Consider the following 56,549-nt stretch of genomic DNA (forward strand, 5'->3'; position numbering starts at 1 on the left):
CTTATTATTTCCATGCGATCTGCCAAGGAGGGCTTGACGTGTTCATAAAGCAATTGCTTGAGTTTAACTCCTCAAGAGTGAGGCTCTATGAAGTAAATCAGAAGTTTGCCGAGGCGATTCCAATTGGCGCCACGGTATTGGATGCTGGGGCAGGGGAGGCACCGTATAAGGTACTCCTGAAGCACGCGAACTACGAGTCGGCAGATTTTGAGATGGTCGACAAGGTCTACGCCAGGTCGACCTATGTGTGTGATCTTAAGGAAATTCCAGTTGAAGATCGTCGTTACGACTTCGTGCTTTTTAATCAGGTCATGGAACATCTTCCGGACCCGCGGTCGGTTCTTTTAGAATTATTCCGCGTTATGAAGCCCGGCGCACGTCTACTTTATACCGCGCCGCTCTTTTATGAGGAGCATGAGCAACCATACGACTTCTATCGATATACATCATTTGGAATTCATCATATGTTTTCTGGCACAGGATTTATTGTTGAAAAAATTGACTGGCTAGAGGGCTACTACGGAACCATTGGTTATCAGATGAATCGCATGCACGCATATATGCCGCGGCGCCCATCTTTAATCGCCAAAGGACTTTTGGGATGGCTTCTCAGTCCAGTGATGATATTGGTAAAAATTCAGATGGGCGTGTTGAGTATATTGTTTCACTGGTTGGAAATAAAATCGAAATATACGCGTGCGGGGTATCCGAAGAATTACGTGGCAATTGTTCGAAGGCCCGAATGAACCTGCGTCGAACGAAAATAAGACTTCCGTTCGCACTAGCCTTAATACTAAATATGTGGATGTCTTTCCGTACGAGCGCTACGAAATTTGTGAGCTTGACCATGCAAAGCGTACAAACCATCCACTCTAGCGTCAAAATTGATAGTTGATATTACGTTGGGGAATTTACTTATTGTGTTGGGAATTGTTTTTGTTTTCGTGGTACCTGTGTGAGCTGCGGGGGGGAATTGCAACCCGCTTGGGAGATGAGGTGGCGGTGTGGTTGCCGGGCTGAGGAAACTGGCTTCTACGGGGGCATCGCTCTGGAAACAAACGCATGCGGCCAAACTGGAGAATACAGCCGTATACTCAATACTGGTTTTCAGACGTAACGTCTACGAATGCGCTTTGGTAGATATATGCAATGATGACGCCAGCTCATTTGGTATTTTTTATTGGGCAGCAGTGGTTGTTCTATAGCTTGGTATGCATTGATTGTGGTTGTTTAAGCCATTTCAAATTGGTTTTTGGCTAATTCAGGGAGTATATTTATGCGCGATGAATTATTTCCGGAGCTCAATTCTACCCAAATTCATGCCGATGCCAGATTGTTTGCGAATCGATATGATTTATTATCGTCAATGATATTCGCAAAGGGAGGGGTGATTGCGGAGATTGGCGTAGCGGCTGGGTCATTTTCTCAATTTATATTGGAGGCATTGAATCCGGAAGTGTTTTATGCATTGGATACATTTGGCATGCACAAATATCCCATGTATTGGGGGGAGCCGTCTGAGATAAAATTCAAAGGAATGACTCATCTTGATTTTTACAGGGAGCAGTTCCTTTCTCGTGGGGATCAGGTGAAGACAATTCAGGGACTCAGCTACGAGACATTGCCGCTGTTTCCTGATAATTTTTTTGATCTGATTTATGTGGATGCGGGTCACAGCTATGATGAGGTAAGGCGAGATGCGTGGATTGCTCGAGACAAAATTAAATTTAATGGGGTATTAATATTTAACGATTATACTATGTATGATCAACGTGCTGGCGAGTCTTACGGGGTCGTGCAAGCCGTTAATCAATTAATTGTGGAAGATGGCTGGGTCGTAACGGGGTTCGCTCTCCACAAGGACATGTTCTGTGATATTGCTATTCGCAAACCAGATGCATCGTAACTATCTCAATTCGTTCGGGATGGTTGGGGTAGAGGTTGTGTGAAACGAATGTGGTCGCCTGAGCTGAATCAACTTGTTGACGCAGGAGGCAAAGATGAGACGATTTGTTGAAGGCGCGGACCGCAAACAACCAACGCTATTGCCGGAGTGCCTTGATGACTTCGTCCCAAGGACAATCGATCCGGGCGGCACTCGCAACGTGTGCCGACGCTTCGTGACGACATGTCGTGACCTTGGAGCGTGTTAGGAACTTTGGATAATTGGCGCAGCATGAACGAGCATCAACATGGCGAAGACGACGAAGTGCAGACCTGCCGAGGTTTCGGGCAGGCGCTTGTAGTCGCGAGCCAGTCGCCGGAACCGGTTGAGCCAACCGAACTGCGCTCGACCATCCAGCGACGCGGCAGCAGCACGAAGCCCTTTTTCGCCTCGGATACCAGGTCCGACTGAAAGTGCCTAACACCCTTAGGATTTTTACGCAAGCGGTTGCGGCCGTCGACAGCGGCAAGTTCAAGGCAGTCAATGGCCCTGACCAGAACTTCACGCCCAACAGATAGGGCGGGTCACGGGCAATATACAGGTACCTCTCCGTTGAAAAAGCGCCACTTTGCTGAGGCTGCGTACATAGTGGAGCAGTGCCTGTCCGCATTGTTCGCTCAGGAGTAAGCGCATTCCGCTCCTTATCGGCGCATTCGTCGATAAGAGCACGAAACGGCGCTTGCGGTGATGCAATTATTTAGGCGGGATGGCCAACCTGACGCAATGATGATTCGACGCTGAACGGTCGAACACATGTTCGGCACTCTCACGCACTGGGTGGATTGGGCCCATTTCCAGATTCGCGGGCTTGGCGGCCGTGTTGCAGCCGAAATGGATTTGCAAGTGCTGGTATACAAAATCGAGCGCGTCGTAGGGATTCTGGGATTCGCAGACGCAACGCGGGCGAAGAAATTGGCAGGTGCGGGGGCCGCCTGACATTCCCACTTCTCGACAGAAACCACACGTCCATCGACCTGCGCTCCTTCATCCCGGAGCCTCTTCCATCTCCAGCTCAACCGGAGATACGTCTTTGCCGCCTCGCCGAGCCTGGCTAACCGATGAGCCGTGAAGCCATTGTCCCGCAGTCAAATCGCCGTCCCAGCGAAATCCGTTGACATCGAGATCAATGGCCTCTGCGGGATGGACGTCGAACAGACCGTCCCGCAGAGATTGGGCAACAGCCATTCTCGCCAAATCTTCGGCATCTGCATGGAGCACCGAGTCGCCGCTTCCTCTAGGCACAATGAGGCAAAACGGTCTTTTTTGCGATCCAATCCTGATGAACGTCACGCTGATGTGATGAACCACGATGGCGCTGTATCTTGCCTCCTGATCTTTAAGTCCCCGTGTGCAAAACTTGAATTCTGTTGTTCTCATTTTTTTTGATCCACCCTCTGCACGAGTACCCTGGCTCGTGTTTCGCTGGCCCAATAGCCGACGCGAATTGGTTGTGGAGAATACTATGGCAATGGTTCTGCAGAAGCAATTTTGCGTTTATTGATTGAACCCGCACCTCGGTCCATTTATCTTTGCGCGCCAGCTACCTGAACGGCCCTGGTTCACTTTGCAAAACGTTTGCGTGGAAGAAATAAACGTATATTCCAGTAATTTAATGAGGCGAAAAAATCTTTCTGGGAAGTGCAGCCGCTTCATTAAAATTCTGACGATGTCGGGTTATAGCAACGGCGGGTTCAACACGAGACGAACAGAACGCGCTACTCAATGCGCAGCGAGGTCGGAAGTGGCAGGGAAAAATACGATGCACCACCTCCAGATCTTCAGGACACCTGCCTACTGCGTCAGCACGACCTGCGTATAGCCAGTCCCGCTGCCACCCGAGGTCTGACACTGCAACGCTACGACCATGTTCGTGTACTTGCAGTCCTCGCCGTAACCGGGGCTCGACGCGCCGATCTGCGAGCAATGCGACGAAGGGCCGTAGTACAGCTCGCCCGGTCCTTCGCCACCGGCATCGTCCCACCAGAAGACGGCGGCGGGCGCCGCACCGGTGGACGTATTGCCGAGAGCGGAAAGCTGCGCACAGGTGGGCGCCGAATACTGCGCACCGCCCGATGTCATGTTGAAGCACGTGCCCTGCGCGGCCGATGGCGCCGAAGACTTGTTCGTGATGCCATTCATGTAGGTCTTCGTCACGGCCGAGCCTGTCTGGACGTACAGCGAACAGTTGCCGGTTCCCGCCTTGCTCGTGCGGTACTGTGTCGTGCACTTGTACTGGGCGACGGTAGTGCTTGGAGTCGTCTTCGTCGTTGTGGTCGATCCGTAGTTCGATTGCTGCGTGGTGGTAGTCTGACCGACCGTCGTTTGCGAGCTTACCGTGGAGCACCCCGAGCCCGATGTGCCCGGCGGGTTGGGGCCGAAGACCATCGTCAACTGGTCATAGCCCGAAGGCAGGTTGGAGCCCGATCCGGTAATCGTTTTGCCATTCGGATAGAGCGTGCTCGCAGGCAGCGTCAGGGTATAGGACGCGAGGTTGTAGCTGCTGCTGGTGCTCTGCGTGGTAGAGCCATACTGGGTCACGCTCGTCTGGGTCGTTGTGGTGTTGATCGTCACGTTCGCCATGTACGTGTAATTCGAGAGTTCGCTTGGCGACTGTCCGTTCATCAGTAACGACGAATAGAACGTCTGGGACGAGCCGTTTGGCGCGCCGTAGGAGTTCGCACCCTGCAAGGCGCTTGTGCCCGTTCCCTTGATGCCGCAGGTCGAATTACCGACGTTGCCGTTGGTGTCATTGCGGAGCATGAGCCCGAGCGGCTGGTTCACCGAAAAGGTCGGTATCGTTTGGGACGGCAGCGTGCCGAGCGTGGTGCCCGCCGCATAGGTCGTGTAAATCTCGTAGTAGTTCTGCAGATTGAAGGCCGGTACGCTGGAATAGTCATAGCCGGTCTTGCTCGCATTCTGCGGCACCTGGTAGAGATAGACAGTGTTGCCGTCGCAGGCGCTGTAGGTCTGAGTCGGGAATTTGAGGTTTGCCGACACCACCGGGTTGGCCGCAGTGGCTTTGGCGCTGATCGTTGCCATCGCGGGCGCGACCAGTGCCATCAAGGTCGTCTGCACGTTGGCGGTGGCGCTTACGGTCACGGTGAGCGCCTGCGCGTTGCCGAGCACTGGATTGATCGTGCCGCTCGCGTTGGTCGTGACGGTGGGCGCGGAAACGGAGAGGCTGACCGGCAAGATCGCGCGGTTGAAGTAGTTGGTGGCCACAGTGACAGCCTGCGCCGACTGCGTGGAGTCGAGGAATGCCGCGGCGCCCGCGAGCGCCGCCTCGTCCACAGCGTTTTGCAGGTCGGAGCGGAACTGCACCATGCGCGCGAAGTCAACCGCTACGCCAACGGCGAGCAGCAGTGGAATCAGAAGCACCAGCAGCATGATGCTGGATACGCCGCGCTGGCGCGCACGCGGCGAAAGCGCAAAGCGTGCGAGACGTGCGGATGGCGCGGCGTGCATACACGGGCGTGGCTGCGGGGCTTTCACAGGATCGGTTCTCAAGTGCACGGCGAGCCGCAGGCGATCACGCCATTGCTGCGCGGTCGCGCGAACGCCGTATGCGTGAGGGTCAGCAAACCCGGGAAAAAGTATTGAATCGGCGAGTTGTAGACGTACGTGACCGTCGCGACGATCACGCTGTCACCGGGCGCGCCCGCGGTCGGAATCAGGTTGGTCGGCGAGGTCGCGAGGGTCTTCGCCGTCGAGCCGAGCGCCGTCGCATTCGTGCTGCACGACTTGTCGCTTTCCCAGTCGACGGTGACGCCGCTCGACGTATAGTTCGTCACGCTCGCGACAGCCATCGCGAACGAGCTATTGTTGCTACCGACAGCGAACGGCGTCATCATCAGGCCGCCCGCTGCGCAAAAGTTGCCTAGCGAGCCTGTTGTGCCGCTCGTGACGCCCGCCGCCTGTTGCGCCACCATGTCCGCAATTACCTGTGCAGCGCTGTCCACCTTCAGTTGTGCACGCACATACTGAGAGAGCTCGTAGGTGGCGAACAGAAGCGAGATCATCGCCGGCAGGATAATCGCGAACTCGATCGACGCAACACCGCGCTCATTGGCAAAGAGGGCACGTAGTCCGCGCATCAGTAGGGTTCCGTCTGGAAAGCGATCGTCGAGATCAGCATCGTGTTGCCGGTGAGCAGCGAGATGCCCGGGAGCGTCCAGGGATACGCATAACCGATCTGCATGACGACGTCGTAGTTCGCCGACACAGAGGCTTTCGTTTGCGTCATCGACTGCCCGCTTACCGTTGCGGTTTTGAGCGACTGGAAGCCGCTGCCGGCCGGGTTTCCCGAGTTCGTGGCTGCCACGTAGATCTGGATGTTCTGTGTGCATGACGGTACGAGCGTGAAGGTCGTGGTCGTCAGATCGTTGCAGACCGCCGTGGCGAGAGCCGTCGAGTAACTGCTGCCGGACAACGTACCGATGCGCAGCAGGCGGGCGCCATCGCGCGCGGCGTTATCGAGCAGTTCCTGAGCGACGAACACGAGGCCAAGCTCGATGATCATGAACACGACGAGGAGGAAAAAAGGCAGGATCAGCACAAACTCGAGCGTGGACGCGCCGCGCTCGCGCCGCGTGATCCTCGCCGCTCGCTTCCGGGCGCCCATGGTTCGTGGCTTTCTCATGTCATCCGATGCCGTGCGGCTCACTTCCCCGACGCTGCGACGAGGCGCGACTGTTCGTTCAGTGCTACCGGCACCTGAGCAACGTTCGAAGCCGGGGGGATCGTTGCCGTTGCGGGCGCAACGGGTTCGGCGGCTTGCTGTGACGCGCGGTTGTTGATCGCTGTGCGCACGCGTGCGTAATAGCGCAGATTGTCCTGCACGGAGTTCTTGGGCAGATCGGCGAGCAAGATCTTTTCGGCTGCCGCGTCGTTGCCGAGCAGGCCGTATGCGAGCGCGAGATCCTGGCGCGCCTGCGGTGGGGCGTCACTAATGCCGGCAACGTCGAGTAGCACGTTCGCCCCTTCGCGAGGCCGGCCTGCTAGCGTCAGCGAGAGTCCGAGGTCGATGCGTAGTGCCATGCTTTCCGGATGCTGCCCGAGTGCGCTGCGGTAGACGCGTTGGGCCTCCTCGTGCTGGCCGGTGAGGTCGAGCACGGTGCCGAGGCCCGCACTGGCCGCGGGGTCGTTGGGCGTGCGCGCGAGCAGCTCGCGGTAGAGTCGCGACGCTTCGTCGAAGCGCCTTTGCTTGAGTGCGACGCGCGCTAGCGCCAGCTTCGGCGCGCCCGCATCGGGCGCGAGCGCGGCGGCACGGCTGTAGGCGATGCGCGCGTGCTCCATGTCGCCGGTCTGGAGCAGACAATCGCCGAGGCCGAGATTGGCTTCGACCGAGCGCGGATCGGCCTTGAGCGCTTTTTCGTAGAGCGAGCCGGCGAGCTGCACGTCGCCGGACTCGAGCGCACCGGCGGCGATGCGCAGATCGTCCGCGCTGCCGAGCGTGCGCGTGAGCGGCCTGGGCCCGGGAGTCGAAGCATAGTGGGGCGTGCTCGAGCAGCCTGCGAGCAGGCCGAGAGGAATGAGGAGCGCCGCCAGCAGCGTGCGCACGGGGCGTTTCATGTGGTTCATTTTCCAAACACCGTCATCAGGCGCATCAGAGCCGGACCGGCGGCGATGATCGTCACCGTCGGCAGAATAAAAAGCATCATGGGCAGCGTCATCTTCGGAGCGAGCTTGGCTGCCTTTTCCTCGAGTTCGAGCATCGCCTGTGCGCGGCTGCTCTTCGAGAGGGTCTTGAGCGCGGTCGTGATCGGCGTGCCGTATTGCTGAGACTGGATCAGTGTCGACACGAGGCTGCGTACCGAAGGCAAGTCGATGCGCTCGCCGAGATTGCGCAGCGCGAGCGAGGTATCGCCACCCAGATGCAGCTCGGATGCGGTGATGTCGAGTTCGTCCGCGAGCGGCACCGACACCATGCGAATCTCCCGGGCCACGCGCTGAATGCCGACGGCGAGGCTGTGGCCGGCATTCGTGCAGATCACCAGCAGATCGAGCGCATCGGGCAGCACTGCCGCTATCTGGCGGCGCCGGCGGCGCGCCCAGAACGCGAGCGCGTATTCCGGCACGATCATGCCGATGATGAACGCCGCGAGCATGAGAATCGCTCGCAGTACGAAATATTGGCCGAACAGGGGCACCTTCGTGCCGAAGATCACGGCGCAGGCAGCCGCACCGATGCCGCTCGTGAACTTCACGCCCACCAGCGCCGAAACGGCGCGCTGGCCATAGAAGCCGGCGCGGCGGCAGGCCAGCGCGAGCTTGGCGCGCTGCTTCGTGTCGAATATCGGAAGATGCTCGCCGAGCAGGGCGAGAATTCGGCCCGCGCGCCCCAGGTGGCTGCGCAGGCTTGCGCCGGTGCTCTCGCTCGTGGCGATCCCCGTGCTGGGCGCCCACACGGCGTTGGCGCGCGCGCGCTCCGCTACGCGTACGCGCACGCTGTTGCCTGCGCGGATATACAGATAGACGCCGGCCAGCAGCAGCACCAGCAGCAGAAAATTTCCGACGGCGACGGAAATCGAGGTCATCGGCTCGTCTCCAGTTTTGCCATTCTGTTCACGATGGTGAGACCGATCGTCAACAGCACACCGGCCAACGCCAGCATGTCGTGACCCATCTGCGTGGAGAACAGCGTTTCGATGTAACCCGGGTTAAGCATGTACAGTGAACCCGCGATAAAGAACGGCACCGCAGCAATGATCTTGCTCGTGATGCGACCTTCGGCCGTGAGCGCTTTCGTCTTCAGGTGCACATCGCGGCGCGCGCGGATGATGGTCGCGAGGTTCTCCAGCGTCTCGCCAAGCTGGCCGCCGGTCTCGCGCTGCACGCGCAGGCAGACCGAGAAGAAGGCGAAATCGGCGATCTCGATGCGCGCGTTCGCGGCGTCGAGCACCTCCACGAAGTCGATGCCGAGTTTGAGCGCGTCTCCCATGGTGCGGAATTCGGTGCGCACCGGCTCGTCGGCCTGGTCGGCGGCGCTCGCGATCGCATGCGTGACCGGCACGCCCGCGCGCACCGCGCGGATCACCATGTCGAGCGTATCGGGAAACGCCTCGAGAAAGCGCTGGCGAAAACGCTGGTTGAGTGCGCGATACGCCATCACGACACCCAGTGCGGGGAGTCCGACGAATGCCAGCGGGACGAGGAGGCCGCTGACCCACGGCAACTTCACGGCCACGAAGCTCAACGCGAAGCCGCCGAGCGCCGCGAGCACGAGCCACGTCATGCCGCGCTTGCCCCCCACCGTGTTCAGCCGTTGGCGATGCCGCCGGACCCAGGCGTCCAGCCTGCCTTCGGGCGTCTGCGGAAGAAAGAGCGCGGCGCCCTTGGCGTCGGTGCTCTTTTGCGCGCTCTGGCGCGCCTGCAATTCCTGCAGCCGCGCGCGGATGCGCACCTCGGGCTGCGCACGCCGGGCGTCGCGCAGCGTCGAGACGATCATCCCCACGATGATCACGCCGAGAAACGCGCCGACCGTGACGATGTCCGCGGGGCTCATAGACGGATCGCCTCCATGAGGGCTTCTTCAAGCCCGTAGTAGGCCGCACGTCCGGCAAAGACAGGACGGATCGCCGAGCATTCGTAAGTACCCTTGACTTCTTCGTTGTAGACCGTCGTGTCGTAGCGGAACACGAACAGGTCCTGCGTCGTGATGACATCGCCTTCCATGCCGGCGATCTCGGAGATGCGCGTCACGCGCCGCACGCCGTCGCGCATGCGCTCGATCTGCAGGATCATGTTCACCGCGCTCGCGATCTGGCGTCGGATGGACAAGAGCGGCAGATTGCCGTTGGCCATCATCACCATGCTTTCGAGCCGCATGATCGCATCGCGCGGGCTGTTGGCGTGGATTGTCGTCATCGAGCCGTCATGACCCGTGTTCATCGCCTGCAGTACGTCGAAGGCCTCCGCGCCGCGCGTTTCGCCGAGGATGATGCGGTCCGGGCGCATCCGCAGCGCGTTGCGCACCAGCTCGCGCTGGCTCACGCCGCCGACGCCTTCCGAATTGTCGGGGCGCGTTTCGAGGCTCACGACATGCGGCTGCTGCAGCTGGAGTTCCGCCGCGTCTTCGACGGTGATGACACGCTCGCGCGCATCGATGAAATGCGACATCGCGTTGAGCAGCGTCGTCTTGCCCGAGCCCGTGCCGCCCGAGATCAGGATGTTCAGGCGCGAGGTGGCGGCAATCTTCAGCACACGCGCCATCTCGTTGGACATGTTGCCCTGCTGGGTCATACGCGCGAGCGTGATATTGCGCTTTGAAAACTTGCGGATGGCGATGCACGCGCCATGCACGGCGAGCGGTGGCAGTACGACGTTCACGCGGCTGCCGTCGGCGAGACGCGCGTCCACCATGGGGCTGCTCTCGTCCACGCGGCGCCCGATCGCGGCGGCGATGCGCTGCGCGACGTTGACGACGTGCGCGTTGTCGCGGAACTTCAGCGGCGTGAGTTCGAGGCGCCCATGGCGCTCGACATACACCTGGTCGGGGCCGTTGACGAGAATGTCGGTGACCGAATCGTCGGCGAGCAAGGGCTCGATCGGACCGATGCCGAACATGTCGTTGAGCAGCTCGTCGACCATCAGCACCTGCTCGGCGAGCGTGAAGTTCATGCGCTCGCGCTCGACGAGATCGGCGACGATCTGCGCGACGCCTTCGCGCACCTCGTCGCGCGTCTTGAGCACCGCCGCCGAGACGTTCATCGACGAGAACACGCCCGTGCGGATCACGCGGAACGCCTCGGAGCGGATCATTGTCTCGGTGGGCGGCAGTGCGGCCGCGGGCTCGTGAAGCTTGAGCGCAACGTCGCGCGAGGAACGCTGCGCCGTGCCTGCCTCGCCGCCAGGTTCGCCTTCGCCAGTCAGCACCGCGCCTTGCAGCCCGAGCGCGGTCTCCAGTTCGGAGCGCTTCAGACCGAAGCTCATCGTTTTCTCCGCGCCAACAGGCGCGCGTACCAGGGCGCAGTGGTGGCCTGCTGCGTGCCGGTCAGGTTATCGGCCAGCATGTTGATCGCCACGCCGAACTCGCTGTCCAGCCTGACCCGCTCGCCCAGGTTTTCCGCCGTCGACACGGCTTTGCCGTCGAACGGCAGCTCCTGCGCGATGGGAAAGCCGATCGCCTGCGCGAAGTCGCGCGATGCCACGCGCCCTGCAGCGGGCTGGCCGGGATTGTTCACGAGCACGGAGAGGGTTGGCTCATTGCCGCAGGCCTGCGCATGGCGGATCAGGCGCGTGACTTCGCGTGCGGAATGCACAGATCGGTCCGCGACCAGATAGATATTCTTCGCGGCCTCGAACGCTTCCTCCGCGGCGATGCCGGCCGGGCCGGGTACGTCGAGCAGCACATAGTGGAAGTGATGCTTGAGCGTCGCCACCAGCTCGCCCAGCACGCCCTGGCGCAGCTCGAAGGTGCTGGCGTAATCGAGCTCGGACGAGAGCACGAAAAGCCGCTGTCCCTGCGTGACGAAGGTTCGCTCCATATACTGCTGGTCTAGCCGGTGTACGTTTTCGAGCACGTCGGTCAAGCCGTTGTTGCTCGCGACGCCGAGCAGCGTGCAGGCTCCGCCGCCATATAGATTGAGGTCGACGTAGGCGACGCGTCGCATCGTGATGTCGGCAAGATGGCGCGCGAGCGCCACGCCGATCGTCGTTGTGCCGACGCCGCCGCGCGTGCCGGCTAGCGCGATCACCTTGCCGGTACGGCGATGCTGGAGCGGCCCCGCATCCGCGGTCGTATCGAACGTGCGCTGCAGCAGCTCAGGCGTGAGCGGCTTGACCAGATAGTCCTGCACGCCGATCTTCAGCAGGTTGCGGAACAGGCCCACGTCGTTGCGCTCACCGACTGTCACGACCGAGACCGACGGTTCGCACACCTGCGCAAGCCGCTCAAGATCGGAGAGCGGCATGTCGGAGCCCGACACGTCCACCAGCAGCTTCGACGGCGAGCGCTCCATGCTCTTGAGCCGTGCGATCGCGTCGTCTATCGTGCCGGTCGCTACAAACGCATGCGCGATCATGCGGTCGTGCACGAAGCGGCGCACCGAATCCTCGGTCTGCGCGTCGCTCACGAACGCGACGAAATCCGCCGCCTGCGCCGTCGCGCCGCTGCCGCCGCGAAACCGGGACAGTGTCTCACTCACACCCATCACTATGACTCCCTTGATGCGCTGTTGCTGGCTTACTGACCGACGCTCGTGGTCGCGGGCGCGCTGTCCTGCGACTGTTCGTGCGAGGCTGGCGGGTTGTCGTAGCGCTGCACGGAGCGCGCGGCAGCGGTGCCGTCGGCGCCTGCGTATGGTGTCGGCTGCGCGGCGTCCGCCGGACGCGCCAGTTGCGCCGCGAGGTTCGTGTAGGTTGCACAGCCGAATGGAATCGTCGGATGCTCGAGCCGGTCGGGGTCGCCCAGATGGGAAGCCAGGCCGATCTGCGTGCAGTCGGGACCATGCGCGCCCTGGCCGTCGAACCTCATGAGATTCGCATCGGGCAAGCCGAGCGGCGGCCGCTCGGACATACAGGCGGTGAGCGCCGCGCTCAGCAGCAGCGCAAACGGAAAACGCGCGACGCGCAGGCTGACGATAGTCATGCAAACTCCTTCAATAGACGAAGCCGGCCGCACCGACGAGGCGTGGCGTGTCGCCGGACAGCGGATCGAGTCCCAGCGAGCGCTGCATCCCGTATTCGATGTCGCTGCTCGGCGAGATCAGCGTATCGAGCGGCGTGCGCAGGCGGTTGCCGTCCGTCGGATTGACGAGGTAGGGCGTGACGATCACGACGAGCTCCGTTTTCTTGTCCTGATAGGCGCGCGACGAGAACAGCTTGCCGAGTACGGGCAGCGTGCCGATGCCTGGCAGTGCCGAAAGCGTGTCGGTGGAGTCGCTCGTCAGCAGCCCGCCAATCGCGAAGCTCTGGCCGCTGCCGAGTTCGACCGTGGTCGAGAGACGGCGCACGCTCAGGCCGGGGATCGTCACGCCGTTGGTGGTGACGCTCGCCGAGCTGTCGAGCTGGCTGACCTCGGGATTGACTTTGAGGCTGATGCGGTTGTCCGAGAGCACCATGGGCGTGAAGTTGAGCGAGACGCCGAAAGGCTTGAACTGCACGCCGATCGAGCCGCCCGTGCTGCCGCTTTGTGCGACCGGAATCGGAAACTCGCCGCCCGCGAGGAAGCTGGCCGTCTCGCCGGACATGGCGGTCAGGTTCGGCTCGGCGAGCATCGTGATCAGGCCTTCCTGGTCGAGCGCATCGATCAGGGCCTGGATGTTGGTCTTGCCGGCCTTGAAGCCGAGCAGGGTGGAAAACGCGTTGCTGCTTGGCAGCTGATAGACGCCCGTCGTGTCCTGAATCGTGCGGCCCGAGAGCATGCCGCCGATGAAATTGCCCCACATGCCGCCCACAGCCGACCAGTTCACGCCGAACTGCTGCGTGACGGTGCGGTCGACTTCGGCGATGCGCACATGCAGGTTCACCTGCAACGACTGCGTCACCGATAGCCGATTGATCAGCGACTCCTTGTCGTGCAGATACGGCGTGAGCGTTTGCACGACGGCGTCGGCGTCGGCGGCGCTCGGCACCTGGCCGGAGACGAGCAGCGAGCCGGGCGCGCCCTCGACGTGCAGCGTGAATGACGGGAAGCGCGTAGCGAGCATCTGGTGCAGGTAGGCCACGTCGGTATTCACGACGACCGTGCGTTGCAGCACGGTCTTGTTGTTCGCGCCGAGCGCATAGAGCGTCGTGGTGCCTGCCTTCTTGCCGAGCACGAAAACGGCTTGCGGATTCGGTACATGGACGTCGGCGATATCGGGGTCCGCCACGAAGACCGCCGTGGCGGGCGCGGGCAGACGCAGCAGCACGCCCTTGCCGGTGCCGATGTCGAGCGCTGTGCCCGGCGTGTCGGTGGACGCCGCGACCGTCGATGCGGGCTGCGCTAGCGCAACGGACGAGGGCGTATGCGACGCGCTGCCGGCAACGGCTGCCGTTGCGAAGGCTGCAATCAGCAACGCGGGAGTGATCGACGCCAGGGTCCTGAACAGCGACGGGTGGCGGCTACGAGCCAGGAATGGATTCATGAGCAACGGTCTCCGGGCGGGCCCGGACTTCAAATAAGTGGCGCGCAGGCCGCGATAGTCTTAATGCACACCCAGTGCCGGGGCGGAAATACCTCCGGGAAGCGACGGTAGCGGCGGCAAGCCTGGGGTTGCGCCACCGCCTCCGGGAACGGTGCTGCCGCTGTCGCCCGACTGAAGCGACGACGTCGAGCCGCGGTAGATCATCACGGCGGCCGGCTGCACGCTGCGCGCGGGCGTGGTGGCGACCGCCGCGACGGCTTCGCGGCGCGCATTGCCCGGCAGCGCGCGCACCGCGCGCGAGATGTCGCCGGCCCATACGGGCTGGCTGTCGGGCAGCGTGTCCGAGGTGGCGTCGACGCCGGAGGCGGCGCCCGCTGTGCGGTCGAGCGTGGCGAAGCTGCGCAGGGCGAGCGAGAGACTACCGAGACGCGCGGCCACGGCGACGGCTTCTGCCGTGTGCGGCGATACCTCGAGCGTGACCGTGCGCGCGCGTGAGTTGGCGTCGGACGTATCCTTCGAAGGCTGCAGGTCCGAGCCAACCGCCAGCACGCGCGCGTGCTGAACCACGGTTTCGCTCGACACCGACTCGTCGGGCGCCTCGGTCTTGCCCTGCATGCTTTGCGTGAGAATGAGGTCGACGTAATCGCCCGGCTGGATCAGGCCCGCGTTGCCGGAGACATCGTCGATCGCGACGGAAACCGCACGCATATCCGGTCGCAGCGTGGCCGAGAGAAAGCCCGGTGCGTTCGCCAGAATCACATCCGAGGCCACGATCGGCGCGCCGGCCGCCACGGCGTGGCGTAGCACGGCACCCTTGAGCTCGACCTCGTGAGGCGTTCCGTCCACGATCGCGCCACTGGGCGTGCTCGCATGCGGGACCGTCTTCCACGAGAGATCGTCCTCGCGCAGCAGCAGGCCGGGCGGCAGCGCGGCGCCCGCGACGCGAATGCGATCGACGGTTGGCTCTTTCGGTCCGGCCGGCTTCGACGCCGCGATGAAGAAGCCACGCATTATCAAGGCGACGAGTGCCGCCATGATAATCAGTAACCCTATCTTTATGATGTTTGACATGCCAGTTGCGACATCCAGCCAGGCGGATTACGAAGTCATGCCGCCCGCCAGCGTGCGCACGACGATAATGGGCAGCGCACCGAGCGCGATGGCCACGCCGTAGGGCACGCCGCGCGCGGCGCTCCAGGGCGACGCGATGCGTGCCAGCACGCCTGAAGGCGAGCGGCGCATGAGCCATCCCGCAGCGAGCGCTACGAGAGCCACGACGAGTCCGGCGAGCGAGATCAGCACGAAGGCTGGTATCGCGAGCGTAGCGCCGGCCCAGAGGAAAACCGCGAACGCGAACTTCACGTCGCCGCCGCCCAGCAAGCCAACCGCAAACAGCGCGGCCCCGACGGAAAATGCGATCAGTGCCACGCCGACGTGCACCGCAACGGAACTCAGCGGGGCTTTGGCGAGCGTGGCCATGACCAGATAAAACACTGTCACCGCGCCGACCAGCTTGCCCGGCAAGCGCCGATGCACGACATCGAACCAGGCGAGGCTGGCGAGTAGTGCGATGGCGATTACGCAGGCAAGCAAGTGCATCTCAAAGGGCGAAAGAAGACGAAGCGGTCCAGCTTGCAATGCAGATCGGTTTGCGAAAAAGCGGCCTGCACAGGCGACGCCGAAAGCCAGTAGGCTTGAGGGATGCCTGATGCCTGGGCAGTGACGGCTTACAGGTGGCTCGTAACCGTGGTCATGAGTTGCTGGAAGACGTAGGGCAGGCCGCCAGTCGTGCTCGAGAGATAAGCGCCTGCGGCAACCACAGCAGACACAACGATCGCAGCGAGGATGGCATATTCGAGTGCGCTGACGCCGCGCTCGTCGCGCCACAATTGATTGATGAAATTACGCATGATCGGCTCCATGACCTTTGTTCGCGACCGCCCCCGTGACGGATTCGCGGGTTGCCATTCTATTGGCGAAATTAAAAAAAACAACTAGTTGCAGAAGTAATTGACCGTAATCTTCGAATCGCCACGGCAGGTGACGATTTGAAAAAGCCCATTACAGACTCGCTATTTCTTCAGACTATTGCTGTTGATTTCCACTCGCAAACGTTTGTCACTCGTTTAACTCGCGAAAACACTTAATTTGCTCGGCTCGACAACTGTGGAAATTACCGTTTCGCCGCTCGCGTGGCTCGAACCGTTGCCAGGAAAAGTGTTGCTTTAAAGCGATGCGACAATCGGTACGTTGCCGCCAGGCGGTGCCATGCTGGAACTGCTGCTTGCTACGCCAGGGCGCGAATTAGCGTTGAATAAATTCTGCGCCAAGGCGGTTCGACTCAATGAGTCGAACAGTGCGGATAACTGGCCTCAGTTCACCAGCAACTACATCGTCGGAATTTTTTACTCGCGTGGCGGCTGTGTCGTAACGATCAAAGAAGCGCGATGGCGCGAATAATACGGTTTCCTTTCATTCGATATTTTTTGAATCTGGCGGTGCCTTGATGCAGACAGCCCTTCAGAAATTGCCGAAGTTGTCGTTAGTCATACTGACAAGGTGCGTTGGCATGTCTGACCTGCGGCGGGGTTTTGTAGCCAGTCAGGCAGTGAGCCGCATCTCGGTATTATCGACTCCAGCCAGGCTCGACGGACCGTGGCCGGGGGTTGGCAGCGATGGGTGCTATGCAGCCGCCGCCGGTTGTAAACTGTCGCCACTGTTCTCTTCAAGCCGATTCGCGCAACCGGCACCGGAGCCACCAGTTTCATGCAACGGGCCATCGAGACCGCGAAGCTTTGATCGCTTTGCATGTCTTCCCTGCTCAACCTGTTCAAACCAGACAGAATTCTGCGCAATCCGCTCTCTGGCGACTGCACCGGGGCTCTGGGAAACTGCCTGTACCCAAACAGCCGAGAAACATACCCATGCAGTCCTCCCTTCCCCCCACGCTTTATCTGAGTGCCGACGATGTCATCGGGATCGTCCGGCGCGTTGGTCTACCGCAATGCATCGCCGGCATTGCCGAGCGCATCGAGCGTGATTTCCTGCGCTGGCAGCAGTTCGACAAGAGCGCCCGCGTGGCCTGCCATTCGCATGACGGCGTCATCGAACTGATGCCGATCGCCGACGAGCGCGAGTTCGCCTTCAAATACGTGAACGGCCACCCGAAGAACACGCGCGAGGGACTGCCGACGGTGATGGCCTTCGGCGTGCTCGCCGATGTCGACACCGGCGCGCCGCGGCTCTTTTCCGAATTGACGCTCACCACCGCGATCCGCACCGCGGCCATGTCGGCGGTGGCGGCGCGCAAACTTGCACGGCCTGAATGCCGCGTCATGGCGCTGATCGGTAATGGCGCCCAAAGCGAATTCCAGGCGCTCGCCTTCCGGGATCTCGTGGGTATCCATACGCTGCGGGTGTATGACGTCGATCCGGCTGCGACGGCCAAGCTGGTCGCGAACCTCGTGGACGAGCGCATCGACGTGATCGTCTGCAGCAGCGTGGCCGAAGCCGCCCTGGGCGCAGACATTGTGACCACCGTCACCGCCGACAAGGCCAACGCCACCATCCTCACGGCCGACATGCTCGCACCCGGCATGCATATCAACGCGGTGGGCGGAGACTGCCCCGGCAAGACCGAACTGCACCGCGACGTGCTCAAGGGCGCCAGCGTATTCGTCGAATACGAGCCCCAAACGCGTATCGAAGGCGATATCCAGCAGATGGCACCCGATTTCCCGGTGACGGAGCTGTGGCGCGTGCTCTCCGGCGAGGCATCCGGCCGCACGGACGAGCAGCAGATCACCGTGTTCGATTCGGTCGGCTTCGCGCTCGAGGATTACTCGGCGCTGACCTTCATCCGCGATACGGCCATCAAGCTCGGCATCGGCGCAACCCTCAAGCTGATTCCGACGACAGCCGATCCGAAGAATCTTTTTGGTGTACTCGAAACGCGACACGCCCCCGCGCGCGGTGACCTGCTGTCCGCGTAACCGGTTGGGGCGGCGGCGGACTTACGCCTGGCGCGTCCGCCGTTATCGAAAGCTCTTGAGCAGGATGCTCGTCTCGGTGTGCCGGATGCCCTTGATCAGCCTGACGCGCTCCAGCACCCGCGAGAGTTCGGCAGGCGAGAGCGCCCGCAATTCGGCGAGCAGGTCCCAGCGGCCATTGGTGTCGTGCAGCGCGGTGAGCGCCGGATCGCCCATCAGGCTCGCCACCACTTCATGCGTGCGATTGCCGTCCACCTGCACGCCCATCCAGGCGCGGATGTGGTCGGGCTCGGCCTCGGGCCTGAGCTTGATCGTGTAGCCGACAATCACGTGCGCGTCTTCGAGCCGACGCAGGCGGGCCGTGACCGTGCCGCGTGCGACGTTGAGCTTCGCGGCGAGCGTCGCCACACTCAGGCGCGCGTCGGCGCGCAACAGCGAGATCAGCTTCGTATCGGTGTCGTCCATTTCACAAGCGGCCCGGGCGTGTGAAGGCGCCCGGGCCGTCCTTCCTTCAGTTGCGCAGATAGCGCTCGGCGAGCAGCGCCCAGTACGCGCCGCCCACGACGATGTTTCCGTCGTCGAAATCGTAGCCGGGGTTGTGGACCATGCAGCCTCCATCGCCCGCGCCGTTGCCGATCAGCAGGTAGCTGCCCGGGCAATATTCGAGCATGACCGCGAAGTCCTCGCTACCTGTCAGTGCGCCGCCGTCGCGCGTGACGCCTGATTCACCGAGCAGCTCGATTCCGACCTCGCGCGCAAATGCCGTTTCGGCCGCTGTGTTCACGAGCACGGGGTAGTCGCGCTTGTAATGTACCTGCGCCTGCACGCCGAAGCTTTGCGCCTGCAGTTCGACCAGCGCGCGAATACGTGCCTCGAGCAGGTCGCGAACATCGCGGTCGAGCGCGCGCACGCTCAGTTCGAGCCGCGCGCTATCGGGAATCACATTGTTCGCGCGGCCCGCCGACAGTTCGCCGACGGTGACCACCGCCGTTTGCTGCGGATCCACGTTGCGCGAGACCACGGTCTGGAGCGCCATCACGATGCTCGCGGCCGCGACTACAGGATCGGTTGCGCGGTGTGGCATCGCGCCGTGTCCGCCGAGCCCGGTCACGACGATCGTGACGTCGTCGCTCGACGCCATCATCGCGCCCTCGCGAAACACCAGATGGCCTTGCGCGACGCCCGGCATGTTGTGCATCGCGAAGATCGCATCGCAGGGAAAGCGCGCGAACAGCCCTTCCTCGATCATGATCCTGGCGCCGCCCGGATGTTCCTCGGCGGGCTGGAATACGAGGTTGAGCGTGCCCGAGAAGTCGCCGCGTTCCGCGAGATAGCGCGCCGCCGCCATCAGCATGGCCGTATGGCCATCGTGGCCGCACGCGTGCATCACGCCGTCGTGGCGGCTTTGCCAGGGCAGGCCGGTTGCCTCGCGGATCGGCAGCGCATCGAGGTCGGCGCGCAGACCGAGGCGCTTGCCGCCGACGCCGCGTTTGAGCGTGGCGACGACGCCCGTTCTTGCGAGTCCGCGATGCACCTCGTAGCCCCACGCAGAAAGTCGTTGCGCGATCAATGATGAGGTGCGCGTTTCCTCGAGGCCGAGTTCGGGATGACGATGAATGTCGCGGCGCAATTCAACGAATTCATCGGCGTACGCGCGCATCGTTTCAAGCAGTGGATGGGTCATGCGCCGCCTCGGAACGCGAGCGGCATCTGCGCGCGCTGCTCGATCGCCTCGCCGGCTGCAAGGCAGAGGTCTTCGCGGAACGCGCCCGCCACGATCTGCACGCCCACGGGCACGCCATCGTGCAGACCGGTCGGCACGCTGAGCCCCGGCAGGTTCAGCGCGGCGATCAGCTTGAGCGGCAACTGCGCATCGAGAATGCGCGCCATGGTCGCCGGACCTTCGAGATCCATGCCCCATGGCAGCGGCAATTCGAGCGAAGTCGGCATCAGCACGACCGGATACTGCTCCAGGAAGGCGTTCCAGCGGCGGCGCAGCCGGTCGCGGCGCGCGAAGCCGTTCATGTAGCGTTCGAGTGTCGGCGCGCCGCCGTATTTCGGAAGCATCGCATGCAGCGCGGCGCGCGCGCCGTCGTCGCCGTATTCGTCGATGGTCGGGGCGAAGCCCTGAGCGATCTCCGTCATGGCGATATCCATCCAGATATCGAATCCTTCGCGCAGATCGGGCGGCGTGATGCGCTCTACCGTGTAGCCAGCGTCTTCGAGCCAATGTGCGGCGCACGCCAGGGCTTCGCGGATGGGGGGCGCGATCGTCATACCGTCGATCTGGTCGACCAGTGCGACGCGTATCGGCCCATCGATTGCAGGGCCTTCGAGCGGCGCGGGCACCCAGTTCGGGTCGCGTGTGTCGCGCGCTGACATCGCCGCGAGACTCACGCGCAAGTCGCGCACCGAGCGCGCGAGCGGACCCTGCACCGCGTAGAACTGCGCGGCGAACGTGCGCAGTTCGCCGGAGGTCGGTGTCCAGGAGGGCACGCGCCCGGCGGTCGGGCGCAGCCCGGCTACGCCGCACGCGTACGCCGGATAGCGCACCGAACCCGCCAGGTCGTTGCCGTGAGCGACCGGGCACATGCCCGCTGCCACTGCCGCCGAGGCGCCTCCCGACGAGCCGCCCGGCGTGATGTCGTGGCGCCACGGGTTCAGCGTGCGGCCGTGGAGCGCGTTCTCCGTGAACCAGCGCATCGAAAACGCTGGCGTGTTGGTGCGGCCGACGATCACGGCCCCGGCTTTCAGCAGATTGGATGTGACGGGACTGTGCGCTTGTGCAATGAGGTCGCGCTTGGCGACGACGCCGTGCGTCGTCGGTTCACCGGTGACGTCCACGTTGCACTTGATCGTCACGGGTACGCCGTGCAGCGCGCCAAGCGATGCGCCGCGCGAGCGCTTTGCGTCCGCTTCGTCCGCGGCCTGCAGCGCTGATTCGCGGTTGACGTGCGTAAGCGCGTTGATCTGCGGATTGGTGGCGTCGATGCGTTGCAGGCAGCTTGTTACCGCGTCGCGGCTCGAAATGTCGCCGCGCGCGATGGCCGCGGCGATCTGCCATGCTTCCCAGCGCCAGATGTCGGTCGGCAACGCGCTGTGCGCGACGCCCGCTTGCATGTGTTTCATATTTCGCTTTCCTGATGAATAAAGCCCAGCGCCGCGCGATCCTGTACGCGAACGTCGGGCACGCCGGCCATATGCGCCGGCAACACGTCAAAACAGATGGCGGATGCCCACGCGCGAGACGAACTGGCGGTCGGTAGAAGAGGGCGCGGTGAGCGCGATCGACGCCACCGTGCCCGGGCCGGTGGCCTTTTGCGCGTCGAGATCGACATAGACATCTGTGCGCTTGGACAGCAGATAATCGATGCCCGCCGTGGCCGTGTACCAGCGCGAGGCCTCGAAGCGGTCATATGAGAGCTTGGCTGCGAGCACGAGCGATGGCTGCAGGTGCCAGTCGCCGCCTACATGCAGTACCTGATCGGTCGACGCACGGCCCGCAAGTTCGAGTCGCGTGTTCGTATAGAGCGCCGCGGCGTCCCAGTTGCCAAACGCCCAGGTGGCACCAATGCCCAGAATGCGCTGGCTGTCGACCACGAGCGGCACGGCGGGGTTCACGCTTTGGCCGAGCACGGTTGTCGCGCCCAGCAGGCCCGCGAAGGTAGGCGCCTTGTTGATGTCGGTGAGCACGATCGCCGCGGAAAACGGGCCGTACGTGTACTGGAGATTGGCGCTGAGCGCCCGGCCCAGATTCGTCGAGAGCGCGCCGCTGTTCTGCCCGAACGCATACATGGCGCCCGCCTTGAACCCACCGAAGGAGGGCGTGACGTACTGCACGGCGTTGTTCAGCCGCTCGCCGGAGACGCGGTCGAAGTCGGCATTCTGTACGCCAAACAGGCCGCAGTTCAGGCACGGCAGATAGTGCTCGAGAAGCACCGTGAAATCGTACTGACGCCCGAGCGTTAGCTCACCAATCGAGCGCTGCCCAAGCCCGACATAGGCCTGTTTGCCGAATATGAGGCCACCTTGGCCGAGCGCGCCGGTATTGGCGCTGAAGCCGTTCTCGAGCTTGAAGAACGCACGCATGCCACCGCCCAGGTCCTCGGAGCCGAGAAAGCCAAGCGCATTCGCCTTGTTCACGCCGTCCTGCATCTTGAGGAGCGAGTGGCCGCCGTAGTTGTTGACGTAGGTAAGACCGTTGTCCACGCTGCCGAACAAGGTCACCGACGATTGCGCCAGGGCGCCGTGCGCGATGCCGGAAAGCAGCAGCAATGCTGCGATGTGACGTCTCACGTGAGGATCTCCGTAGTGTTTATGGTTTTCTGTTGGGGTAAGGAAGTACGGGCGCGATGCGCGGGCGTGCGCATGCCCTGGTCGGCCGGCATGCTGCCGGCAACCTGCCAATCTCGTATCGTTGAAATTGCTGAAGGTGCGTGCGCGAGGCGGAGCGCGTTTGCTCCGCGAGCTTCAGGCGTGCTGCTGTGCTTCGGTGCTTGCGGCCGTGCGCTGCGTCATCGCGAGCACGCCAGTCGTGCCGATCACGACGCTGACTGCGATATACCAGGCCGGCGCGAGACGATCTCCCGTTACGCGGGTGAGCCAGGCGTTGATCAACGGTGCGAGACCGCCGAAGCAAAGCGCGCCGAGGTTGTAGACGATGGCCATGCCGGTCGAGCGGATTTGCACCGGAAATGCTTCGGCCAGCGCGGCCGCGGAAGGACCCCAGAAGAAGCTCATGAGAAACGCGCTCACCAGTTCGAAGCGAATCAGGTTCGCGGCGCTGGGCATGCTGACGAGCGCTCCGAGCAGCGGCCATACCAGCACGCCATAGGCGAGCATGGCGGGGACCATTACGCGGCGGCGTCCGTAGCGATCCGCGAGCATGCCGGTCAGCGGGCACATCACGAGCAGGACGAGCGCGCCCGCGAGCATGCCGAGCTGGCCCGCGCTCGCGTCAAGCCCGAGCTGGCCACTCGCAAAGAGCGGGATATAGATGAGACCGACGTAAGACGAGGTCGTGCACACGGCCACGATGCCGAGCGTTCCGAGCAGTTCGCGTGGAAAGCGCCTGACGATACCAGCAAGGGAGAGCCGTTCGCTCTGCACCACGCGACGCTGGTTGACGAGCGCGGAGAATTCGGGCGATTCGTCGACACGCAGTCGAATGTAGTAGCCGATCGGTCCAATCAGCGCGCCGAACAGGAACGGCAGGCGCCAGCCCCATGCATTGAGCGCGGCAGGCTCCAGGGAATGCAGCAACAGGTACGCTACCGCACCCCCGAGCGCGAACGAGAGCGCCTGCGAGCAGGCCTGGAAGCTACCGATCAGGTTGCGCCGTCCCGCAGGGGAGTATTCGAGCAGCATGGCGGTCGCGCTCGCAAATTCACCGCCCGCCGAGAATCCCTGAAGCATGCGCGCCCCCACTACGAGCACGGAGGCGGCAATGCCGATCGACGCATAAGACGGCGTGAGGCCAATGATCAGCGTGCCTGCTGACATCATGAGGATGATGGCCGAGAGCGCCGCCTTGCGGCCTGCGCGGTCGGCATAGATGCCGAGCAGCACGCCGCCGACCGGACGCACGATGAAGGCGAGACCGAACGATGCGAAAGCCACGAGCAACATGGCGGCGCCATCCTGTGGCGGAAACATCAGGCGCGAAATGACGATCGAGAAGCTGCTGTAGATGCCGAAGTCGAACCACTCCAGCCCGTTGCCGATCACCGACGACACGATCGCCCTGCGACGCGCGCGCGGATCGATCGACGGACCAGAATGTGAGTCTTGCCTTGCCATATGCGTCCCGTGGCTTGAGTTCGAAATGAGCCTGCGCCGGGCTGGCCGCAAACCGTTGCCACGATCGTAGGGCGGGGCGCGTGAGTCTCCTAGCCAACGAAACAATTAGGTGTAAGGTTTTGCTTTACACCTGTGTACGCGCCCTCATTCGGCGGCGTCGACGAACTCGACCGAACTCATCATGCGTCGTACCGTCGGCTCGGCGCTGTTCTGGCAGGCGTGCGCGGCTTCCGTTATGCATTCCGCCATCAATTGTGCCGCCGCGCTGGGCGTGTCACTGCGGCGCATCACGAGGCTGGTGGTCATTTCGGGCATCTCGTCCTTGATCGGCAGCGCGATCGTGCGGCCTCGCATGAGCGGCGATTCGACGAGCGGCCATGGGCAAACCGTCAGCATGTCGCTGCCTTCCATCATTGCCATCGACACAAGCGTGGAGCGGGCATAGTGAACCTGATTCGCAGCGAGCTTCACGCCATGGCGCTTGAGCATCGCGCTATGACGCTGTTCGTGCGTGTCTTCGCGCATCGTCATGACCCAGCTTTGGCCATCGAGGTCGCGCAGGGACGTGGCATTCGCAAGCGGATGCCCTTGGCGCGCGACGATCGCGAGGCCACAGCGGAACAGTTCCCGCGACACGAAATTCGCGCTCAGCGCACGCGGTGCGGCGAGGCCGATCAGGAAGTCGAGTGTGCCGTCGCGCAGCCATTCGTGCGAAGTACCGATCGCCTCACTGAAGTCGAGGCGCACGTCGGGGCGCAGGCGCTGAAACACGGCGAGTGCGCTCGGCAGAATGGTCTCGGACACCCAGGGCGTCACGCCGATGGTCACGGCTCCGCCGGTCAGGCCCTGGATCTGCTCGATCTCTTCTTCAGCGCGGTCGATCTGGGTGAGTATCAGGCGCGCGTGCGCGAGCAGGCGCCGGCCGGGGTAGGTGAGTTGCACGCCTTGCGGCTGTCGGGAGAAGAGCGGCGCTCCTGTGCGCCGCTCCAGTTCGCGCAGTGCGAGGCTCACTGCGGTGGCCGAGAGGCCGAGATGTTCCGCGGCGGCACGCATGCTGCCTTTTTCCGCGACGCTCACAAAACAGCGCAGATGTTGGATTTTCATGGGGGCAAGCGTTAAGGTCGTCCTCAATGATAGTGGCAGGCGCGCCCTTCATTTTCGAGAGAATTTTTACTCCACGCGCACTGCCTGCTTTGGGACAGTAAGCGTCAGGGGAATTTCAACCAATTCCGTCCCGCCGGCCAGTCAGAGATTTAGTCGTCGATGGCATCTTCAATTCCCCGCTGACGGGCAAGTTGTGCGGGCCTGTCATTAATTTCGTGTTCAAGGCATATGATTCTTCCCAGGAGAAACTATGCCTCGCAAACCGAAGACCCCACCGGTAGAGCTACCGGCCATTCCCGCTGAACTGCTGGAGCAATTCGGCAACGGCCCGATGACAGCCGAAGCCATCAATGCCGCAACGCTGGCACTCAAGAAGGCGCTGATCGAACGGGCGCTGGGCGGTGAGATGAATCACCCTCTCGGCTACGCGCCAGGCAGCGCCAAACCGGCCAGCGTGACGAACCAGCGCAACGGCCGTGGTGCCAAGACCGTCCTGACCGAAGACGGCCCGATCCGCGTTGAGGTGCCACGCGACCGCGACGGCAGCTTCGAACCGCTGCTGATCCCCAAACACGAACGCCGCTTCACGGGATTCGACGACAAGATCGTTGCGATGTACGCGCGGGGCATTACGGTGCGCGAGATTCAGGGCTTCCTGAAAGAGCAGTATGCGACCGAGGTCTCACCGGAGTTCATCAGATCGGTCACCGACGAGGTCATGGCCAAAGTCACTGCCTGGCAGGCGCGCCCGCTTGAGCCGATGTATCCGGTCGTGGTCTTCGACGCGCTGCGCGTGAAGATCCGCGAGGACGCCGTCGTACGCAATAAGGCGGTCTATCTGGAAATTCGTCTGATCCCGATGCAACTGCCCCAACGCTGTTCCGTGTGCGGTTTCTCACGGGTCTTTTGCAGAGCCAATTTCCTGCAACGCTTCCTCGATTGCGGCCGTAACAGATGGGGCGAGCATTGCGACTCCGTCCTGTGTCAGATGGTCCGTGTCCTTGTATAGCCCATGACCCTGTTTTACTGTGAAACACTCGCTGTGATCGCATAGCGCGTCGAACGGATCGACCATCGAAACGTTTCCACCTTGCGCAGCAATACGTGCGATCTGATTGCCGTGTTCAGCGACGTTTGCCTCACCGGAGCGAGGAATACTCATCTGCGGTATCTCGTGTCCAGCTGCGAATTGCGACCGCGCCCACAGCCGCGGAAGATCACCTTGAGGATTTGGAACCGCCTTCACGAGTACCATCTTGCCGCCACGGGCGGAAAGCTCGGTAGCAATATCCCTCAATACGCCACCCTCATAGTTTGCTTCATACCGTTGCCAGTCCCCGGCAACAACGACGAGCCTGATCGAAGGCGTGTGCATGAAATAGTCGAAGGCGAAGTTCGCGTATCGCTCACAGCCCGGAAAGACTTCTGCACCCGATCCCGGAAACACTTTGCCTCGGAATGGCGGACATCCGCCCAGCGTTGCTACGACGCCCGGAACGTGCATCCCGGCCGACGCCTGATCGACGACCGGTTGAATCATGTTCGCGAAGGAATCACCCCATAGCATCATTACTGGCTGATTGCCCGATGGTATGCCGCCCAGGCTACAGAAGTCGCCCGATGTATGTTTTGTCCCGTCCACATCTCTCATGCACTCGTAGCTACGTGGTGCCTCGCTCTTCATGGCTTCCGACGCTGCGCGAAGGTAGGTAGGCAGTCTGCCCTGAAGGCCATTCGTTTTCTGCAGCACAGCGGTAAATGTCAAACCAGAAGCTATGCCGAGCACGAATAGTAAAGCAATCGAGCCATTGCGCAGTCGTCGACGGCTTGGTTGCTCGACCGCGACGTACGACACCCAGCCCACTGCAACTGACGCCGCAATCAGCAGCGCCACCTGGCCCGGGGACGGATCGCTGCCGACGCGTTCCCGGAAGGCAAGCAGAATCGGCCAGTGCCAGAGATATATCGAGTAGGAAATCGTGCCGATGAACTGTAGCAGCCGACACGACAGCAGGCTCGTGACGAACCCCTCACCCGCATAGATGATCAACGCTGTTCCTGCGACCGGGAGAATCGCGCGCCATCCCGGATATGGGTCATCGCCACGCAGGCCGAAGATGGCGAACATCAACAGTGCTGCACCGATAACCGATACGATGTTCGCACTCGACAGCCTCGGCCGCACAACGACCAAAGCGGCCACCGATCCCGTCATAAACTCCCACGCGCGCCCCCATAGCAGATAGAACGAGCTTGCTTGATGCGCGGGCGTATGAATAACGCACCAAACTAGCGACGCCAGCGCGACGACGCAGAAGGCAATCCAGCCCCCCAATTTGCGACGCGATCCTGAGCGAGGCCAGAAAAGCGCGCAGCTCGCCGCGAACGCGAGATAAAACTGGGATTCGACGGCTAGAGACCAGGTGTGCAGAAAGATGTTCGTGCGCGCATCAGGCGCGAAATAACCTCCCGCGTCGCTAAGGAAGGCATAGTTCGAGCGGAACAGTAGAGACGCTGTGCCATTGCGTACAAGTCTGATGAAGTCGTCTGGCAGATAAAATAGCGATGCCCACGTGCAGGACGCGATCACCGTGACGAGCAGGGCGGGAAAAATCCGGCGCAGGCGATTCAGGAGGAACTGTCCCCCCGAAAATTGCCCCGCCTGTAACCGCCTATGCGCAATTGAGGTAAGCAAGAACCCCGAGATGACGAAGAACACGTCGACGCCGATGTATCCGCCGCCAAAGAACCCCACCCCGTAGTGAAAAAAGACGACCGCAATGACTGCAATCGCTCGCAGGCCGTTTATGTCCTTTCTGAATTCCATTCGCTTGGCAACCAGTCAGCTCCTGCTGAGCGGGGCATCCTCGTAATGACGCAGTAGCGATAAGCCGCCTCTGCTTATCGCCGGCAGGCAAAATCTGATATTTTATCTGCTTGTTCGCCACGACCTGGGTGTATGGGCAGTGACGGTTCGCGCTTTCATTCGCGCGCTAATGGCACGGGCCGGATGTTGGTGTTGGCCACAGTGAGATAACCGCACGCGAGCCCGACGAGGGCGCAATAGGCGCCAGCCGCAGTGTCGCCACGAGATTCACGACGAACACCACCGCAAGCGCAAGCAGCCATTTGGCGAGCACCACGAACTTCGCCTGATATTTGAGCACGACGAGGTTCCCAATTGCCTCCGCATAATCCGGCCCGAACACGTGAGCGATAACGAAACCAGAACACACGCAAAAGCTGGTTCTTTTTGGCGCATATCACTCCGGACGACTCTCCGACAGCCCGAAATAGCGGACCTTGCCTTCGCGCACGCGGCGCGGTCTGTGACGGCAGGATTCAACGACGCCGTCGTCTCGTCGCTTGTGCACCTATGGCCGCATGTCGCGACTTGGTCACAAAGAAACCTCGGCGGTCAACGCGTCCCACGGCGCGCTCAGACGTCCTTCTTCACGCACGATAAGGCCGGCGTTCTCCAGAATCACCACGTCTTCGTAGACACGCTTGTAGTCCCGATTCAGTGCAGTTGCCAACGCCTTCACGCTCTCCGCGCTTTCGCGGTGTAGATGACGAAGCATCTCAAGGCGCTTCGGCGACAGTGCAGCGAGCATCTCCTCGAGCGACAGAAACGTCACGTGCCGCTCTTCGAAATTCTCGCCTGCCTGCGCACGGTTAAACGCCGCCGCGAACCGACGACCCATATCCCGTGCACCACCCACATGCACATTAAGTTTGCTCATGATTCACCTCGCTCACGCTCTACATCATCAAGAAAATCTGCCACCATCTGCTCAGGCGTCGAAAATGCGTACGGCTCTTCCCGATCGCGATAGTGCCGGTGGTCGCCTTTGCCCTGCTCGTTGTCGTAACCGATGATTCGTTGACCTGCGCGACCATAAAACAGGCTGTACTTGAGACCGTGCGGCCGTTCGCTGTCGATCTTCGGTAATCGCCAGATGCGCATTTCGAGAATGGCCCCGTCTGGGTAGACGGTTCGGTCTTCGAACAAGAGTGTGGCTTTCTTCTTCATATGGCGTAGGATGCCATACGTATATTATGGCGTCAAGCGCCATAATATAGCGTGGGTGTACAACGTATTTTCTGTGCGTTCGACGTCGGTGGGTGTATGCAACCGGTCCGCAGCGATGCCTGAAACGGAGTTCATTTTGTGCCGTAGCGCACGGCCGACAATGCCTTGAACCGTCGAGTGACAGCCAGCCGGGGGTGACGAGGCGCCGAAGCGGTTGACCGTTCCATTCGGCGGGCCCGTCGGTCGCCTCAATCCGTCCCTGTGCGTCTGGTAATCGAGCGCGGAGATAGCCGCTCCTGACCAAGGGGGAAACCGGCTGGATCGGGAGAGCCGGGTTGGTGGCTATTCGCGATCACCCCCCGGAAAATGCCGCCTGTCGGCCCGGCGTCACCGCGCTTCAAACGTCCGGGGGCGGCACCCCTGTCTTTAATCTTCCCGCGTATGGCTTGCGATAGCGCGAGCAGGTTACAGCCCGTTACTCATTGTCCGCTGCGCGCAAACACCGTGCGCTTGATACGGTGCAGCACGCCGTACGGCGTCACGAAATGCAGCAAGCTTTTCGCAATCCCCGCCCAGTCGCGCCAGTTCAGCACATTCCAATACCGCGCCTGCAAACGCAGCGTGGAGACGATCTGCCGCCGGCGCTTGGTCGCGCTGATACCGCCTTCGTTGAGCTCGTAATAAAGCCCAAGCTCCGGTAGGTTCGCACAGTCATAACGCTCCATCAGCCGCAAGAACAAATCAAGATCCTCAGCCGCCGGATACTGCACACGATAATTCCCCACCGCCAACACCGCATCGATTCTCAGCATCACCGAAGGATGCACAAGCGGCGAGCGCAGCATGCGCGTACGGCGCAGCGTTCGCGCATCAGCGGCGGGCCGCAGCATAAAAAGCGGTGCCCCAGCGCGATTCACGACCTGCGTCCACGTCCCAAGCGCCGCAAGCCTTGGTTCAGCCTCCATCCGCGCCCGTTGCTTCGCGAGCCGTTGCGGCGCGGCGAGATCCCCGGAATCGATACGCGCCGCGTAGCGAAACCCACGCGCCGCAAGCGCTTCCACGCCCGCCTTCAGAGCACGTTCGATCCCACCGTTCTGCGCCATGCGCAGCACCTCGACCTGCATACCCGACAAGTTGGGCGCAACGATAGGCGGCGTACTTCCATCATCGACGATAAGCACATAAACCAGCGCATCCTCGACAAACGAAGCGAGCGTGCGCTCGACATCGGCCTGGCCGTTGAAGGCGGGCATCAGCACGGCCACGTCGGCGAGTGCGCCGGTACGTGCATCATCAGCGTGCGCGGCGGCGTGAGAATTCGTCATGAAGCCAACTTGAAGCGGATGTAATAGAAGTTCACGCCAGCCGCCGCGAGATAACCGCACGCGAGCCCGACAAGCGCGCCATAAGCGCCAAGCCGCGGAATCGCCACAAGATTCACAACGAACGCCACCGCAAGCGCAAGCAGCCACTTGGCAAGCAGAACGAACTTCGCCTGATATTTGAGCACGACGAGATTACCAATCGCTTCGATCCCCGCAGGCAGCGAAAGCCACACGGCCCAGCGGAAAATACCGATCGCCTCGGCATAATCCGGCCCGAACACATGACCGATGATGAAGCCCGCGAGTGCGTCGAGCACGATTGCGCCCGCAACCATCAGCGCGGCCGTCATTGCGAAGAGACGCACGAGATTGCGGCGCAGTTGCGCGGCCTGCTGCACGCGATAGACGAAGGCGGGCGCGATCGTCTGCGAGAGCATGAGCGCGAGCGTGATCCAGTTTTCGTTGAGCTGCTGCGCGGCCGAGTAGCGGCCGAGGTCGGCGAACGAGATCGTGCGCTCGAGCATGAGCCGGTCGAGCTTGAGGAACAGGTACATGCAGATGAGCCCGAGCCAGAACACGGTGCCCGCCGTCGCGAAGTGCCTGAAGAGCGCGCGGTCCACGTGCCAGCCGAGCTTGCCGCCGTGCCGGCGCCGGAAGTAGAGCACGAGCGCCGCGCCGATGGCCGCCGATTCGAGCGCCCAGAGCCAGCCGAAGCTCGCGGGCGTGAACGCCGCGCGCGCGAGCAGGAACACGAGCAGCGCCTTGACCACGGCCGTGCTCATGCTCGCGAGCAATTGTGGCTTGCTGTACGTCATGCTCTGCAGCCACGCGTTGATCACGCCGACGAACGGTTCGCGAAACAGCATCGTGACGGCGAGCCCGGCGAGCATCGCGCCCACGAGCGGGTCGGTCGCGCCCATCGCGATTCCGGCCCAGGTCACGAGCAACGCCGCCGCCGAGACGCCGATGCGCAACGCAAAGGCGCTGCCGAGCACGGTGCCCAGTTCCTCGTGCGGTTTGTTCACGATGGTCGGCACGAGGATCTCGGCGCCGCAGACCCAGGTGATGGGGGCGAGCACGAGCAGCAGCGTGTTGGCGTATTGCCATTTGCCGAACACGTCGGGGCCGAAATAGCGCGCGAGCACGCCGCTGATGACAATGGCCACGGCGATCTGCGTGATGCGCTCGAGGCCGAGCCACACGATGTTTGCGAATGCACGCCGGACGTCGGGGTTCGCATAGCGTTTGAGGCTCAGCATGGGGGGCGCGCGCCGGTTATGTTTATGTAATAGGCATGCCGCGTGCTCAGGCACGGGGCCGGCACGGCGACCGGCGCGGATTTTGTCGTCTGTAAGAAACGGCGAGGCATTAAAATAGGTGCATAACCAACGGCTGACGCCGAAAAACCGCAATTATAGTTGTAACGATTCCGACTTTTCGTAACGACCGGTCCCGCCAGGCGGCCAAATCGTGTTACGAATACCCCCCGACTTTCTTCGCACTGTGAGCCCCACCATGATTTCTCAATCGATTTTCAAGGCCTATGACATTCGCGGCGTTATCGGCAAGACGCTGGACGCCGACACCGCACGCGCGATCGGCCGGGCATTCGGCAGCGAAGTCCGTGCGCAGGGCGGCGACGCGGTGGTGATCGCGCGCGACGGCCGCCTTTCGGGGCCGGACCTTTCGGCCGCGCTGGCCGAGGGCCTGCGCGCCGCGGGCGTGGACGTCGTCAACGTGGGCATGGTGCCCACTCCGGTCGGCTATTTCGCGGCCAGCGTGCCGCTCAAGCTCGCTTCGGGCGAGCGCAGCGTCGACTCGTGCATCGTGGTCACGGGCAGCCACAATCCGCCCGACTACAACGGCTTCAAGATGGTCCTGCGCGGCAAGGCCATCTACGGCGACCAGATCCAGGCGCTCTATCAGCGCATCGTTGACAATCGTTTCGAATCGGGCGCGGGCACCTATGCCGATTACGACATCGCCGATGAATACATCGCGCGCATCGTGAGCGACGTGAAGCTCGCGCGTCCGCTGAAGATCGTCGTCGACACCGGCAATGGCGTGGCGGGCGGCCTCGCGCCGCGTCTGTTCAAGGCGATGGGCTGCGAGTTGGTCGAACTGTTTACGGAAGTGGACGGCACGTTCCCGAACCACCATCCGGACCCGGCGCATCCCGAGAACCTCCAGGACGTGATTCGCGCGCTCAAGGAAACCGATGCCGAAGTGGGCTTCGCGTTCGACGGCGACGGCGACCGTCTGGGCGTGGTCACGAAGGACGGCGAGATCATCTATCCGGATCGCCAGCTCATGCTGTTCGCCGAGGAAGTGCTCTCGCGCAATCCGGGCAAGCAGATCATTTACGACGTGAAGTGCACGCGCAATCTCGCGAAGTGGGTGAAGGAGAAGGGCGGTGAGCCGCTCATGTGGAAGACGGGCCACTCGCTCGTGAAGGCGAAGCTGCGCGAGACCGGCGCGCCGCTGGCCGGCGAAATGAGCGGCCACGTGTTCTTCAAGGACCGCTGGTACGGTTTCGACGACGGCCTGTACACGGGCGCGCGCCTGCTCGAGATCCTCGCGCGCGTGGCCGACCCGAGCAAGCTGCTTAACAGCCTGCCGAACTCGCACGCCACGCCTGAATTGCAGCTGAAGCTCGAAGAAGGCGAGAACTTCGCGCTCATCGCGAAGCTCCAGAAGAACGCGAAGTTCACGGGCGCCGATGACGTCATCACCATCGACGGCCTGCGTGTGGAGTATCCGGACGGCTTCGGCCTCGCGCGCTCGTCGAACACGACGCCCGTGGTCGTGATGCGCTTCGAGGCCGATAACGATGCGGCGCTCGCGCGCATTCAGGCCGACTTCAAGCGCGTGATCCTCGCCGAGAAGCCGGACGCGAAGCTGCCGTTCTGAGGCCTGGGCGTTGCCCTGACTCGCCTCTAACGTGCTGGCGATGCCGCCTCGACGCGGCATCTGAAGCAAGACCGGAAGCCCTGGCGGCGCCGTGCGGTCCTTCCGCCCGGCGCCGCGGCGTTTTCGGCGTTCGGCGGCCTGTGTGCGCATTCCAGCGCCCATATCCGCACTTTCTTCCCGCTTTTTCGCTTAACTTCGTTCGGCGCGCTAAAATTGCGGACCTTTTATCAACCTGTCCGCCCCCTTCTGCCTTGAGCGTGCAAAAGATCCTCATCGTGCGCGTGTCGTCGCTTGGCGACGTCGTCCACAACATGCCCGCCATCGCCGACATCCGGCGGCGGTATCCCGACGCGCAGATCGACTGGCTCGTCGAAGAGAGCTTCCAGTCGCTCGTCGAGCTCGTGCATGGCGTGCGCCGCGCCATTCCGTTCTCGCTGCGCCGCTGGCGCAAAGGGTTGTTCTCGGCCGCCAACTGGCGCGAGATCGGCGCGTTTCGCCGCGCGCTCGCAGCCGAGAAGTACGACCTCGTGATCGACTGCCAGGGGCTCATCAAGACCGCGTGGGTCGCGAGCTGGGCGCGCGGGCCGCTCGTGGGCCTCGGCAACCGGACCGATGGCGCGGGCTACGAATGGCCGGTGCGCTTCTTCTACAAGCGCGCGGTGCGCATCGAGCCGCGCACGCACGTGGTCGAGCGCACGCGGCAACTGGTTGCGGCCGCGCTGGACTTGCCGCCGCCGCAGCCCACCGACGATATCGACTTTGGCCTCGACACGTACCGCGCAGCGCAGGCGCTCGCCGGCGTCGGGCTGAATCTGCCAGTGCCCTATGTGGTGTTCGTGCACGCCACTTCGCGCGCCGACAAGCAATGGCCCGATGCGCACTGGATCGAGCTGGGCCAGGCGCTCGTGCGTCGCGGCGCCTCGCTCGTGCTGCCGTGGGGCAGCGAGGCCGAGCGCGCGACCAGCGAGCGTCTCGCGCGCGAGTTCGGCGAGGCGGCCATCGTGCCGCCGAAGCTCTCGCTGCCGGCCGTGGTGGGCCTCATCGACGGCGCGGCGGCCACGGTGGGCGTGGACACGGGCCTCGTGCACATCGCGGCGGCGCTGAAGCGTCCGACAGTCGAGTTGTACAATTTCGCGACCGCCTGGCGCACCGGCGGCTATTGGTCGCCGAAGGTCGTCAATCTCGGCACCGCGGGGCAGCCGCCCACGCTCGCGCAGGTCAAGGGCGCGCTGGCGGGCTTCGGCCTGCTATGAGGCGCTGCCGCCGGGCGAGTGGGGCATAGGCGGCAACGCGCCGCGGCAAACGCAACTGCAAGGCCTGACAGACTGCGGCGCATCAAGGCGCGCCAAGCGGCTCGCGGGGTATAAGGATCGGCGCCGGGCATCCCGCCAGGCATCCCGATCCATCGCTTCCAGGGGCGACCATGAACGAATCCCAGATCATCGAAATCACATCCGCCGACTGGCACGGCCAATATCTTTCGCAGCCGCGCGAGACGCTGCTCGATGCCGTCGAGCAGGGCAAGGTCCTGTACTTCCCGAAGCTCGAGTTTCCGGTCGAAGGCGGCGAGCGCGCGCTGCTCGATCCGGCCATCGCCGATCCCAAGCGCAAGAACATCAGTCTCGACCCGAACGGCGGCGCGCTGCGCGGCGTACTCGGCGACACGGTCACGCAGTCGGCGGTGCGCGCGATGATCGGGCGCTATCAGGCCTGCGCGCGCACGCTCGTCGACGGGCTCTTTCCCGAGTACGCGGCCAAGCTGCGCGTCGCGCCCACGAGCCTGCGCCTGCATCAGGTGGAGACGCGTCAGACTTCGTGGCGCAAGGACGATTCGCGCCTGCACGTCGACGCCTTTCCGTCGCGGCCGAACTACGGCGAGCGCATCCTGCGCGTATTCACCAACGTGAACCCGAACGGCATGCCGCGCGTGTGGCGCGTGGGCGAGCCGTTCGAGGACATGGCGCGGCGCTTCCTGCCGAACATCAAGCCGCAGATGCCGGGCTCGGCCTGGCTGCAGAATCTGCTGCACATCACCAAGTCGCCGCGCAGCGAGTACGACCATCTGATGCTCAATCTGCACGACAGCATGAAGGCCGATCTCGACTATCAGAAGTCGAGCCCGCAGGAGACCATCAACTTTCCGCCGGGCTGCGTCTGGGTGTGCTTCTCAGATCACGCGTCGCACGCGGTCATGTCCGGCCAGTTCATGATGGAGCAGACCTTCTTCCTGCCCGCGAAGGACATGGTCCATCCGGACTGGGCGCCGCTGGGCATTCTTCAGCGCATCAAGGGCAGGGAACTGGTTTGAAGCCGGGCTTGAATCCCGTCACGAAGACGATCGCCGCGGCGCGCATGACGCCGCGCGTCGCGGAGGCCCGATGCTGAGGGCCGTTTATCGCGCGGCCTGGTGGCTGATCGCGCCGCTCGCGGTGCTGCGCCTCATCATGCGCTCGCGGCGCGAGCGCGGCTATCGCCAGCATATCGGCGAGCGTTTCGGCTACAGCGCCGGACGCGTGCCTGAGGACGACGCGCCGCTCATCTGGGTGCACGCCGTGTCGGTGGGCGAGACGCGCGCGGCGCAGCCGCTCGTCGACGCGCTGCTGGCGGCGCGTCCCGACGCGCGCATTCTGCTCACGCATATGACGCCCGGCGGGCGCGCGACGGGCGAGCAACTGTTCGGCGATCGCGTGCTGCGCTGCTATCTGCCCTACGACATGCCGCATGCCGTGCGGCGCTTTTTGCGCGCATGGCGTCCGTCGCTCGGCCTCGTGATGGAGACCGAGGTGTGGCCGACGCTCATCGACGAATGCAAGCACGCCGACGTGCCGCTCGTGCTCACGAATGCGCGCATGTCGGCGCGCTCGTTCAAGCGCGCGGCGAAGTTCGGCGCGCATGCGCGCGAGGTGTTCGGCGGCTTCACGCGCGTGCTCGCACAAAGCCCCGCCGATGCCGAGCGCCTCACCGCGCTGGGCGCGCGCAACGTGAGCGTGCTCGGCAATCTGAAATTCGACATGGCGAGCCCGCCGGGGCTCGTCGCGCGCGGGCGCGACTGGCGCCGCGCGATTGGCGCGCGACCCGTCTGGGTCGCGGCGAGTACGCGCGAAGGCGAAGAGGAACTCGTGCTGCAGGCGTTCGCGGCGCTTGGCGTGGAAGACGCGCTGCTGATTCTCGTGCCGCGCCATCCGCAGCGCTTCGACGAGGTGGCCGCGCTCGTCGCGCGCAAGAATTTGAAGCTCAAGCGGCGCTCGAAATGGGCGTCGGCTGCCTCGAAGGCCAGCGCTGCCGCGTCGCACGAGGGCCTTCACGCGCTGCCGCAGGACGTGAACGTGCTGCTCGGCGACTCGATGGGCGAGATGGGCGCCTATTACGCGGTTGCCGATCTCGCGTTCATCGGCGGGAGTCTGTTGCCGCTGGGCGGCCAGAATCTGATCGAGGCGTGCGCGGTGGGCGTGCCGGTGCTGATCGGCCCGCACGTGTTCAACTTCACCCAGGCCACGGCCGACGCCGTGGCAGCCGGCGCGGCGCTGCAGGTGCAGGACCCGGCCGATCTCGCGCGCGCGCTGCGCGAACTCTTCAACGACAAGCCGCGCCGCGTGGCGATGGGCGCCGCCGCCGCCGCATTCGCGGCGCGCCATCGCGGCGCCACGGCGCGCACAGTTGATGTCGTGCGGGCACTCGTCTCCGACGTATGACGTCGGGCGCGGTTGCGTACGCGTTACGTGGCGAGCGTTCAGTCGAGAGGGGCGGCCTGTGCTGCACTGAATGCAGCCGTTGAGGCCGCGCGCGGAACAGCAAGGGAGGGGGCAGTTGTCGCAGGCAAGGCTTGTCGAAGAGGCGGCAACTGCGGCCCCGTTGATGCATCGCCAGGCGCAAACACTGCGTGAAGCCGTGTCGGCGTTTCGGGTCCGAGTCGAGTAACAGGTGTTGGCTCGCCGCTGACCTCTACTCGTAGACCTTGACAACGGGCGCCGGCGCACGCGCTGCGCTACCGTCGGTGCCGTCGTCGTCGGAAAGTCCACGCGGCCGGCTACCGCCACCCATGGGCATGGGGCTTCGGCGGAACTGCCGAGCGAGTTGCTGGGTCGTCTCATCGGCGAGCGAGCGCGATACCTCCTGCAACACTCGCGCGCGGTTGGGCGTGAGGCGAGCGCCCGTGCCCCACACTTTGTTGTCGTTACCTTCGCCTACCGCCGAGAACGCGGCGCGGACTTCGTAGGTACGCGTATTGACGAGGCTGAACTCGACGCCAACCTCGAGGCTATAGTCGAGCATCGCGCGATCGGTGCCCTGTAGCGGCGCGACGTCGTTGCGCCATTCGACCGAATCGACGGTACCGAACAGTACATAGTCCGCGCCCGGAAAACCGCCCTTCTTGATGCGGTTGATGATGTCGAAGATCTTCTCGTCGCCACGCATGTCGAGGTACGGACGCGACTGCGTTACCCTGAAGCCGGTGGCGAGAAGCTGCCCTTTGATATCGGCAGTGAACTTGCGCAGCTCGCCGTATTCGATGCGTTCCTGACCTGAAGCCGGGAAGTCCGAATCGCCGTAGGGTGCAGAGCTGTTCGAGCTCGATCGGTCGTCGCCGGCCTCGTCGAAAAACGACTCCCGCACTGTCTCGCTACAGGTCAGGTCCGCGACGGCGATCCTCGCCTGCGCGTTGGCGGCACTCCCGGCGACGAGCGCGCTGCCGACAAGCGCAATCGTCACTAGCCGATGAAAGAGACCCATGTTGGCCCCGGAATGAGTTGGCGTTAACGAAGAGACGTCTTGCGGATTTCTTTCTCGTCTTCCCAGACGATCATGCCGGACTCGCTGTCGAACAGGCTCAGATTGAAGACGTAGTAGACATCCTTCACGTTACTCGAGCGTTTGACGATCGACGAGATGCTGCCTTCGAGCCGGTACTGCGAGCCCCGCATTCTGCCTGTCCTGGCCTGGCCATTGGCCGCATAGGCGCCGCTGTTTTGACGCGCGATCTCGTCCATCTGGCCCTGCATCTCCGAGATCGACGCTGTGAACTGCACGGCGCCACTCTTCATGAGCTGAGTGCGGATCTTCGTGGTAATCGACGCGGTATCGATGTATTCCGCCGTCTTGTTCTTCACTTCGGCTACCGTCAGGATCGGCGGACGCGGTGCTCCGCTGATCACGCGCGATTGCAGGAGTGAACGCGACATGCTTTCGGCGATCGATTGAAGGTCGGTCGAGCCGAATTCGTTGGTGACTGTCTCGACCGCCTTGGCGTCGCCATATTGCACGTTGCCGCCGCCCGCTGTGAGCGGCCCGTTGACCGAACATCCCACGAGGGCGGTACTACTCAGGAAGGCGCTGGTCAGATAGATCGTGCGCTTGATGGTCTGATTCATCTCAAGTTCCTTTTTACCAGGTGCGGCGAAGTACGGCAGGCAGACTGGAGCGTGCCGTCGCCGGGATCAGTGCCCTGGCGTATTGGCGGTATTGGTGGTGTTGGCCGGCGCCACGTTGTTCGGGCTGTGCAGCTCGATTCGAAAATCCGCAGCGTCGGGCGACGGAGCGATTGACTGGATCGACAGTCGCTGCAGCCCGTGAATCAGCACGGGCTTCCAGGCTTCGTCGGTGCCTGCCGGGAAGCCGTCGCGGTCGATCCACTTGATACGGTATTCGAATGAGTCGTCGTAGATCGATGCATTCGAAAACGTCGCTTCGAGAAACAGCAGCCCGGCGCGATTCGTCGTGCGCAGGCTAGTGATCGACACGTTGGACAGTTGCCCGAGCTGGTCGACTTTCGACGCAATCGACTCTGCATAGGCAGGTGGTGGCACGACGGCGGCTAACGCAACCGATAGCGCTGCGGCACACAGGCGTGTGACAGGTTTCAAGGCGCTCTCCATGAATTGAATGTCAGCGCTGCACGAGGGCGGCGCCACGCTTATTGCGCTGCGTCGGACTGAGTGAAGTTCGCCATCTTCGGCTTGCCCTTGGGCAGTTTGGCTGGCGCCGCGGCGGCTTGTAGTGGCAGGTCGCCGGGTAGCGAGGCGAGCACTTCGAGCCGCGTGCCGAGCGGACGTACCAGGATCACCTGACGCGGACCGGCCACGTTGACGTTGGCGCTGAACCGGCCGTGTGGCGTATCGAATGCGAGTGTCTGCTGGCCGCTCTTGACGGTGACCCGCGCAATCGAGATGTAACCCGGTAGCGTGCGCCATTCGCGAGTATCGGTGCTCGCGGTGGCGGCCGAGGCGATCCCGACCGCGAGGCTCATCAGCGAGCCGAGGCCCGATGAGCTATTGTGCTGCAGCGCTTCCTGCGCCGCCCCCGAGACGGCCATGCGCGTCATGCTGCGGGTGATCATCAGCGGCATGTCGTCCTTGAGTGCGCGCCGTGCCATGGCGTCGAGATTGGTCACGACCGCAGTCGGCACGAGCGTGCCGCCCAGTTCGATGTTCCCCGGCGCGTAGTTGTCGGGCGCGGGATGGATGACCGGATAGGCCGTGGTCAGCAGCTTGACGCCGCTGCCAAGCGGCACCGGCAGCGTAACCTTCATCGAATCGCGCACCGGCACGAGCCCGGTCTCCAGGAGCACCAGCACATCGGTCTGTCCGGCTGGCGGGACGGTGCCGAGATGCTCGAGGCCGCCGCGCAGGGCCGGCACGTCGGGACGCAGTTCGATGGCCTGACGGTAGCCGGCAGCGGCGAGGCTCTGCTCGTTCAATGCCTCGAACACGAAGCCAGCCAGATAGTGGGACGCCGCGCTCTGATAGGAATTGCGCAACCTGGTGACTTCAGGATCGTCGAAAATCTCGACCGGATAGCCCTTGATGTCCGAGATCTGGGTCTGGTTGGCCTTGACGCCGCTTTCCTGCTCGCGTGCGGCCAGTGCATCGACCTGCTTCTCACGTAGCGAGGCAATCAACGCTTCGCGCTCGTACATCTTGCGAATCTCGACGCGGGCCGACTGCCAGTCACCCTTTGTCAGATGGTTCTCGGCCAGATTTGTGTTCAGCATGACTTTTTCATAGTCCTGTCCGTCATAGCGTGCGAGCGAATCGTCGAGCAGCCAGGCTCCGAGCGTCGAGACCGATTTTTGCAGCTTGCCGCGCGCCTCGTCCTCCCAGCCTTTCACTAGCTCGTCGGCTTGCAGCCACGACTGCGTGCTGGCGTCGAGGCCGCCATCGCGGGCGCGCTGCAGTTCGCCGCTCTCCAGGTAGTAAAGCAGATCGCGCGAGCGTCCTGTCGCGCCGTCATAAGTTTTTTCGTGACTGGCGATCGCATCTTCAACCGCGCCCGTCCTCAGTTTCTCAGTGGTCCCGGTCATGGTTGTGCCATATTCGGCACATGCAGCAAGAGTGGCCAGCAAACAGGCTGAGACCAGCCTGCGCAAGGCGCTAGCGGTTTGCTTCATTTTGACATCCCCATATCATGTGGTTTATGGGTATCCGGTTCATTCGATACATGATTCGGATTGCTAAGAAAAATTCAGCCTCGCATCGAAAAGTTGTAATTGCTGGCTACTTAAAAATTTCCGGGCCGGGAAACTGGATCCAGTCGACGAAACAGTAGCCGTCCGACGACGAGCAACTTGATGGGGAATACTCATCGAGCGCAGCAACAATGCAATACTGACCTGCGGGCGGATTAATTTCGACGGATGAACTAATGACGGTCGTGGTGCTGTAGCCGCCCACCTTGATCTGATTCGCGCTCTGTGCCCCCGATCCCGTGAAGTTGGGATTGAATACGCCGAGAACTTGGCCCTGAATCACATTTCCGCCCGTAAAGGAACTCGACACTGCAAAGAGCGTTGCTCTTAGAGAGCCGGAATAAGCAGTCGGAGCGAGGTTGTTCACGTTATTGAATTTGACTCCCCACGTGAGGGTCGCGTAATCCTGAGCGGATGCGGCGGGGGTACTCAAAGAGTATGAAAATTGTCCGGTTGGGCTATAGAACTGAAGACCATTTGTACCTTGACCGTTGCCGGCCGGACACGCGAGACTGGTCGTGGGAGTGGGTGATGACGCGCTGTCTGGCGCACTCGCTGCAGCAGGAGATGAGGCGCCGCCGCTGCTGCCGGCAGCGCCGGGGCCACCGCTGGAACCCGATGTGTCACTGGAGCCGCCTCCGCCACATCCAGCCACGGCCCCAACGATTGCTGTCGCAAAGAATGATTTGGTTATCCGAACCCGTCTCGTTTGTGTCTCATTCTTGTTCATTTGGCTCACCCGTCGTGAAGTTGTCGTGCAGGAGAAAGTCTTAACAATTCGTCACGTGCATGAAAAATGCGAGAAGTGGCCGCCATGCGTGCCGGAGTGACGAACATCTTCATACAGGAGAACTATCGGCGTAGAACCTCGTTGGTACCATGATCAAATTTCACTATGTATCCCGGACGGCAGCCGCCTCATCATCGGACAGCGGATATGTCTTCAACGACGAGGTCCATCATGATCGGCAGTTCATCCGGAATTGGCTTCACGAGGGGCTACGGCGATGCCAAACCCATCGTTGACTTGAGAGCCATGTTTGGCCATCGGCTCGTACGTGGCCGACTACCTCGCAAGCGCGAAGGAGATTGCTCTCACCGCGAACCATGCGGTCTATGTTGTGCCATGGTTATGACCCGCTGCCGGAGAGGCACGCATTGATGACCCCCGTCTTCGAGCACGGGAGATCTTACGGTGGCAGTGGACAGTCAGGGGGCGCGAGTGAAACAGGCAACGACGTTATTTCTGCATGGGGGGCCGGGCTTATCGGCCATCGTGGAGCGTGAACTGTATGGAGAATCGCTTCCGCTGGTGTGGTGGGACCAGCCACGCACCGAGGTTCTGTTTGCCCGTCCGTATCAGGCGCTTCTGGATGACGTCGTATTCAAGGTTGAGATGCTCGCCAGTCAGGGGGGCGGCACGATAGACCTGGTCACCCATTCGTTTGGCGCGCACCTGGCCCTGCATCTTGCCATGGTCATGCCCGAGCGGCTCGGGGCGATCACGCTGGTAGCGCCCGTCTTCGATATTGCAGACGCACTCATGCGACTCGGTGAGCGTGCAGCCAGCGTTAGCGAAAATCCGGCTGGATTGTTGCGCGCGATCGCGCTCAACCGTGCACAGAAAAACAGCTTCAATGCGCTCTGGACGCTTTTCGAACGGATATGTCAAGTCCCAGGATTTCTCGACATGTACTGGGGACCTGATGCAGTCGAGCGCAGACAGTGGTTCAACGCTCTGATAGAGCGGGAAGCATGGCTGGATTTCAACGCATGCCATGTCATCCTTAAGGACTTCATGGAAACCACCCCCTTGCGGGTGCAGACTACGGTGCGCGGACCGGTGAATATTGTGTTCGGGCTGCACGACGTGCTCGTCGACCCGCGACGTGAAGCTCAAACATGGTCGCGCTACTTTCAGAATGTGACCATCCAGTGGCTGAACGCGGGACATTTCGTACACCTCGAATGTCCGCCGGAACTCTGGTTGCCAAAAGGTTAGATGCGAGCGTATCGAAGCTGGGTCGCTAGCTCCGCGTTGTTGTGGGCGCCGACCCGCTCATGAATGGCCCGCAGATGGTTATTGACCGTGGATGGTGCGATGTTCAGCGTTTTGGCCACCTCTTTGTGCGTCAAGCCGGCCGCGACCAGTTCTGCAATCTCGCGCTCTCGCGCAGTGAGATTGTCGATGGGTTCCCGAGGGCGGGATTTCAGGAATATCAGGGACTTCGTGGGAAACGGTACCACGACGATGTGTTTGCCGTAAGTGGGCCGATGGGGCGCCGCCTGAATGATTCGGAAGAGCTCAAACGGGATGGTATGCGGCAATGCGCCTGGCCACTCCTTTTGCATCGCAGCGAGGAAATTCTCCTCGGCAAAGCAAATGGCGCCCCCCAGGTCCGACACTGCGACGCTCCAGCGGTTGCTGTCGTCGACCAGCCGGATACGTTCGACTTCGAGCCGCTGACATATCCTCAAGGCCTCGAGCAGATGCGGGAAGAGCGTCTGCATGAGTTGGCGCTCGCCTTCGGTGAAAGAACTGTGCTCGTACGCTCTGTACAGTGAGACGGATGCGGTTATCCCCGTCGCCGGATTATGATAGCCGGTTACAAGCCCCTGCTCATGTCGATAACGATGCGCGTACGCCGTCAGCTCTGGCGAATGCCGACTGAGGTCAGGCAGGTAGCAATTGAGCGTCACTCCTGGACGTGACGCGCAATGAAACGCCACCCAATCCCGGTCCCTGATCGGGGTGTAATCCAGCAGGCTATCGGGTGAGTCGTTGTAAAGGAAGGGGGTGTGAAAAACCAGTCCTTGGGCGTCGAATCTTCCGGTTCCCCACCGGGCCACGTCAAAGGGAAGGGACGCCTTAATGGCCAGCAGCGCTTCCCCCTGGAACTGCTCGAGAGGCACCTCGCGGGCGCGTTGGTATAAGGCCAATACCAGGGCATTGACTTCATCCACGTGTTGCTCCCAAGACTAAATCAGCTTAAGGACCTCACGGGGCCAAATATTCCAAAACCTGCAGATTATGAATATCGGTATTACACCTGGCCGTCAATAAACAGACAATTGCCTGCCTCCAGCCTGCTCTGAATGCGGGTCTGTGATTGGCAGGCCATTGCTATACCCGCTAGTTCAGGCGGGGACCTCTGTCCGGAGATTCAGATGTCATCCGAAGTAGAATGTTTTATGAAAACCAATAAAAGGCCATCTTGCGATCGCCCTTTTGTCATATTCAAGCATCAGTTCCGGTGAAATGGTGCATCAAAAAACGACTGCATACTAAAAAGAAAATGCACGCCGACCGCTGCAAGTCCCGGGACTAACGCATCAGACGGATGCCACTGATCATTTGAGATCCGTCGACGAACGCCTGGCCGTTGGGCGGCCCGAAGTATGGGCCGCCTGCGTATGCGTGAGCGGTTTCTTTATGCTCTGTCGACGAGCAGTCCCTGCTTTTCAATAAACGCGACCACCTGATCGAGGCCTTCGAGCGCCTTCAGGTTGCACATCACGAACGGACGCTCGCCGCGCATCTTCTTCGCGTCCGAGGCCATCACGTCGAGGTTCGCGCCCACCAGCGGCGCGAGATCGGTCTTGTTGATGACGAGCAGGTCCGACTTCGTGATGCCGGGGCCGCCCTTGCGCGGAATCTTCTCGCCGCCCGCCACGTCGATCACGTAGATCGTGAGGTCCGAGAGCTCGGGGCTGAAGGTGGCCGCGAGATTGTCGCCGCCCGATTCGATGAAGACGATGTCCGCGTCGGGAAAGCGCGTGAGCATCTGGTCGACGGCTTCGAGGTTGATCGAGGCATCCTCGCGGATCGCCGTGTGCGGGCAGCCACCCGTCTCCACGCCCATGATGCGCTCGGCGGGCAGGGCGCCCGCGACGGTCAGCAGGCGCTGATCCTCCTTCGTATAGATGTCGTTGGTGATGGCGACGAGGTCGTAGCGCTCGCGCATGGCTTTGCAGAGCATTTCGAGCAGCGTGGTCTTGCCCGAGCCGACCGGACCGCCCACGCCGACGCGCAGCGGCGGCAGTTTCTTCGTGCGCTTGTTCATGTGTCTGGAGTGCGAATTCATAAGTTCTACGATGCAAAAAGGCTAGGAGCGGAACAGCCGCGAGTATTGCGATTCGTGCCGTGCGCTGAGAATGCCGAGCTGCGGCGCGAAGGTGTTGAGCGAATCAGGCGGCGTGGCGAGCGCGCGCGCGACCGCGCTTTCGATGGCGGGCCGCAGCGCGACCACGATGCGCTGTCCCGCGAGCTGCCCGAGCGGCACGGCCTTGAGCGCGGCGGCGACCTGGTTCTCGACCCAGCTGAACGCGTAGGCGGCGAGCGTGGCGTCCGCGGCGGCGTCGTGCGCGAAAGCCGCGAACGCGAACGCCGTGGGCTGCGCGATAGGCGTCATGCGTTCGAGCGTCTCGCGGCGCGCGGCGTCGCCCCATTCGAGCTGCACGCAAAGCTGGCGCAGCGACCAGCCCATTTGCGAGGTCTCACGGCGCAACTCCGCCGATTCGCGGCTCGCGACGAATTCCTCGTTCGCTTCGATCAGCGCGTGGGCGTCGTGGGTGCGCCAGCGTTCGAGCTGATGCGCGATGAAGGGCAGTTCGCCGGGCGCGAGCACGTTGGCGAGGCCGCTTGCGATCCAGTGCGCGGCGTCGTCGGCGTGGGCGACGAGCTTCGCCTCAATGGCCGCTTCGAGCCCCTGCGAATAGCTGAACGCGCCTATCGGCAATGCCGGCGACGCGAGATGGAGCAGGGCCGTGAGCTCAGCGATGTTCATGGCTGTGGTCGTGCGCGTGGCCGTCGCAATGACCGTGATCGTGGCCGTGGTCATGATCGTGTTCGCAAGCGGCGCCATGGCCGTGATCGCCGTGCCCGTGATCGTGCGCATGCCCGTGATGCTCGTCGAACACGCGCTGCGCGAGCGCGTAGTCTTCGGCAAAAGTCTCGTCGTGTCCGTGACGATGACCGCCTCCATAAGCGCCCGCCTCGGGCTGGAACGGCAGCGTCGCGCGCTCGACCTGGGCGCCCAGGCGCTTGAGCATGTCTTCGAGCACCGGATCGGCTTCGAGCTTGAGTTCGTCGATGCCCACTTCCACGGGCGTATGGCGGTTGCCGAGGTGATACGCGGCGCGCGTGAGCGTGAGGCGGTCCGGCGCGCGCACGCGCAGCACGCTTTGCGCCGCGGCGATCACGCGCACGAGGCCGCCGTCGTCGGCCACGAGCATGTCGCCGTCGCGCAGCACCGTGCCGCGCGGCAGCACCACACCCACTTCCTCGCCCGAATCGAGCGTGGCCGCGAAGCGGCTCTTGCAGCGCGCGTCGTAGGCCAGGGTGAGCGTGGGCGCGCGCTTGATCAGTACGGGCGCGAGCCTGGCGTTGAGTCGTTTGTCTATCGTGCGCATGTCAGAACAGGAAATATCGCTGCGCCATCGGCAGCACCGTGGCGGGTTCGCAGGTCAGCAACTGGCCATCGGCCACGACCTGATAGGTCTCGGGATCGACGCTGATCGACGGTCGCCACGCGTTATGGATCATGTCGGCCTTGGTGACGCTGCGGCAGTTGCGCACCGCCACGACGCGCTTTTGCAGGCCGTAGCGCTCGGGCATGCGCAGATCGAGCGCAAGCTGCGAGACGAAGGTCAGCGAGGTCTGCGTGAGCGCGCGTCCGCGCGTGCCGAACATCTCGCGATAATGCACTGGCTGCGGCGTGGGAATCGAGCCGTTCGGGTCGCCCATCTGCGCCACGGCAATCATGCCGCCCTTGAGAATGAGCGTGGGCTTGACGCCGAAGAACGCCGGGTCCCAGAACACCAGGTCGGCCCATTTGCCCGGCTCGATCGAGCCGAGCTCGTGCGCGATGCCGTGCGTGAGCGCGGGGTTGATCGTGTACTTCGCGACATAGCGCTTCACGCGGAAGTTGTCGTTGCGTGCGCTGTCTTCGGGCAGCGCGCCGCGCTGCACCTTCATCTTGTGCGCGGTCTGCCAGGTGCGGATGATGACCTCGCCCACGCGGCCCATTGCCTGGGAATCCGAAGAAAGCATCGAGAGCGCGCCGAGGTCGTGCAGGATGTCTTCGGCGGCAATGGTCTCGCGGCGGATGCGCGACTCGGCGAAGGCGATGTCCTCGGCAATCGACGGATCGAGGTGATGGCACACCATCAACATGTCGAGGTGCTCGTCGAGCGTGTTGACCGTATACGGGCGCGTGGGATTGGTCGACGAGGGCAGCACGTTCGCCTCGCCGCACACCTTGATGATGTCGGGCGCGTGGCCGCCGCCCGCGCCTTCGGTGTGATACGTGTGGATCGTGCGGCCCTTGAACGCGTTCACCGTGGCCTCGACGAAGCCGCCTTCGTTGAGCGTGTCGGTGTGAATGGCGACCTGGGTGTCGGTGGCGTCGGCCACGGTGAGGCAGTTGTCGATGGCCGCGGGCGTCGAGCCCCAGTCCTCGTGCAGCTTCAGGCCGATCGCGCCCGCGGCGATCTGCTCTTCGGCGGGTTTGGGCAGGCTTACGTTGCCCTTGCCGAGAAAGCCCAGGTTGATCGGCCAGCCGTCGGCGGCTTGCAGCATGCGCTCCATGTGCCACGGGCCCGGCGTGCAGGTCGTGGCGTTGGTGCCGGTGGCGGGCCCCGTGCCGCCGCCGATCATCGTGGTCACGCCCGAGGCGAGCGCCTCGTCGATCTGCTGCGGGCTGATGAAGTGGATGTGCGTGTCGATGCCGCCCGCGGTCACGATCTGGCCTTCGCCGGCGATCACTTCGGTCGAGGCGCCGATGGGGATCGTCACGCCCGGCTGCACGTCGGGATTGCCCGCCTTGCCGATGCGCCAGATGCGGCCGTCCTTGATGCCGATATCGGCCTTCACGATGCCCCAGTGGTCGAGAATCACGGCGTTGGTCACGACCGTGTCGGCGACTTCGGCGCTAAGGCGCTGCGACTGGCCCATGCCGTCGCGGATCACCTTGCCGCCGCCGAACTTCACTTCGTCGCCGTAGACCGTGTAGTCGCGCTCGATTTCGATCACGAGCTCGGTGTCGGCGAGACGCACGCGGTCGCCGGTCGTGGGGCCGAACATCTCCGCATAGGCGCGGCGGCCGATCTTCAATGTCATATCGGAATCCTGATGAATTCGGAATTCTGGAAGGGGTGCGCCGCCGCTCAGAGCGGGCCCATCACCTTGCCGTTGAAGCCATAGACGGCGCGCTCGCCCGCGAACGCGACCAGCTCGACGGTGCGCTCCTGGCCGGGCTCGAAGCGCACGGCGGTGCCGGCCGCAATGTTCAGGCGAAAGCCGCGCGCGGCCTCGCGCTCGAACGAGAGCGCCTCGTTGACTTCGTAGAAGTGAAAGTGGGAGCCGATCTGCACGGGGCGGTCGCCGGTGTTCGCGACCGTCACGGTCACGGTCTCGCGGCCCGCGTTGAGTTCGATTTCGCCGTCGTCGATCAGCATTTCGCCGGGGATCATGGGCGGGCCTTCAAGGAATCGGATGGTGGACGGTGACGAGCTTGGTGCCGTCGGGGAAGGTGGCCTCGACCTGGATGTCGGGGATCATCTCGGGCACGCCTTCCATCACGTCGTCGCGCGTGAGCAGCGTGGTGCCGTAGTGCATGACCTCGGCGACGGTCTTGCCGTCGCGCGCGGCTTCCATGAGCGCGGCGCTGATGAAGGCGACCGCCTCCGGGTAGTTGAGCTTGAGGCCGCGCGCGCGCCGCCGTTCGGCGAGCAGCGCGGCGGTGAAGATCAGGAGCTTGTCTTTCTCGCGTGGCGTGAGCTTCATCGTTTTCAGTGGGTTGGGGGTGGCCATCCGGGACGGCTATCCGGTGGCGCACGCGTGCGCGATGCACGGCAAATACGCGGCACATATGCTGCAAATACACGCGGCCGGGGCCCGATCGTGCGTCGGCTCAGCTTACGGGAGTGAGGTTACGGGCAGCTTGCAGATCCGTGCGCTGGGCGCGCTTGATGGTGGAAATGCGCTGCAAGGTATGTGCCAACGAAGCGGCAGCATGAATGCACCGTTTGTGCGAGTGGCGTGCGCCATGCGCAGGCGTCGATGCGCCGCGATGAAGCATGCGTGCGCCGATGTGGTGCGCGCGCGATGGATTCCGGCTGGCTTAGGTGGTCCAGAGGCGCAGCGGCGTCGCCTTTACGCCGTGCACGATCGGGCGCAACTGCGTCCAGCACCGCGTGAGCGTCTGCTGCAGCGGTTCCATCGAGCGCGCGATCACGCGCACCAGCAGCACGCCCGGCGCGACGCAGGTCGCGCCCGCGCGCAGGTCGTCGTCGAAGGGGAGCGTGAGAGCGAGGTCTTGCGCGAGCGCCTCGTTGCACGCGGGGCCAACGGCCCACAGCATGCCGAACGCCGGATAGCCCGCGAGGCCTTGCGGCGCGTCGCGCAACGGGTCGGCGGCGTCGATCAGCGCGCGCTCGAACCAGAGCAGCTGTTCGTCTGTGCCAGGCGCGGCAGCCCGCACCACCCGCGTGACCGAGCGCACCATGCCCGCCGACCAGCGCTCGCCGGCCGCCTGGCGGCCGAGCTGCACGGCGTCCCAGCCGATCGCCGTCGCGCTTTCGGCGAGCGTGAGCGAAAAGTCGAGCTCGGCGTGCGCGTGATCGAACACGAGATTGTTTTGCGGCAGCCAGTCGAGCCGGGCATTTGCGCCCACGCGCAACTTGATGCGCTGGCGCGCCACGCGGCCGTTGGACTTGTACCACTTGGTCGCGCCCGGCGTGGTGAGCACCGCATGCGTGTCGTCGCCCACGTTCACGTCGATGTCGAGCCGGTCGCCGCCCGCGATGCCCGCGGGCGGATGGACGATCACCGCGTGACAGATCGCATCGCCTTCGGGATAGAGCGGTCGTTGCACGCGCAACGGTCCCGCATGCAGCCGGTGCGCGAGCGTCGTGCGCGCGCCGTGGCGCGCGAAGCCGAGTTCGAGCTTCGCGGCCCATTCCTGGTGAACCGTGTTGCGGGTAGTGCTGGCGAGCGCGGCGTGATCTTCGTGAAGCGACATGCTGAGGGCGTGGGACGTGGGCGGGCAGTGGCGTGGAGGATAGCACGCGCGCCGCGGCGGGCTCAGACCGCGATCATCTCCCGCACGCCATCGGCTTCCATGCTGGCGCCCGCGCCGCCCGCCACGATCTCGCCGCGGCGCATCACCCAGTAGTGGTCCGCGATGGCCTTCGCGAAGTCGTAATACTGCTCGACCAGCAGCACTGTGAGGTTCATTTCCTCGACGAGCTGTCGCAGCGTGCGTCCGATGTCCTGGATGATCGACGGCTGGATGCCTTCGGTGGGCTCGTCGAGAATCAGCAATTGCGGCTCGCTCATGAGCGCGCGTCCGATCGCGAGCTGTTGCTGCTGGCCGCCCGAAAGATCGCCGCCGCGCCGCGTCTTCATCTCCTTGAGCACGGGAAAGAGCGCGTAGAGGTGCGCGGGCACGCCCGAGGGCGCGCGCTTGCGGCTGGCCGCGCCCACCAGCAGATTTTCCTCCACGCTCAGGCGCGGGAAGATATCGCGCCCTTGCGGCACGTACGCGAGGCCGTGCGCGACGCGCGCGTGCGTGGGCAGCTTCGTGAGCGCCGTGTCGCGCCACGCGATCGTGCCGCTTTTCGTGGGCACCACGCCCATGAGGCAGCGCAGCAGCGTGGTCTTGCCCACGCCGTTGCGCCCGAGCAGCACTGTGAGCTGGCCTGGCGGCACCGTCATCGAGACGTTGCGCAGGATGTGGCTGCCGCCGTAATACTGGTTCAGCGAGTCGATGGTGAGCATGTCGCCCCTATGCGTGCAAGCAGGCCCGTTAGCGGCCCAGATACGATTCGATGACGGCTTCGTCGCGCTTGACGTCGTCGAGCGTGCCGTGCGCGAGCACGCGGCCTTCGGCCATCACCGTCACGCGCCCCGTCTCTCCCGCGAGCGCGGCGACGAACTCCATGTCGTGCTCGACCACCATCATCGAGCAGCTGCCGCGCAGGCGGTTGAGCAGCGCGGCGAGCTCCATGGTCTCGTCGTCGGTCATGCCCGCGGCCGGCTCGTCGAGCAGCAGCAGGGCGGGGCGCTGCATCAGCAGCATGCCGATCTCGAGCCGCTGCTTCTGCCCGTGCGAGAGCTCGCCCGCGAGGCGCCGCGCGTCGCCCTCCATGCGGATCATTTCGAGCGTCTCCTCGATCAGGGCCTGCGCGCGGCGGTCGAGCCGCGCGCGCAGCGTGGCGAACCAGCCCTTGTCGGGCGCCATCGCGAGTTCGAGGTTCTCCCAGACGGGGTGCTGCTCGAACACCGTGGGCTTCTGGAACTTGCGGCCGATGCCCGCGCGCGCGATGGCCGGTTCGTTCATGCGCGTGAGGTCGATGGTCTGGCCGAGAAAAACCTTGCCCGAGTCGGGCGCGGTCTTGCCCGTGATCACGTCCATCATCGTGGTCTTGCCCGCGCCGTTCGGGCCGATCACGCAGCGCAGTTCGCCCGCGTCGATCTCCAGCGAAAGCTGGTTGAGCGCGCGAAAGCCGTCGAAGCTCACGCTCACGTCTTCCAGATAGAGGATCGTGCCGTGCGAGGTGTCGATGGCGCCGGGCTGCACGACGTGGCCCATGGCGGCCACGCCCGAAAGCGTGAGCGTGTCGTCGTCGAAGGGATTGTGGCCGAGCGGATCGTTGAGCAGCAGGTGTCCGTTCATGAGCGCTTGCCCTTGGCAGTAAGGTCTTTCAGGCGCCGCGCCAGGAGTTCGACGAGTCCCACGATGCCGTTGGGCAGCAGGAGCGGCACCAGCACGAAGATGAGGCCGAGGAAGAACAGCCAGTACTCGGCGAAGTGGGCGGTAAAGAAGCTCTTCGCGCCGTTCACGGCGAACGCGCCGACGATCGGGCCGATGAGCGTGCCGCGTCCGCCCACGGCCACCCAGATCGCCATTTCGATCGAGTTGCCCGGCGACATCTCGCTCGGGTTGATGATGCCCACCTGCGGCACGTAGAGCGCGCCCGCGATGCCGCACAGCACGGCCGAGACGGTCCAGACGAAGAGCTTGTAGCCGAGCGGGCTGTAGCCGAGGAACATGAGGCGCGCTTCGCCATCGCGCACGGCGGTCACGACGCGGCCGAGCCGGGAAGTGACGATGGCGCGCGCGGCGAGAAAGGCGAGCACGAGCGCGGCGAAGGTCAGCAGCAGGAGCACGGTGCGCGTGCCCGGATGCGTGATGGGCGCACCCGCGATGCGCTTGAAGTCGGTGAAGCCGTTGTTGCCGCCAAAGCCCGTCTCGTTCCGATAGAACAGCAGCATCGCCGCGAAGGTCATGGCCTGGGTGATGATCGACAGATAGACGCCTTTCACGCGCGAGCGGAACGTGAAGAAGCCGAATACCCAGGCGAGCAGCGCGGGCGCGAGCACGACGAGCAGCAAGGCGTACCAGAGGTGCTGCGTGCCCTGCCAGTACCACGGCAGCGTGTGCCAGTCGAGGAACACCATGAAGTCGGGCAGGTCGCTGCCGTATTTGCCGTCGTGACCGATCTCGCGCATCAGATACATGCCGATGGCGTAGCCGCCGAGCGCGAAAAAGAGCCCATGGCCGAGACTCAGGATGCCGCAGTAGCCCCATACGAGATCGAGCGCGAGCGCGGCGATCGCATAGCACATGAGCTTGCCGGCGAGCGTCATCGTATAGGCCGAGAGATGCAGCGCGCTCGATTGCGGGAGCACGAGCGCGCACAGCGGCACGCCCACACCCATCGCCACGACGAGGGCGATGAGCGCGAGCCACGCGCGGCGCGGGAGCAGCGCGGGCCGTTCGGGAAGTCCGAGCGCGAACGATTCGGGGCGGGCGTCGCGGGGCGCAACGCTTGCGCCATACGCGGCGCGCTGTGGGCTGGAGCTGGCCGTGGTCGTCATGTCATGCCTCCGCGCTGCGGCCCTTGAGGGCGAACAGGCCCTGCGGGCGCTTCTGGATGAAGAGCACGATCAGCACGAGCACGGCGATCTTGGCGAGCACCGCGCCCCAGAACGGCTCGATGGCTTTGGAGACGAGCCCGAGGCCAAAGCCGCCGATCACGGTGCCGGCGAGCTGTCCGACGCCGCCGAGCACCACGGCCATGAACGAGTCGATGATGTAGCTCTGGCCGAGATCGGGGCCCACGTTGCCGATCTGCGAGAGCGCGCAGCCGCCCAGCCCCGCGATGCCGGCGCCGAATGCGAACGCCCAGGCATCCACGCGCGCGGTGCGCACGCCCACGCACGCGGCCATGCGCCGGTTCTGCGTGACGGCGCGCACGAACAGGCCGAGGCGCGTCTTCGTGAGCACGGCCCACGCGATGCCCACCACGATCAGCGAGAACGCGAGGATCGCGAGGCGGTTGTACGGCAGGATGAGGTTCTGCATCAGCGTGACGCCGCCGCTCATCCAGGCGGGATTCTCGACCTGCACGTTCTGTGCGCCGAAGATCATCCGCGTGGCCTGAATGAGGATCAGGCTGATGCCGAAGGTGGTGAGCAGCGTCTCGAGCGGCCGGCCATAGAGATGGCGGATCACGAGCCGCTCGATGACGGCGCCCACCAGCGCGGCGGCGACGAACGACGCCGGAATCGCGAGGAGCGGATACCAGTCGAATGCGCCGGGCGCGTAGCGCTGGAACAGCGTCTGCACCACCCAGGTTGCGTACGCACCGATCATGAGGAACTCGCCGTGCGCCATATTGATGACGCCGATGAGGCCATAGGTGATCGCGAGCCCGAGCGCCGCGAGCAGCAGCACGCTGCCGAGCGAGAGGCCCGCGAACAGCGTGCCCGCAATCTCGCTGCGGCGCTGGATCGAATCGAGCGCGTCGAGTCCGCGTTGCGCGGTGGCGCGCACCTTGGCGTCGGGCTCGCTCCAGACGCCGCTCGCGCTTTTGGCCACGAGCGGGCGCAGTAGCTCGTACATGTCGAGGTCGCGGCGCGCGGCCACCAGCTTAACGGCTTCGAGGCGCGTGGCCGCATTGGGGTCGTGCAGCGCGGTCATGGCCCAGAGCGTATCGAGGCGGCGCTTGAGCGCGGGATCGGTTTCCTTCGCCCGCGCGGCGTCGATCATCGGCTTCATCGCCGGATCTGGGTTCTTCAGCAGCTCGGCGATGGCCGTGCGGCGCGTCGCTACGTCGGGCGAGGCGAGCTGCAGGCCCGACACCGCGCCCGCCACTTTCGAGCGCAGCAGGTTGTTCAGCGTAATGGGCTGCGCGCTCGCCGCGACGCCTGGCGGTACCGGCTTGCCGGTGGCGGCGTCGCGTGTGCCTTGTTCGTCCGCACTGTCTTGCACGAGCACTTCGCCCGAGTCCGTCGCGCTGACGTTGTCCTCGGCAAGCGCCTTCAACAGCGCGAGCGACGCGGCGTCGTGCGTCGCGATGAGCTTGTCGATGGCGGCGGACTTCGCATCGAAGTCGTCGCCGGCGAGCGGCGCAATGTCGGCTGCTTCGAGCGCATGGGCGCCTGTGGCGAACGCTGCGCAAAGCGCGAGTGCCAGCACAAGCACGAGGGGGTGCGCGGCGCGTGAGCGGCGCACGCACACGCGCGCTCGCACCCGGACGAATCTCGAGAGTAAGAGAGCCATGATGGTTTATTCCTGGTGCGCGCCGCGCACGGCGGCGCGGCGCTGCACGACGTCAGGCGGTGCGCGAGCGGCGCAGGAAGCCGGGCAAGACGCTCGAGCTCACCACGTCGGGCTTGCCTTCGTTGCCCGCGATGAACGGGCTCCACGGCTGCGCGCGGATCGCGGTTTTGGTTCGCCACACGACGTTGAACTGCCCGTCGCCGCGGATCTCGCCGATCATCACCGGCTTGTGCAGATGATGGTTGCCGTCCATCGTGAGCGTGAAGCCCGAAGGCGCCGCCACCGTCTGGCCGATCATCGCCACGCGCACCTTGTCGACGTCGGTGCTCTGCGCCTTCTCCACCGCCTGTTTCCACATGTGGATGCCTACGAAGGTCGCCTCCATCGGGTCGTTCGTCACGCGTTTGGCTCCGCCCGGCAGGTTGTTCGTCTTCACCCACTCGGCGAACTGCTCCTTGAACTTCGTGTTCTGCGGGCCCTTCACCGACATGAAGTAGTTCCACGCCGCGAGGTGGCCCACGAGCGGCTTCGTGTCGATGCCGCGCAGCTCCTCCTCGCCCACCGAGAACGCGACCACGGGCACGTCGGTCGCCTTGATGCCCTGATTGCCGAGCTCCTTGTAGAACGGCACGTTCGAGTCGCCATTGATGGTCGACACGACCGTGGTCTTGCCGCCCTGCGAGAAGGTCTTGATGTTCGCGACGATGGTCTGATAGTCGCTATGGCCGAACGGTGTGTAGACCTCCTGAATATCGCTGTCCTTCACGCCCTTCGAATGCAGGAAGGAACGCAGGATCTTGTTGGTGGTGCGCGGATACACATAGTCCGTGCCTAGCAGGAAGAAGCGCTTCGCGCCGCCGCCTTCGTCGCTCATCAGGTATTCGACAGCGGGAATCGCCTGCTGGTTGGGCGCCGCGCCGGTATAGAACACGTTGCGCGACATTTCCTCGCCCTCGTACTGCACCGGGTAATAGAGCAGGCCGTTGAGCTCTTCGAACACCGGCAGCACCGACTTGCGCGACACCGAGGTCCAGCAGCCGAATACGCAGGCGACCTTGTCCACGGTGAGAAGCTGGCGGGCCTTTTCGGCGAACAGCGGCCAGTTCGACGCCGGGTCGACCACCACGGGCTGGATCTGCCGGCCCATGACGCCGCCGTTCTTGTTGATATCGGCGAACGTCATCAGCGCGGTGTCCTTCAGCGACGTCTCGGAGATCGCCATGGTGCCCGAGAGCGAATGCAGGATGCCGACCTTGATCGGGCCGCTGCCCGTGTCGGCGCGCGCGAACGGCACGCGCCCCGCGAGCGCGAGCGCGCCCGACATCGTCCCGAGTTTCAACAGACTGCGACGGTTCATGTGTGCCCCTTTCTGGTTGACGTCGTGGGTCGCGGCGCGTCTGGTTACGCACCGCCAGTGTGAGTGTCCAGCCTTGCGAGGGGGAATTACTGCAAGCGTTATGCCAGGCGAAGCCGTCGCGCGGCATGGGCGCGGCGCGTGGCGGCGCAAGGCGTTGGCGGATTGCACCGTTTGCAGCGCCGCGCAGCGGGTGAGCGAATATGGTGCAATGAGATGCATGTTCGGGCGCGCGCTGCATCGTTGTGCATGCGGGAAGCGCTGCCTAAACTGAACTGAGCTGAACTGAATTGAGCCAGAACTGAACTGGAAGCCGGGCTGAATGCAGTGAAACGCCATCGTCCCATCACAGAGATCAAGGAGATGTAGATGAATGCCAGCCTGCCCGATCTGTCCGCGTTCTGGATGCCCTTCACCGCCAATCGGCAGTTCAAGAGTGCGCCGCGGCTGCTCGTCGGCGCGAAAGGGATGTACTACACCTCGCACGACGGCCGGCAGATTCTCGACGGCACTGCGGGCCTCTGGTGCGTGAACGCGGGGCATTGCCGCGACGAGATCGTCGCCGCGGTGAAGGCGCAGGCCGAGGAAATGGATTTCGCGCCGACGTTCCAGATGGGCCACCCCAAGGCCTTCGAGGCCGCGCAGAAGATCGCGAAGCACACGCCCGGCGACCTCAAGCACATCTTCTTCACCAATTCGGGCTCCGAGGCCGTGGACACGGCGCTCAAGATCGCGCTGGCGTTCCATCGCGCGCGCGGCGAAGGGCAGCGCACGCGCTTCATCGGGCGCGAGCGCGGCTATCACGGCGTGGGCTTCGGCGGCATCTCGGTGGGCGGCATCGCGCCGAACCGCAAGGCGTATTCGGGCCAGTTGCTGCCTTCGGTCGACCATCTGCCGCATACGCTCAATATCCGCGAGGCGGGCTTCTCGAAGGGCCAGCCGACCTGGGGCACCCATCTCGCCGACGAGCTCGAGCGGCTGTGCGCGCT

The 56,549-nt window shown here is 63.4% G+C and carries 54 protein-coding genes and 4 pseudogenes (1 of these 58 running past the window's edge); 12 read left to right on the top strand and 46 right to left on the bottom strand.

All coding sequences use genetic code 11. From position 1 onward, the window contains the following. Together U5775_RS16960 and U5775_RS16965 are read left to right on the top strand one after the other, a co-directional pair. Positions 1-746, top strand: a 746-nt coding sequence (locus U5775_RS16960; RefSeq protein ID WP_322059246.1) for a class I SAM-dependent methyltransferase, incomplete at its 5' end; no start/stop codon positions are given. A 530-nt stretch (positions 747-1,276) separates the two neighbouring features. Then, on the top strand, positions 1,277-1,906 hold the full coding sequence (locus U5775_RS16965) for a class I SAM-dependent methyltransferase (RefSeq protein WP_322059247.1): 630 nt from the start codon (positions 1,277-1,279) through the stop codon (positions 1,904-1,906). Positions 1,907-2,149: 243 nt separating this feature from the next. Here the strand turns inward: U5775_RS16965 and U5775_RS16970 are convergent. Then, positions 2,150-2,337: pseudogene (locus U5775_RS16970) on the bottom strand (transposase); the annotation flags it as partial. Positions 2,338-2,698: 361 nt separating this feature from the next. Here U5775_RS16970 and U5775_RS16975 point away from each other — a divergent pair. Then, positions 2,699-2,881, top strand: a complete 183-nt coding sequence (locus U5775_RS16975) for a hypothetical protein (RefSeq protein WP_322059248.1) — start codon at positions 2,699-2,701, stop codon at positions 2,879-2,881. A 48-nt stretch (positions 2,882-2,929) separates the two neighbouring features. On the opposite strand, the gene U5775_RS16980 is transcribed toward U5775_RS16975, so the two are convergent. The 14 genes from U5775_RS16980 to U5775_RS17045 all read right to left on the bottom strand — a co-directional run bounded on the left by U5775_RS16980 (position 2,930) and on the right by U5775_RS17045 (position 15,923). After that, complete coding sequence (locus tag U5775_RS16980; protein ID WP_322059249.1) at positions 2,930-3,322, bottom strand: hypothetical protein; 393 nt, start codon at positions 3,320-3,322, stop codon at positions 2,930-2,932. A 414-nt stretch (positions 3,323-3,736) separates the two neighbouring features. Further along, on the bottom strand, positions 3,737-5,332 hold the full coding sequence (locus U5775_RS16985) for a pilus assembly protein TadG-related protein (protein WP_415913593.1): 1,596 nt from the start codon (positions 5,330-5,332) through the stop codon (positions 3,737-3,739). Positions 5,333-5,448: 116 nt separating this feature from the next. Beyond that, a complete protein-coding gene (locus tag U5775_RS16990; RefSeq protein ID WP_322059251.1) occupies positions 5,449-6,039 on the bottom strand; it encodes a TadE/TadG family type IV pilus assembly protein in 591 nt (196 codons plus the stop codon). Beyond that, positions 6,039-6,584, bottom strand: a complete 546-nt coding sequence (locus U5775_RS16995) for a TadE/TadG family type IV pilus assembly protein (RefSeq protein WP_322059252.1) — start codon at positions 6,582-6,584, stop codon at positions 6,039-6,041. The genes U5775_RS16990 and U5775_RS16995 overlap by 1 nt, the downstream gene beginning before the upstream one ends. Before the next feature lie 20 nt (positions 6,585-6,604). Next, positions 6,605-7,525, bottom strand: a complete 921-nt coding sequence (locus U5775_RS17000; protein ID WP_322059253.1) for a tetratricopeptide repeat protein — start codon at positions 7,523-7,525, stop codon at positions 6,605-6,607. Next, complete coding sequence (locus U5775_RS17005) at positions 7,522-8,481, bottom strand: type II secretion system F family protein (RefSeq protein WP_322059254.1); 960 nt, start codon at positions 8,479-8,481, stop codon at positions 7,522-7,524. Before U5775_RS17005 ends, U5775_RS17000 begins: the two co-directional genes overlap by 4 nt. Then, entirely contained in the window at positions 8,478-9,449 is a 972-nt protein-coding gene (locus tag U5775_RS17010) for a type II secretion system F family protein (RefSeq protein ID WP_322059255.1), read from the bottom strand. The genes U5775_RS17005 and U5775_RS17010 overlap by 4 nt, the downstream gene beginning before the upstream one ends. Beyond that, positions 9,446-10,876 carry a CpaF family protein gene (locus tag U5775_RS17015; protein ID WP_322059256.1) on the bottom strand — a complete coding sequence of 477 codons (1,431 nt, stop codon included), beginning with the start codon at positions 10,874-10,876 and terminating at the stop codon, positions 9,446-9,448. The genes U5775_RS17010 and U5775_RS17015 overlap by 4 nt, the downstream gene beginning before the upstream one ends. Further along, positions 10,873-12,090: an AAA family ATPase gene (locus U5775_RS17020; RefSeq protein ID WP_415913594.1), complete on the bottom strand. Its 1,218-nt coding sequence runs from the start codon at positions 12,088-12,090 to the stop codon at positions 10,873-10,875. The genes U5775_RS17015 and U5775_RS17020 overlap by 4 nt, the downstream gene beginning before the upstream one ends. Positions 12,091-12,128: 38 nt before the next feature. Continuing rightward, complete coding sequence (locus U5775_RS17025) at positions 12,129-12,533, bottom strand: CpaD family pilus assembly lipoprotein (protein WP_322059258.1); 405 nt, start codon at positions 12,531-12,533, stop codon at positions 12,129-12,131. A 10-nt stretch (positions 12,534-12,543) separates the two neighbouring features. Continuing rightward, positions 12,544-14,013: a type II and III secretion system protein family protein gene (locus tag U5775_RS17030; protein ID WP_322059259.1), complete on the bottom strand. Its 1,470-nt coding sequence runs from the start codon at positions 14,011-14,013 to the stop codon at positions 12,544-12,546. A 60-nt stretch (positions 14,014-14,073) separates the two neighbouring features. Further along, the gene (gene cpaB, locus U5775_RS17035; protein ID WP_322059260.1) at positions 14,074-15,084 is read right to left on the bottom strand and encodes a Flp pilus assembly protein CpaB; all 1,011 of its coding nucleotides are present in this window, start codon (positions 15,082-15,084) and stop codon (positions 14,074-14,076) included. Between the two features lie 27 nt (positions 15,085-15,111). Further along, the gene (locus tag U5775_RS17040) at positions 15,112-15,606 is read right to left on the bottom strand and encodes a prepilin peptidase (protein ID WP_322059261.1); all 495 of its coding nucleotides are present in this window, start codon (positions 15,604-15,606) and stop codon (positions 15,112-15,114) included. Positions 15,607-15,740: 134 nt separating this feature from the next. Further along, on the bottom strand, positions 15,741-15,923 hold the full coding sequence (locus tag U5775_RS17045; RefSeq protein WP_322059262.1) for a Flp family type IVb pilin: 183 nt from the start codon (positions 15,921-15,923) through the stop codon (positions 15,741-15,743). Between the two features lie 358 nt (positions 15,924-16,281). Here U5775_RS17045 and U5775_RS17050 point away from each other — a divergent pair, with 358 nt between their 5' ends. Continuing rightward, entirely contained in the window at positions 16,282-16,473 is a 192-nt protein-coding gene (locus U5775_RS17050) for a hypothetical protein (protein WP_322059263.1), read from the top strand. Positions 16,474-16,614: 141 nt separating this feature from the next. On the opposite strand, the pseudogene U5775_RS17055 reads toward U5775_RS17050, so the two are convergent. Then, a pseudogene (locus tag U5775_RS17055) lies at positions 16,615-16,735 on the bottom strand (IS3 family transposase); the annotation flags it as partial. Positions 16,736-16,937: 202 nt separating this feature from the next. On the opposite strand from U5775_RS17055, the gene U5775_RS17060 reads away from it, so the two are divergent. Beyond that, on the top strand, positions 16,938-18,005 hold the full coding sequence (locus tag U5775_RS17060; protein WP_322059387.1) for an ornithine cyclodeaminase: 1,068 nt from the start codon (positions 16,938-16,940) through the stop codon (positions 18,003-18,005). Between the two features lie 42 nt (positions 18,006-18,047). Here U5775_RS17060 and U5775_RS17065 read toward each other — a convergent pair whose 3' ends face one another. The 6 genes from U5775_RS17065 to U5775_RS17090 all read right to left on the bottom strand — a co-directional run bounded on the left by U5775_RS17065 (position 18,048) and on the right by U5775_RS17090 (position 24,905). Further along, complete coding sequence (locus tag U5775_RS17065; protein ID WP_322059264.1) at positions 18,048-18,467, bottom strand: Lrp/AsnC family transcriptional regulator; 420 nt, start codon at positions 18,465-18,467, stop codon at positions 18,048-18,050. A gap of 46 nt (positions 18,468-18,513) precedes the next feature. Further along, entirely contained in the window at positions 18,514-19,686 is a 1,173-nt protein-coding gene (locus tag U5775_RS17070; RefSeq protein ID WP_322059265.1) for a M20 aminoacylase family protein, read from the bottom strand. Further along, positions 19,683-21,131 carry an amidase family protein gene (locus U5775_RS17075; RefSeq protein ID WP_322059266.1) on the bottom strand — a complete coding sequence of 483 codons (1,449 nt, stop codon included), beginning with the start codon at positions 21,129-21,131 and terminating at the stop codon, positions 19,683-19,685. Before U5775_RS17075 ends, U5775_RS17070 begins: the two co-directional genes overlap by 4 nt. Before the next feature lie 87 nt (positions 21,132-21,218). Next, entirely contained in the window at positions 21,219-22,298 is a 1,080-nt protein-coding gene (locus U5775_RS17080) for a porin (protein WP_322059267.1), read from the bottom strand. A 174-nt stretch (positions 22,299-22,472) separates the two neighbouring features. Continuing rightward, entirely contained in the window at positions 22,473-23,738 is a 1,266-nt protein-coding gene (locus tag U5775_RS17085) for an MFS transporter (protein ID WP_322059268.1), read from the bottom strand. A gap of 207 nt (positions 23,739-23,945) precedes the next feature. After that, a complete protein-coding gene (locus U5775_RS17090; protein WP_322059269.1) occupies positions 23,946-24,905 on the bottom strand; it encodes a LysR family transcriptional regulator in 960 nt (319 codons plus the stop codon). A 250-nt stretch (positions 24,906-25,155) separates the two neighbouring features. Between U5775_RS17090 and U5775_RS17095 the strand changes: the two are divergent. Further along, positions 25,156-25,764: pseudogene (locus tag U5775_RS17095) on the top strand (transposase); the annotation flags it as partial. Between the two features lie 36 nt (positions 25,765-25,800). Here U5775_RS17095 and U5775_RS17100 read toward each other — a convergent pair. The 6 genes and pseudogenes from U5775_RS17100 to U5775_RS17125 all read right to left on the bottom strand — a co-directional run bounded on the left by U5775_RS17100 (position 25,801) and on the right by U5775_RS17125 (position 31,522). Continuing rightward, positions 25,801-27,732, bottom strand: coding sequence for an acyltransferase family protein (locus U5775_RS17100; protein ID WP_322059270.1), 1,932 nt, complete (start codon positions 27,730-27,732; stop codon positions 25,801-25,803). A gap of 155 nt (positions 27,733-27,887) precedes the next feature. After that, positions 27,888-28,135 (bottom strand): annotated as a pseudogene (locus U5775_RS17105) (hypothetical protein); the annotation flags it as partial. Between the two features lie 168 nt (positions 28,136-28,303). Beyond that, complete coding sequence (locus U5775_RS17110) at positions 28,304-28,648, bottom strand: hypothetical protein (RefSeq protein ID WP_322059271.1); 345 nt, start codon at positions 28,646-28,648, stop codon at positions 28,304-28,306. Further along, positions 28,645-28,938, bottom strand: coding sequence for a toxin-antitoxin system TumE family protein (locus tag U5775_RS17115; RefSeq protein WP_322059272.1), 294 nt, complete (start codon positions 28,936-28,938; stop codon positions 28,645-28,647). Before U5775_RS17115 ends, U5775_RS17110 begins: the two co-directional genes overlap by 4 nt. 479 nt (positions 28,939-29,417) lie before the next feature. Then, a complete protein-coding gene (locus tag U5775_RS17120) occupies positions 29,418-30,263 on the bottom strand; it encodes a glycosyltransferase (protein ID WP_322059273.1) in 846 nt (281 codons plus the stop codon). Continuing rightward, entirely contained in the window at positions 30,260-31,522 is a 1,263-nt protein-coding gene (locus U5775_RS17125) for an oligosaccharide flippase family protein (protein ID WP_322059274.1), read from the bottom strand. Before U5775_RS17125 ends, U5775_RS17120 begins: the two co-directional genes overlap by 4 nt. A gap of 256 nt (positions 31,523-31,778) precedes the next feature. Between U5775_RS17125 and U5775_RS17130 the strand changes: the two genes are divergently transcribed. The 4 genes from U5775_RS17130 to waaA all read left to right on the top strand — a co-directional run bounded on the left by U5775_RS17130 (position 31,779) and on the right by waaA (position 36,865). Further along, on the top strand, positions 31,779-33,173 hold the full coding sequence (locus U5775_RS17130; protein ID WP_322059275.1) for a phosphomannomutase/phosphoglucomutase: 1,395 nt from the start codon (positions 31,779-31,781) through the stop codon (positions 33,171-33,173). Between the two features lie 251 nt (positions 33,174-33,424). Continuing rightward, a complete protein-coding gene (gene waaC / locus U5775_RS17135; RefSeq protein ID WP_322059276.1) occupies positions 33,425-34,426 on the top strand; it encodes a lipopolysaccharide heptosyltransferase I in 1,002 nt (333 codons plus the stop codon). Between the two features lie 170 nt (positions 34,427-34,596). Continuing rightward, positions 34,597-35,481 carry a Kdo hydroxylase family protein gene (locus U5775_RS17140; RefSeq protein WP_322059277.1) on the top strand — a complete coding sequence of 295 codons (885 nt, stop codon included), beginning with the start codon at positions 34,597-34,599 and terminating at the stop codon, positions 35,479-35,481. Positions 35,482-35,551: 70 nt separating this feature from the next. Next, a complete protein-coding gene (gene waaA / locus U5775_RS17145; protein WP_322059278.1) occupies positions 35,552-36,865 on the top strand; it encodes a lipid IV(A) 3-deoxy-D-manno-octulosonic acid transferase in 1,314 nt (437 codons plus the stop codon). Between the two features lie 250 nt (positions 36,866-37,115). On the opposite strand, the gene U5775_RS17150 is transcribed toward waaA, so the two are convergent. From U5775_RS17150 to U5775_RS17170, 5 genes are all read right to left on the bottom strand, one after another. After that, positions 37,116-37,904 carry a hypothetical protein gene (locus U5775_RS17150; protein ID WP_322059279.1) on the bottom strand — a complete coding sequence of 263 codons (789 nt, stop codon included), beginning with the start codon at positions 37,902-37,904 and terminating at the stop codon, positions 37,116-37,118. A 23-nt stretch (positions 37,905-37,927) separates the two neighbouring features. Continuing rightward, positions 37,928-38,542, bottom strand: a complete 615-nt coding sequence (gene lpoB, locus U5775_RS17155; RefSeq protein ID WP_322059280.1) for a penicillin-binding protein activator LpoB — start codon at positions 38,540-38,542, stop codon at positions 37,928-37,930. Positions 38,543-38,608: 66 nt separating this feature from the next. Next, positions 38,609-39,046, bottom strand: coding sequence for a YcfL family protein (locus tag U5775_RS17160; RefSeq protein ID WP_322059281.1), 438 nt, complete (start codon positions 39,044-39,046; stop codon positions 38,609-38,611). A gap of 38 nt (positions 39,047-39,084) precedes the next feature. Further along, a complete protein-coding gene (locus U5775_RS17165; RefSeq protein WP_322059282.1) occupies positions 39,085-40,557 on the bottom strand; it encodes a hypothetical protein in 1,473 nt (490 codons plus the stop codon). Positions 40,558-40,663: 106 nt separating this feature from the next. Then, a complete protein-coding gene (locus U5775_RS17170; protein WP_322059283.1) occupies positions 40,664-41,002 on the bottom strand; it encodes a hypothetical protein in 339 nt (112 codons plus the stop codon). A gap of 855 nt (positions 41,003-41,857) precedes the next feature. Between U5775_RS17170 and U5775_RS17175 the strand changes: the two genes are divergently transcribed. Further along, a complete protein-coding gene (locus U5775_RS17175; protein ID WP_322059284.1) occupies positions 41,858-42,637 on the top strand; it encodes an alpha/beta hydrolase in 780 nt (259 codons plus the stop codon). On the opposite strand, the gene U5775_RS17180 is transcribed toward U5775_RS17175, so the two are convergent. From U5775_RS17180 to urtA, 13 genes are all read right to left on the bottom strand, one after another. After that, complete coding sequence (locus U5775_RS17180; protein WP_322059285.1) at positions 42,634-43,599, bottom strand: helix-turn-helix transcriptional regulator; 966 nt, start codon at positions 43,597-43,599, stop codon at positions 42,634-42,636. The genes U5775_RS17175 and U5775_RS17180 overlap by 4 nt on opposite strands. Before the next feature lie 467 nt (positions 43,600-44,066). Beyond that, positions 44,067-44,720 carry an urease accessory protein UreG gene (ureG, locus tag U5775_RS17185; RefSeq protein WP_322059286.1) on the bottom strand — a complete coding sequence of 218 codons (654 nt, stop codon included), beginning with the start codon at positions 44,718-44,720 and terminating at the stop codon, positions 44,067-44,069. A gap of 21 nt (positions 44,721-44,741) precedes the next feature. After that, positions 44,742-45,422, bottom strand: coding sequence for an urease accessory protein UreF (locus U5775_RS17190; protein WP_322059388.1), 681 nt, complete (start codon positions 45,420-45,422; stop codon positions 44,742-44,744). After that, a complete protein-coding gene (gene ureE / locus U5775_RS17195) occupies positions 45,409-46,047 on the bottom strand; it encodes an urease accessory protein UreE (RefSeq protein ID WP_322059287.1) in 639 nt (212 codons plus the stop codon). Before ureE ends, U5775_RS17190 begins: the two co-directional genes overlap by 14 nt. Before the next feature lies 1 nt (position 46,048). Next, positions 46,049-47,755 (bottom strand): urease subunit alpha, encoded by a 1,707-nt coding sequence (gene ureC, locus U5775_RS17200; protein WP_322059288.1) that lies wholly within the window; start codon positions 47,753-47,755, stop codon positions 46,049-46,051. Between the two features lie 47 nt (positions 47,756-47,802). After that, entirely contained in the window at positions 47,803-48,108 is a 306-nt protein-coding gene (locus tag U5775_RS17205) for an urease subunit beta (protein ID WP_322059289.1), read from the bottom strand. 10 nt (positions 48,109-48,118) lie between these two features. Then, positions 48,119-48,421 (bottom strand): urease subunit gamma, encoded by a 303-nt coding sequence (gene ureA, locus U5775_RS17210; protein WP_017773123.1) that lies wholly within the window; start codon positions 48,419-48,421, stop codon positions 48,119-48,121. Between the two features lie 337 nt (positions 48,422-48,758). Beyond that, positions 48,759-49,658 carry an urease accessory protein UreD gene (locus tag U5775_RS17215; RefSeq protein WP_322059290.1) on the bottom strand — a complete coding sequence of 300 codons (900 nt, stop codon included), beginning with the start codon at positions 49,656-49,658 and terminating at the stop codon, positions 48,759-48,761. Positions 49,659-49,720: 62 nt separating this feature from the next. Continuing rightward, the gene (urtE, locus tag U5775_RS17220; RefSeq protein ID WP_322059291.1) at positions 49,721-50,416 is read right to left on the bottom strand and encodes an urea ABC transporter ATP-binding subunit UrtE; all 696 of its coding nucleotides are present in this window, start codon (positions 50,414-50,416) and stop codon (positions 49,721-49,723) included. A 28-nt stretch (positions 50,417-50,444) separates the two neighbouring features. Next, complete coding sequence (urtD, locus tag U5775_RS17225; RefSeq protein ID WP_322059389.1) at positions 50,445-51,230, bottom strand: urea ABC transporter ATP-binding protein UrtD; 786 nt, start codon at positions 51,228-51,230, stop codon at positions 50,445-50,447. An 80-nt stretch (positions 51,231-51,310) separates the two neighbouring features. After that, positions 51,311-52,519: an urea ABC transporter permease subunit UrtC gene (gene urtC / locus U5775_RS17230; RefSeq protein WP_322059292.1), complete on the bottom strand. Its 1,209-nt coding sequence runs from the start codon at positions 52,517-52,519 to the stop codon at positions 51,311-51,313. A gap of 1 nt (position 52,520) precedes the next feature. Then, positions 52,521-54,206 (bottom strand): urea ABC transporter permease subunit UrtB, encoded by a 1,686-nt coding sequence (gene urtB, locus U5775_RS17235; protein WP_322059293.1) that lies wholly within the window; start codon positions 54,204-54,206, stop codon positions 52,521-52,523. A 52-nt stretch (positions 54,207-54,258) separates the two neighbouring features. After that, entirely contained in the window at positions 54,259-55,563 is a 1,305-nt protein-coding gene (gene urtA, locus U5775_RS17240) for an urea ABC transporter substrate-binding protein (protein ID WP_322059294.1), read from the bottom strand. Between the two features lie 366 nt (positions 55,564-55,929). On the opposite strand from urtA, the gene U5775_RS17245 reads away from it, so the two are divergent. Beyond that, positions 55,930-56,549: the 5' portion of an aspartate aminotransferase family protein gene (locus U5775_RS17245; protein ID WP_322059295.1), read on the top strand. The gene runs 700 nt beyond the window's last position; 620 of the gene's 1,320 nt are visible here — the first part of the coding sequence; its start codon is at positions 55,930-55,932; its stop codon lies off the right edge, out of view.

This window comes from Paraburkholderia sp. J63, from assembly GCF_905220245.1.
GTDB lineage: Bacteria > Pseudomonadota > Gammaproteobacteria > Burkholderiales > Burkholderiaceae > Paraburkholderia.

Excerpts from the sequence above, each read along its gene's own strand:
- U5775_RS17115 (WP_322059272.1), bottom strand. The coding sequence starts at position 28,938 with ATGAAGAAGAAAGCCACACTCTTGTTCGAAGACCGAACCGTCTACCCA.
- U5775_RS16975 (WP_322059248.1), top strand. The coding sequence starts at position 2,699 with ATGTTCGGCACTCTCACGCACTGGGTGGATTGGGCCCATTTCCAGATT.
- U5775_RS17160 (WP_322059281.1), bottom strand. The coding sequence starts at position 39,046 with ATGGAGAGCGCCTTGAAACCTGTCACACGCCTGTGTGCCGCAGCGCTA.
- urtA (WP_322059294.1), bottom strand. The coding sequence starts at position 55,563 with ATGAACCGTCGCAGTCTGTTGAAACTCGGGACGATGTCGGGCGCGCTC.
- U5775_RS17050 (WP_322059263.1), top strand. The coding sequence starts at position 16,282 with ATGCTGGAACTGCTGCTTGCTACGCCAGGGCGCGAATTAGCGTTGAAT.
- U5775_RS17060 (WP_322059387.1), top strand. The coding sequence starts at position 16,938 with ATGCAGTCCTCCCTTCCCCCCACGCTTTATCTGAGTGCCGACGATGTC.
- U5775_RS17120 (WP_322059273.1), bottom strand. The coding sequence starts at position 30,263 with ATGACGAATTCTCACGCCGCCGCGCACGCTGATGATGCACGTACCGGC.
- cpaB (WP_322059260.1), bottom strand. The coding sequence starts at position 15,084 with ATGTCAAACATCATAAAGATAGGGTTACTGATTATCATGGCGGCACTC.
- U5775_RS17130 (WP_322059275.1), top strand. The coding sequence starts at position 31,779 with ATGATTTCTCAATCGATTTTCAAGGCCTATGACATTCGCGGCGTTATC.
- U5775_RS16980 (WP_322059249.1), bottom strand. The coding sequence starts at position 3,322 with ATGAGAACAACAGAATTCAAGTTTTGCACACGGGGACTTAAAGATCAG.
- U5775_RS16990 (WP_322059251.1), bottom strand. The coding sequence starts at position 6,039 with ATGCGCGGACTACGTGCCCTCTTTGCCAATGAGCGCGGTGTTGCGTCG.
- ureE (WP_322059287.1), bottom strand. The coding sequence starts at position 46,047 with ATGCGCACGATAGACAAACGACTCAACGCCAGGCTCGCGCCCGTACTG.
- U5775_RS16985 (WP_415913593.1), bottom strand. The coding sequence starts at position 5,332 with ATGCTGCTGGTGCTTCTGATTCCACTGCTGCTCGCCGTTGGCGTAGCG.
- ureG (WP_322059286.1), bottom strand. The coding sequence starts at position 44,720 with ATGAATTCGCACTCCAGACACATGAACAAGCGCACGAAGAAACTGCCG.
- U5775_RS17005 (WP_322059254.1), bottom strand. The coding sequence starts at position 8,481 with ATGACCTCGATTTCCGTCGCCGTCGGAAATTTTCTGCTGCTGGTGCTG.
- U5775_RS17010 (WP_322059255.1), bottom strand. The coding sequence starts at position 9,449 with ATGAGCCCCGCGGACATCGTCACGGTCGGCGCGTTTCTCGGCGTGATC.
- U5775_RS16965 (WP_322059247.1), top strand. The coding sequence starts at position 1,277 with ATGCGCGATGAATTATTTCCGGAGCTCAATTCTACCCAAATTCATGCC.
- U5775_RS17045 (WP_322059262.1), bottom strand. The coding sequence starts at position 15,923 with ATGCGTAATTTCATCAATCAATTGTGGCGCGACGAGCGCGGCGTCAGC.
- U5775_RS17100 (WP_322059270.1), bottom strand. The coding sequence starts at position 27,732 with ATGGAATTCAGAAAGGACATAAACGGCCTGCGAGCGATTGCAGTCATT.
- ureC (WP_322059288.1), bottom strand. The coding sequence starts at position 47,755 with ATGACATTGAAGATCGGCCGCCGCGCCTATGCGGAGATGTTCGGCCCC.
- U5775_RS17110 (WP_322059271.1), bottom strand. The coding sequence starts at position 28,648 with ATGAGCAAACTTAATGTGCATGTGGGTGGTGCACGGGATATGGGTCGT.
- lpoB (WP_322059280.1), bottom strand. The coding sequence starts at position 38,542 with ATGAATCAGACCATCAAGCGCACGATCTATCTGACCAGCGCCTTCCTG.
- U5775_RS17215 (WP_322059290.1), bottom strand. The coding sequence starts at position 49,658 with ATGTCGCTTCACGAAGATCACGCCGCGCTCGCCAGCACTACCCGCAAC.
- U5775_RS17165 (WP_322059282.1), bottom strand. The coding sequence starts at position 40,557 with ATGAAGCAAACCGCTAGCGCCTTGCGCAGGCTGGTCTCAGCCTGTTTG.
- waaA (WP_322059278.1), top strand. The coding sequence starts at position 35,552 with ATGCTGAGGGCCGTTTATCGCGCGGCCTGGTGGCTGATCGCGCCGCTC.
- U5775_RS17090 (WP_322059269.1), bottom strand. The coding sequence starts at position 24,905 with ATGAAAATCCAACATCTGCGCTGTTTTGTGAGCGTCGCGGAAAAAGGC.
- urtB (WP_322059293.1), bottom strand. The coding sequence starts at position 54,206 with ATGGCTCTCTTACTCTCGAGATTCGTCCGGGTGCGAGCGCGCGTGTGC.
- U5775_RS17190 (WP_322059388.1), bottom strand. The coding sequence starts at position 45,422 with ATGAACATCGCTGAGCTCACGGCCCTGCTCCATCTCGCGTCGCCGGCA.
- U5775_RS17075 (WP_322059266.1), bottom strand. The coding sequence starts at position 21,131 with ATGAAACACATGCAAGCGGGCGTCGCGCACAGCGCGTTGCCGACCGAC.
- U5775_RS17205 (WP_322059289.1), bottom strand. The coding sequence starts at position 48,108 with ATGATCCCCGGCGAAATGCTGATCGACGACGGCGAAATCGAACTCAAC.
- U5775_RS17125 (WP_322059274.1), bottom strand. The coding sequence starts at position 31,522 with ATGCTGAGCCTCAAACGCTATGCGAACCCCGACGTCCGGCGTGCATTC.
- U5775_RS17070 (WP_322059265.1), bottom strand. The coding sequence starts at position 19,686 with ATGACCCATCCACTGCTTGAAACGATGCGCGCGTACGCCGATGAATTC.
- urtE (WP_322059291.1), bottom strand. The coding sequence starts at position 50,416 with ATGCTCACCATCGACTCGCTGAACCAGTATTACGGCGGCAGCCACATC.
- urtC (WP_322059292.1), bottom strand. The coding sequence starts at position 52,519 with ATGACGACCACGGCCAGCTCCAGCCCACAGCGCGCCGCGTATGGCGCA.
- U5775_RS17065 (WP_322059264.1), bottom strand. The coding sequence starts at position 18,467 with ATGGACGACACCGATACGAAGCTGATCTCGCTGTTGCGCGCCGACGCG.
- U5775_RS17025 (WP_322059258.1), bottom strand. The coding sequence starts at position 12,533 with ATGACTATCGTCAGCCTGCGCGTCGCGCGTTTTCCGTTTGCGCTGCTG.
- urtD (WP_322059389.1), bottom strand. The coding sequence starts at position 51,230 with ATGGGCCACGTCGTGCAGCCCGGCGCCATCGACACCTCGCACGGCACG.
- U5775_RS17150 (WP_322059279.1), bottom strand. The coding sequence starts at position 37,904 with ATGGGTCTCTTTCATCGGCTAGTGACGATTGCGCTTGTCGGCAGCGCG.
- U5775_RS17030 (WP_322059259.1), bottom strand. The coding sequence starts at position 14,013 with ATGAATCCATTCCTGGCTCGTAGCCGCCACCCGTCGCTGTTCAGGACC.
- U5775_RS17000 (WP_322059253.1), bottom strand. The coding sequence starts at position 7,525 with ATGAACCACATGAAACGCCCCGTGCGCACGCTGCTGGCGGCGCTCCTC.
- U5775_RS17140 (WP_322059277.1), top strand. The coding sequence starts at position 34,597 with ATGAACGAATCCCAGATCATCGAAATCACATCCGCCGACTGGCACGGC.
- U5775_RS16995 (WP_322059252.1), bottom strand. The coding sequence starts at position 6,584 with ATGAGAAAGCCACGAACCATGGGCGCCCGGAAGCGAGCGGCGAGGATC.
- ureA (WP_017773123.1), bottom strand. The coding sequence starts at position 48,421 with ATGAAGCTCACGCCACGCGAGAAAGACAAGCTCCTGATCTTCACCGCC.
- U5775_RS17015 (WP_322059256.1), bottom strand. The coding sequence starts at position 10,876 with ATGAGCTTCGGTCTGAAGCGCTCCGAACTGGAGACCGCGCTCGGGCTG.